A 57671-nucleotide genomic window follows, 5' to 3' on the forward strand; every position below is an offset into this window, starting at 1 on the left:
GCCGGCTGTATCGAGATTGCCACCCAAGCGACGCGCGAGATCAAGCGCCACATGGACAACAATCCCGGTACGCAATGGACATTCCAGTATTCCCCGGAAACCTTTTGCTTCACCGAGCTGGAGTTTGCGCTGGAGGTCTGTGAGGCGGTGACGGACGCGTTCGGGCCGACCCCGTCCAACAAAATGATCCTGAACCTGCCGACAACGGTGGAAGTCTCCACCGCAAATGTGTTTGCCGACCAGATTGAATGGTTCTGTCGGCATTTCAGCCGCCGTGACAGCGTGGTCATCAGCGTCCATCCCCATAACGATCGTGGCACCGGCGTTGCTACGGCGGAGCAGGCATGCCTGGCAGGCGCTGAGCGTGTCGAGGGCACGTTGTTCGGCAACGGTGAGCGAACCGGTAATGTGGATATCCTGACGCTGGCTATGAACCTCTACACCAGTGGCATTGATCCTCGGCTGGATTTCTCGGACATCATTCATGTCCAGCGTGAGGTGGAGTTCTGCAATCAGTTGCCGACCCATCCTCGCCACCCATACGCCGGTGAGTTGGTGTTCACGGCTTTCTCCGGTTCGCACCAGGACGCGATCAAGAAAGGCTTTGCGGCACGCCAAGCCAACCCGAACGGAATATGGGAAGTACCGTACCTGCCAATCGATCCCGCCGATATGGGCCGCAGCTATGAAGCGGTGATCCGCGTCAACAGTCAGTCGGGCAAAGGTGGCGTGGCGTATTTGCTGGAGCAGCATGGCATCGTGATGCCGCGTCGCTTGCAGATGGAATTCAGCAGCCTGGTCCAACAGGAAGCGGATGGCTCCGGCCAAGAAATCAGTGGGGAAATGATCCTTGCCTGCTTTACCCGGCATTACCTGGAACAGGGCAAGCCTTACGCGTTGCGGATGCCAAAACTGGTCAGCGAGGGGGATGTGACCTATCTGGAAGCCGCGCTTGAACACGGTGCGCAGCACATCGACCTGAATGGCGAGGGCAACGGCCCACTGGCGGCGCTTGTCGATGCCTTTGCCCAGCGCGGCATTCACTTCGATATCGCTGATTACCACGAGCATGCCACCCGCGACGGGGCCCAGGCTGAAGCACTGGCCTATGTGGAAATTCGCGTGGGCAACCAGTTGCTGTTCGGTGCCGCCCGCGACGGTAGCAGCTTGCTGGCTTCCCTCAATGCGGTGACCAGTGCCGTCAACCGCGCATCGCGCCTGGGCCTGCTCAGCGTGGCGAGCATCGCGGTGCCTTCCTGAGATGATGACGCACACCGCATTGGCGGCGCTCGCCGGTAACTATGGCCATGGCGACATAGTGGCTTCGCATCGGCATGAAGAAGGTCAACTGGTTTATGCCATTAACGGTGTGATGCTGGTATCGGTCGTTGGGACCACTTGGGTGGTGCCTTCCGGGCATGCGCTCTGGGTCCCTTCGGGGGCGGAGCACCAAATCCGCATGACCGGCGAGGTGCGCATGCGCACCCTGTTGATCTCGCCGGGCGCACACCGGGCGTTGACGGAGGAATGCCACGTTCTCAAGGTTTCGCCGTTGCTGCGGGAATTGATCATCGCCGCGGCCGATGAACATGACACTGAACCCGCCCTGTTGCGCCATGTGCAGATTGTCGATCTGATTTTCTCTGAACTCGACATTGCGCAGAGGGTGCCGGCGCATGTGCCGATCCCTGATGAGCCAAGGCTTAAGTCGCTGTGTGCCGACTTTATCGACAACCCGTCACAGGAGTCGAAACTGGAGAGTTGGGCGGTGCAACTCAATATGAGTTCGCGCACCCTGGCGCGGCTGTTCCAGAAAGAGTTGGGCATGAGTTACGGGGAGTGGCGCAAGCGCACTCGGCTGCTACTCAGCATGCAACGGCTGGCCTGCGGCGTATCGATCCTGGAAGTGGCATTGGAGCACGGCTACCAGAGCCCAAGTGCGTTTACTGCAATGTTCAAACGCACAATGGGCTACACCCCGAGCAACTGCCGCCTGGTCTGATACGCCCCGGCGAGCGCGCGACCCCCAAGCGTACATGGCCCCGCCTCCAGGCAGGGCCATGTATTTGCGCGTGCCCGGCCCGTGGACGCCTGCGATAAGGCGGTCTACAGGCACATTGTCCAAATCGAAACGATGGTTGTCTGGAACTCGGGAGATGTGCGGCCCGGTGCTCTCTTAACCTGCGCTTCTACTTGGCATTCTGGGTTTTTACGATGGGTTCGCCTTTTTTATATGCACGGCATGGTCGTCTTTCGCTCCTGAGTGTGGCGGTCGTCTTGCTGGCGGGTTGTTCCTCCTGGGTTGCCCACACACCCGCGCAGCCACACCCGGAGCGCATTAATGCCCTAAGTCACCTTCCGCAAGGGGTTTCGGCCCAAGCGTTACCCGACCATTGGTGGCAGTTGTATAACGATCCGAAACTTGACGCGCTGGTGCAGCAGGCATTGATGCATAACCGCGACCTGGCCGCAGCCCAGTCCCATGTGCAGGCGATGTTGGCCGGGATCATGCAGGCCGATGCCGAGCGCTGGCCGTCGACCCAGCCGTCACTGGGCGCCGAGTACGGCAAGACAGCCGATGATCAGACCCTGGCCAAAGCCACCGATAGCCATGCGCCGTCCCAGTGGGCGTTCAACCCAGGCTTCGAGCTGGCTTATCAAGTGGATGTCTGGGGCCAGGTCCAGCGCAGTATCGAGCGGGCTCAGGTCCAGGCGGCCGCGGCGCAGGACGCCGAAGACTTGTTGCGCATCACGGTGGTGGCGCAAACCACCCGCGCCTATGTCAATGCCTGCGCCCTAGGGGCACGTGCCAAGGTGCAACGCCATTCGCTGGAAGTGGTCGGGCACAGCCTGGCATTGACCGATCGGCAGCGCCAGGCCGGCGTGGTGACGGATCTCGAATACACCCGTATGCAGGCGTTGCAGGGTGAAACCCTGGCATTGCTGCCGATGTTGGAAGCACGCCGGCAAGCTGCCCTGTACGAGCTGGCGATGCTGACCGGCGTGGCCGACCTGAAACAAGGCACTAGCGCGGCGACCTGTGAGGTCGTGCCGCAACTTAATGCCGAGCTGCCGGTGGGCGATGGCTGGCAATTACTGGCGCGCCGCCCCGATATCCGTCAGGCCGAGCGAGCACTACAAGCGGCCACGCTGCAAGTGGATATCGTCCAGGCCGACCTGTATCCGAAGGTGACCTTTGGCGCTTCAGTGTCCTCATCCGCCAACAAACCCCATGAGCTGGGAGACAGTAGCGCGGTGATGTTTGGCGTCGGCCCGCTGATTACCTGGCAATTCCCCAACTGGCGTGCCAATCGCGCGCGGGTCAACCAGGCCAGGGCGTTGGAGCGGGTGGAAGTGGCGCAATTCGAGGCCAGTGTACTCAAGGCCCTCAAGGAGGTACGCCAGGCTCTCGCGCTATACGACGGCGAACGCCGGCGCCACGCCGCGTTGAGCCAGGCCCTGGACAGCAGTCGTCAAGCCTACAAGTTGGCCCAGTTCAATTACGACGCCGGGTCTATCGACTTTCTCGACGTGCTGGACAGCGAGCGTGAGCTGATCCGCCTGCAGGCCACGCTCGCCGATGCTGATGGCCAGCTATTGCAGCGCCAGATCAGCCTGTTTCGCACGCTTGGCGGCGGTTGGCAGTCTTCTGCCCCCGCGACCGCTGCCCTCAGCCGCACTTCCGTCAATTTTTCCGGTACCCAGCCATGAATATCGCTGTCGATGAAAAAATCGCTGTCCAGGACGAGCAAGAGAAGGTGGTCGAGCAGCTCATGCATGCGCGCAAGCAACGCCGCAAACGCAACCTTATCCTGCTGGGAGGCGTTGTGCTGTCGATCGCGGCGGTGGCGTTCGGGGTGTATTGGATGACGGTTGGACGTTACCTGGAACAGACCGATGATGCCTATGTGCGTGCCGACTGGATTCCCATCAGCCCGAAGGTCTCCGGGTATGTGGCCCAGGTGCTGGTGGAGGATGACCAGCCCGTCAAGGCCGGGGATGTGCTGGTGCGCATCGAGGACCGCGATTACCAGGCGCGGCTGGCGCAGGCGCGTGCGCAATTGGCGGAAACCCAGGCCTCGGTCGCGGCCCAACAGGCCAACCTGCAAGTGACCGACAGCCTGATCGCTCAGCAAAAGGCCGGGGTAAACCAGGCTGAGGCCCACACCCGCAGCGTCGCGGCCGAGTTGCGCCGCGCGAGCCTTGACCAACGCCGCTACCAGGGCCTGGTGCGCGAACACGCCGCCAGTGCTCAGCGTCTGGAAACGGCGGCTGCCAGCTACACCCAGGCCAACGCCGCGGTGGAAATCGCCAAGGCGATGCAGCGTCAACAGGAAACCCGGTTGACCGTCGCCATTACCCGGCGCCAACTGGCCGAAGCCTCGCTCCAACAACAGGTTGCCCGGCGCAGCCAAGCCGAGGCGCAGTTGAGCCTTGCGTCTCATGCGCTGGAAGACACCTTGATCCGCTCACCCATCGACGGGGTCGTGGGGCAGCGCAAAGTGCGTACTCGCCAATACGTCGCGCCGGGCTTGCCGTTGCTGGCGGTGGTGCCCCTGCAGCAGGCCTATGTGGTGGCCAACTACAAGGAAACCCAGTTGCGCGACATGCGCGCCGGTCAACCGGTGGATATCAGCGTGGACAGCTATTCGGGACGCAAGCTCAAGGGCCATGTGGTGAGCTTTTCGCCAGGTTCCGGGGCCGTGTTCGCGCTGTTGCCGTCGGATAACGCCACCGGCAACTTCACCAAGATCGTGCAGCGCTTCCCAGTGAAGATCGTCATCGATGAGCATGACGAGGGCGGGCCTATTTTGCCTGGCATGTCGGTGATCACCACCGTTGACACCCGGTCCGGCACCCAGGGCGTGACGCATGACTGAGGCCGTTGAAAAAACCGTCTCCTTTCGCGCCTGGGTGGCGGTGATCGGCGGGCTGTTCGGTTGTTTCATGGCCGGTATGAACGTGCATGTGACCAGCGCCGCGCTGCCTGAAATCGAGGGTTCCCTGGGGGCGACCTTCGAGGAGGGCTCGTGGATTTCCACGGCTTACCTGGTTGCGGAAATCGTGATGATTCCGCTGACGGCCTGGTTGGTCCAGGTGTTCTCGCTGCGGCGAGTGATGCTGGTGGGGTCGTTTGTGTTCCTGGTGGCGTCCATTGCCTGCTCCTGGGCGCCCAACCTGGAAGTGATGATCATCATTCGAGTGATCCAGGGGGCCGCCGGCGCGGTGCTGATCCCCTTGTCATTCCAGTTGATCATCACCGAGCTCCCACCCAGCAAGATCGCGATGGGCATGGCTTTGTTCGCCTTGTCCAACAGCGTTGCCCAGGCCGCCGGGCCATCCATTGGTGGCTGGTTGACCGATGCTTATTCGTGGCGCTGGATTTTTTACCTGCAACTGGCGCCGGGCATTCTCTTGTTGCTGGCGGTGGCATGGTCCATCGATGCCAAGCCCATGCAGTTGAGCCTGCTCAAACGCGGTGACTGGGGCGGCATCCTCGCCATGATCGTCGGCCTGGGAGGCTTGCAGATCGTGCTGGAGGAAGGTGGGCGCAAGGACTGGTTCGGCTCCGATTTCATTGTGTGGATGTCGCTGATCGCCGGGCTCGCCCTGGTGTACTTCGTGCTGTCGCAGTTGTACGGCAGCCGCTCCTTCATCAACCTGCGCCTGCTCAAGAGCTACAACTTCGGAGTGGCCAGTGCGGCGATGTTCATTTTCGGCGGGGCTACCTTCGGCCTGGTGTTCCTGGTGCCCAATTACCTTTCCCAACTGCAGGGGTACAACGCCCGGGAAATCGGCATCAGTCTGATTGCCTACGGTATGGTGCAATTGGTACTGGCACCGTTCATGCCGCGCCTAATGAAGTGGCTCAACCCGAAACTGATGGTCGCCAGCGGCTTTTTCATCATGGCCCTGGGTTGCTACCTCGGCGCGCACCTGGACGTCGATAGCGCCGCCAACGTAATCATTCCTTCCACCGTGGTACGGGGGATCGGACAGCCGTTGATCATGGTGGCGCTTTCTGTTCTGGCGGTTTCCGGGCTGGCCAAAGATGAAGCCGGTTCCGCATCCGCGTTGTTTTCCATGCTGCGCAACCTTGGCGGGGCCGTGGGTACCGCAGGGCTGACGCAAATCGTCGCGATGCGCGAGCGCTTTCACTCAGAGCGGGTGGGAGAGTCGATCACGCTGTTTTCCCCGTCGCTGCAGGAGCGGCTGCGCGACAGCATGGCAGACAGCGAAGATTTCATATTCAACCAATTGCTGCCTGCCCAGCAGCAGCTCATCGAGGGTCTGATCCACACCGTGCGTCGCGAGGCGTATCTGATGGCCTACAGCGATGCGTTCTATGTGTCCTGTATTGCCTTGATCTTGTGCGGTGTGGCGGCGCTCGCATTACGGCAACACGTAAAGAGTTGACCAAATTCTGTCCGCCAGCAATGAGCGGGTCTTTGTCAATGAGCAAGAGGGAACTTGAATGGTAAAAAGGCGCATGGCCTCTTCATAGATTGATTGATTGCTAACTTAGCAATGACATATAGGTGGTTTGCACTCCGGAAAGGGGTGTCGGCCAACCATTGCCTGACGAAGTTGATGTTATTAACTTCGGTCGGGCTTCTGTTGTTTGCGTATTTATAGCTCCGAAATAAATTGTATTAATTTTCAACAAAGCACTTGCCGAGTGTCATGAACTTCCTCTAAGTTTTGTCTTGCTTTGGCGGTTTGGAGTTCGCGCTAACGAAGCATGAGATTATAACTAACTTGAATAAGACTGAAGTGCTGGCCGGCAATGGCGAGATAGGCCTGCTATGCCTGGAAAAAGATAGCCAGGTAAGTCTCGCGTGGCCAGACCTGACTAACGCCTGATAAGGAGCGCAACATGGAAGATAAAAAGTCGCTATTGAGCGCAAAGAAATTAGAACTGGGCAACCATCAGATCTTTGCTGAAATCAATTCCTTGCCGGTGCTGCGTGCCTTTATGGAAACCCATGTATTCGCGGTGTGGGATTTCATGTCTCTGGCCAAGCGCCTGCAACAGGACCTGACCTGTACTCGCCTGCCTTGGCTGCCGCCGTTGGACCCGGCGGCAGCGCACCTTATCAATGAGATCATCCTGGGCGAGGAGTCTGACCAGAATCTGCAAGGCGGGCATTACAGCCACTTCGAACTTTAACTGCACGCTATGCGGGAAGTGGGCGCCAGCACTGACAAGATCGAACATTTTGTCAAACTGATGCGCGACGGCGTCGACCTGCAAACGGCTCTTACGCGTTGCGGCGCTGGCCTGGCAGCCTCTGCCTTCGTCACCGACACCATCGAAACCGCTATCAACGCCCCCACCCACAGTGTTGCCGCCGCCTTCCTGCATGGCCGTGAAAGCGTCATCCCCGAGATGTTCCAGCGAATCCTTGATGATTGGGACATCACCGCCGACGACGCCCCCACCTTTCGCTATTACCTGCAACGTCACATCGAAGTCGACTCGGAAGACCACGGCCCAGCGGCGGAAAGCCTGTTGGCGCGACTGGTCAATGGCGATGCCCAGCGTCAGGACGAAGTCTACGTGTCCGCGATTGCTGCAGTGCGAAGCCGTTTGGCCTTGTGGGACAACTTGCGTTTGTCCATGCGCGAAACTGTCAGTGAGTGCGTAGCATGAACTTCGAAGTCATCGAGGCTGAACAGGCCCAGTGGTTTGAGGTGACGTCGGAGCGCGACATTACCCTGACGGTATTCAAGGACACACTGGACCCTGTGACGAAAACCGGTGTTCGTACGCGGTTGGTACGTTTCCATCCTGGGGGCGGCACGCGTGAAATCTACACCCATGATTATCACGAAGAAGTGTATTTGATTGAGGGCGACCAGACCGAGTTGGCAAGTAAGGATCGTCCCGAGAAGACCTATCGCGACGGTAGTTACTTCTTCAGGGCGGCGCACACCGAGCACGGACCGTTTAATTCAAAGGACGGATGCCTGTTGTTTGAAGTGCATTACTACTGATCGTCATGAACAAAGGGAACGATTCATGAGAGCTGAAGAGTACCAGTCATTTTCCGAGTCGTGGGAGGAGCGGGCGACCATTCGTACGCGGCCGAGACGACGCCTGGAAGATGATGGAAAGTTGATATTTCCGATCAGCCGCCAACCCTTGGTCATGGGCGCGACATTTATACGGGAATGCGCTCACTTGCAGCACTTTGTGCTTGCTCAAAGTTTGTACAAATTCATTAATGATGTAGTAATTTTTGAAACCGAAATTGTCGACAAGACTGCCAGGAGCATTGCGAAAGATAACTTCGCTATACGTTTTCCATTCGCCTGTCGATATGACGCGATGACCGTTGTGGTCGATGAGGACTATCACGCGCTCGTGGCGATGGACTACATGCAACAGACCATCGAGCTGACCGGCATCGAACCGATTGCCTTGCCAACGGAAATCGAACTCAGCCGTTCGATTCCCAAGGCATTGGCCATGGCGCCCGAGCACCTCAAGGCGGCTGTCGAGTTGATCTGTGTCGCCATCGCGGAAAACACCCTGACCAACGATGTCGCGGCCTTTGCCCGCGACGACTCGGTCAAGACGTCAGTCAAAGGGCTGATGGCAGACCACCTGGCTGATGAGGGGCGACATTCGGGCTTCTGGGTCAAGTTGACACGTATCTACTGGAGCACTGCGAGCGAGGAGGACAAACGTGTGCTGGCCTCGATCATGCCGGTGTTCCTGGGTGAGTACCTGACCAACGAGATCCAGCAGGGCTTTGATTTCGCGCTGATCGAGCAACTCCAGGTAAGCCCCGGGGTCAAGGCAGCCTTGCGTCAGGAGGTCGAAGGCATGAGTTTTCCGATCACGCCGTCTCACCCGCTGGTAGGCAACATCGTCCGATTCTTCAAACACAGCGCCCTGCTCGACGCTCCCTGCATGCAGGAAGCGCTCGCCGATTATCTGCGCTAGAGGACAACTTCAATGAGACATCTTGATATCGTTCTGTGCGGGCGCAGCCATGCGCTTGCCTGCCTTACGCAAGAGCTGGAGCAGATGGGCCATACCGCCCACTTGTTGACCAGTGATAACGCCATTGATCTTTGCCGGTTACCGGTGCCGGACTTGCTGATAGATGACGCCAGCACGGCGCAACTGCCCCATTATCCGTCGTGTCAGCGCCTGTCTTTGCGGGCGCACTCCGATAATGCCAGCGATGTCTTTGCGCCAGTGCGGGTGGACTGCCTATGGCGTCCTGGTGACGGCGACTGGATGTTGCTGGGGCGCCGCGAGGTGTGCGCCGATGCCGCTGGCAACGGCGCCGACCTGGCGCACGAAGCGGTTGCGCAGGTGGTGGAGATGGCCAGTATGCACATTGGGCGTTTCTCACGTAGCGCCGACTATCTTGAGGTGCCCCGTGAGCCGGTACGGGCGCTCGACCGGTTGTCGAGCCTGACGCTGATCGACAGCCTGGTGTGGTGCCATCACCACAATGCAACTGTCAACACCGGGATCCTGGAGGACGCCAAGCGCCCCTTTATACAACGCCTGGCCGATAGCCTGCTGATCAATGCCGAGCGCAACGCCCTGAAAGTGCAGGGGCGTGGCATGTCCTACGCGCAATTGCATGCCTATAGCGTGGCGATTCAAGAGCGCTTGCAGCCTTTGCTTGAAATCTCCACCGGCGGGGTGACGGTGGTCGCTATCTCGTTGCCTAAAGGCACGGCGCTCTACGCGGCGATCCTGGCGGTGCTCGGGTGTGGCGCGGTGTACTTGCCCCTGGACCCGAACCATCCTGTCGAGCGCCGCGCGGCGATCCTCAAGCATTCCGGCGCCTGCTTGCTGATTCAGGACACCCAGGCAGACGACCCACTGCCGGGCCTGGCCACCCTGGACATCAGCCACCTGGATTTCTTCCACCACGGCGCCCAGGGTTACAGCCGGGTCGCCCTGGCCCCGGATCAGCGCCTGCTGCGAGTAGCGCTTAGTGGCTCGGCGCCTTGCGTGGCGATTTACACCTCGGGTACCACCGGGCAACCCAAGGGCGTGTTGCTGACGGTCGATAACCTGAGCCACTTCTGTGCGTGGTATGCCCTCTATGTGGAACTGAGCCATCACAGTCGAGCCTTACAGTTTTCCACCATCAACTTCGATGCGTCGTTGCTGGATATCTTTCCCACGCTTATCCAGGGCGGCGAGTTGATCGTGCCCACCGAAGACCAGCGCCGCGACCCGGTGGCGCTTGCCGAGTTGATCCAGCAAGAACAGGTTACCCATGCGTTCTTGCCGCCGGCCTTGCTCAGCATTATTCAGCTCGAATCGCTGTACGGCATCCAGCACCTGGTGACGGGCGGTGATGTGTGCGAGCCCCAGGTGATCGAGCAACTGGTGGGCCATTGTGCGCTGCACAATATTTACGGTCCCACCGAGACCACGGTGCTCGCCACCTGCCGCACCTTCCAGCCCGCAGACAACAATCGCAACCTGGGCGTGCCGATTGCCAATACCTCGGTTTACCTGCTGGATGAACACGGTCAACCGGTAGGCGAAGCGGACAGCGGTGAGATTCACATCGCCGGGCCCGGCGTAGGTGCTGGCTACCTCGGTGCCTTGGAAATGACTGCCGAACGTTACCGCCTGCATGAGTTGCCCGACGGTCAACGGGTGCGCCTGTACCGTACCGGCGATCTGGCGCGTTGGACCCGCGAAGGCATCCAGATCATCGGGCGCCTGGATAACCAGGTGAAGATTCGCGGGTTCCGGGTCGAGCCAGAAGAAATCGAGCACCTGCTGCAATCGAGCCAACTGTTCCGTCAACTGGCGGTAGTCATCGATAACCAGCGGCGCATCCTGGCCTTTTTCTCTCAGCCCCAAAATGCCGAAGGCCAAGTGGCCAGCGAAAAGTTGCAGGCTTATGCGCTCAAGCATTTACCCGACTACATGCGCCCCAGCGCCTACTGCCTGCTGGAGTGTTTGCCGGCCACGGCCAATGGCAAGATCGACCGCAAAGCCTTGAGAGAATTACCAGTTAACTACAAGACCCAAGGGCCGCACCTGGCACCCCAGAACGTCACCCAGCAGCAGTTGCTGGAGCTGTGGTCCAGGCTGTTGGACCTACCCGCGGAGGACATCTCCGTGGATGACAGTTTCTTCAATCTGGGGGGGCATTCGATCCTTTTGTCGCAGATGCTCATGGGCATTCGCGAAACCTTTGGCAAGGGGGTCTCGATCAACCGTTTTATCGAACAGCCCACCCTGATCAACCTTGCCAACCTGATCGACCAGCACGTCGATGCCACCGCTACGGTCAGTCCTCAAGCGCTGCAGGACGCGATGATTCGGCCTGAACTGGACGTGTTGCCGATCAGTCGGCTGGGCAACATACACAAGGTCATCGTGACCGGCTCCAATGGTTTTCTCGGCGTGCATATTGTCGAGGCACTACTGGAACTGGGCAGTACCGAAGTGGCTTGCCTGGTTCGCGAGTCGGCGGGGATGAGCGCCCAGCAGCGCTTCGAGCAGGCGCTGATCCAGAACCGTCTCGAGCATCTGGACCTGAGCCGCGTAAAGGTACTGGCGGCGGATATCAGCAAGCCACGCCTGGGGTTATCCGAGCAGGACTATGAATGGCTAGACCGTGAATATGGCGTGTTGATCTATAACGCGGCCAACGTCAACCACGTGCTCGACTACGAGTCGCTGGTCAAGGACAACGTCACGCCTGTGCTCGAATGCCTGCAACTGTGTGAAGGGCGCAGCAAGAAGATTTTCAACTTCATCTCCACCCTGTCAGCTTCAAGCACAATGGATGAACAGGGGCGGGTGTTGGAAGAGCCACCGGCGTTCACGCCGCCGATCTACATTCGCAATGGTTACAACCTTTCCAAGTGGGTGGCTGAGCGCATTTTGTGGAATGCCAGCGAGTCGGGCGTCTGGGTCAACCTCTACCGGCCGGGAAACATTGCATTCAATACGCGAACGGGGGTGTGTCAGCCGCACCAGAATCGCTTGATGTTGATGCTCAAAGGCTCACTGCAGCTTAAGGAAGTGCCCGAACTGGCGCTTAATTTCGACCTGATGCCGGTGGATTTCCTCGCCCGGTTCATTGCCTTTCATGCCAGCCGCCATAACCGTTCCAAAGCGGTGTTCAACCTGCACAACCCGCAGCCCCTATCATGGACTCACTATGTGGAGGCGTTTCGCGCTGCCGGTCACGACTTCCAGATGGTCCCGGTGACGCAATGGCAACAGCGCCTGTCGGCCATCGACAGTAATAACGCACTGTTCGGTGTGGTCGGTTTTTACCTTAATGGGTTTGAAGAAGACATTGGTGATATCTCGATGATCGAGTACCGCAATGCGCTCTCAGGCATCCAGAGCATGGGGGAAGACTACCCGGCCAAGAGCAGTGCGCTGCTGCAAAAAGGCTGTGACTACCTCAAGCAAATCGATTTCATCTAAACAAAAAAGGAGCTTTCTCATGCAACATTTTGAACCCGATACCCTGGTCTGCAACCCAGTGGGCAACCCTGTCGTCGCCAGCGTGATCGTGAACGGCGATGCTCGCAGCGTGTGGAAAGTCGTCGGAGATTTCTCCGGTTTCGCCAAGTTTATCCCTGCGCTTTCCCACATTGAAATGACCGGCGAGGGCGTACGTTCGGTACGCAAGAAGCTGTTCAAGGACGGTAATGTGGTGATTGAGCAACTCAATACGCATGACGACCAAGCGATGGCCATGACCTGGTCACTGATCTACACGTCGTTGAATATCGGCAACCTATGGGCAGTAATGCAGGTTGCTCCTCAAGGCGAGCGCCAGAGCCTGGCGACCTGGACTATCATTGGCCAGCCCTACACTGGCGGCAAGGAAGACGTGCCAGCGTTCGAGGCTTTCCTGCAAAGCTTTGCCGATAGTGCGATGAAAAATGTACAGGAACTATTTATCTGACTCTAGAAGGCCAGGGCTGAAGTAACCCAAAGTCCATGTACGAGTCGGACTGCAGTAGCGGCAGCCGGCCCTCCCGTCTCTTTCCAGGAAAAAGAGACGGGAGGGCCGGCTGCCGCTACTGCACTGTGGGTAAGTGGGCTTCGCTACGTTGAGCGTGCCTGTGCCTTATCGGAAGCGAGCGCGCATGGGCTGGGCTTAAAGACCCCTTGCTACTTTGGCAATGCTGTCGATGACAGCGCTTTTCGGCTCAGGTGTAGCGCGTGCTCGGCGGGTGGGATGGCGTTTATAGGCAGTGGACGTGTATGGAAGAAGGTGGCCATCAGATGGATGATAGGTCGTTCGTCGGTTTTTAAAGTGAGCCCCTGAGGGCAGGACGGCAAGCCTTCCCGCCCTCAGGGGCTGGGCCTGAAAAGGTTATGGGCGATGCGGCTGGTGGCGACTGTCGCCACGTTGTCGCCATACGAAGGATCGCTAAATACGTGGGATGTCGCCATTGTCGCCGCTGTCGCCAGCAGGAACTGATTAACGAAACGGGATGACGTTCCCGTTTCTGTTTTCATGAATGGCCGTCACCGACAAATTGCCGGTGGCAGCTTTTTGAATGTAGTCGCTCCACCAAGTCATCATCGGGCGTCTTCGCTCAATGTAGTCAGCTCGGTTGTACGCGCTTCGGACTTCGTCTTTGTCGACATGGGCGAGTGCGACTTCAATCAACTCCGGGTCCCATCCATGTTCGTTGAGGATGGTGCTGGCCATTGATCGCAGGCCGTGGCTGACCAACCGATCCTGGAAGCCCATACGCTTTAATGCCATGTTCGCGGTCTGGCTGTTTGCGTGGGTACGCGGATTTCGGTCGGCCGGAAATACGTGTTCCCGGTGGCCGCTGTAGGGCTTGAGTGTCTCTAGCAGCGCGAGCGCCTGATCGCTTAGGGGGATGGGGTGCGCACGGCGTTTTTTCATGCGCTCCTTTGGGATGGTCCAGATGCGTTTCTCGAAATCTATTTCTGCCCAGGTCGTCCCGGCAGCCTCGGCAGGGCGGGTCATAGTGTGCAGTTGCCATTCGATCAGGCAGCGGGTGATGCGTTTGATACTGGCGTTGGCAATCGCCAGCATAAGGTCGGGTAGTTCTTCGGGAGGAAGTGCCGCCATGTTTTGTTTTTGCGGTTTCTTGAAGGCTGCCCGAATTCCACTGAGCGGGTTCGCAAATATCAGCCCGCAGTTGACGCCGTAGGCCATGATTTCGTTGAGGCGTTGGGAAAGTCGCTTGACCGTCTCCAGGCTGCCTTTGGCCTCGATCGGCCGTAGGAGCTTGATGATCATGGGGGCGGTGATGTCTGCGAGGGGTGTGGCTTTGAGGCTGGGGAAAACATGCAGCGTGAGTGAGCGCCAGATGTCTTCGGCGTATGCCGTTGTGACGGAGTGCTTTTTCAGTTCGAACCAGGCGGTTGCCACCTTCTCGAGTGTGTGTTCGGTCTTCGCCAACTTGGCTTGCCTGAGCTCATCGCGGTGAGCCTTGGGGTCAATGCCTAGCGCCAGTAGTTCACGTGCTTCTTGAGCTTTCTTTCTGGCGTTCGCCAACGAGAGAGCCGGGTAAGGGCCCAGCGCCATATTGAGGCGGTTTTTGGTTACCGGCTCGCGGTAGTTGAAATTCCATATCATCGAGCCACTGGCTCTGACTCTGAGTTGAAGGCCGTCGCCGTCAGTGAGAACGAAGTCTTTTCCTGTTGCCTTGACTGCCTTGAGTTGGCGGTCTGAGAGGCGGGTTGCATTAGTAGGCATGAGAGCTACCTCCGACACCGTTTTGGTATCCCAAAAATAACACCGGTGGGTCCGGGATACCAAATGGGATACCAAAACGCCTGGAACTCTAAATTCTTCTACGGAAGCCAATGGCCCTGAAGTCCTTGATTTAACTGGATTTCAGGCACAAAAAAAGACGTCCGTGGACGTCTTTAGATGATGAAGTGGTGGAGCCGGGGGGATTTGAACCCCCGTCCGCCAGTACTCCGCTGTCGGTACTACATGCTTAGCCGTTTCTATTAAGTTAACCCTCAGCGACCCGAAGGGCAGGGTGCTTTGGGCGAGTTGTGTAAGTTTTAGCCGCTTCGTCCACAACGTACTGCACGGCGATTCTGTTCTATATGACAATCACTTTGGGTTTACAGACATCCCCTGGTGATTGCTGGACCCGAAGGTACCAGAAGCTCAGGGCTAAGGCTGCTTACGCAGCGAGAGCGAATTCCTGGCCGTAGTTTTCGTCATTGGCAACTATAAGAAGTTGCAACAGTGGATTTACGAGTTCTGTTACCAACTCGGCATGCACCTAAAGTTTCGCGACCGGCGTCGAATCCTAAACGGCCCCGTGCTTGTAACTCGTTGTTTCTTAGTGAGTGACAAGCCTGTGCAGTGTACGCCAAAACGTCAGCGAAGGCCAACCCGAAGGTTGGCCCTATCGCTTACTGACCGCCTTTGTCGCTGTTCTGCAGGTCTTGCAGGGCCTTGGAGGTGATTTCGATGCACTTCTTCTCATCACCGGCGGCGTGGGCGGCCTTGGCCTGGGAGACGGCGGTGTCTATTTCGCCACTTTTACCGCTGGTGTCGGTGGCGAGCAGGGCTTTGCCGTTGTTGATTTTGTCCAGGTTGATCTGGCACAGGTCTTTGTCACTGGCTGCGAAAGCGGGGGAGGCGAGCATCGCAGCGGTCATGAACAAGCCAGCAAGAGCGGAACGCTTCATAGGGTGTCTCCTTGCGCAAAAGGGCTCGACGCTGCTGGCGTGCAACCGCTGCCAGCGACATCACGGATGGGCCTCGTTTGTCGAGGCCTATGCAGATGACTGCGTCGGTGCGCCAGGGTTCGGTTTTTTTGCCGGGTCAGTGGGCGCGGGCGCGGGTGACGCGGTCTACCAGGTAGACCAGGTTGTGGTAGTCGATGCCGCCATGCTGGCTCAGGCCGATCTCGCAGGTGCGGCTGGTGGAGATGCCTTCGCTGCAATATTGCACGGCGTCCTTGAGTGAGCGCAGGGAGTGGGCGTTGAGCTCCGGGGTGGTGAAGCCTTTGTCGCCGGCAAAGCCGCAGCAATGAATGCCTTCGGGGATCACCACGGTTTTTGCGCAGCGTCGCGCCAGTTCGATCAGTGCCTGGCTCTCGCCCAGGTGTTGGGTGCTGCAGGTGACGTGTACGGCGATGGGCGCTTCTTGGGCCGTGAAGTCGAGGCGGTCCATCAGGTGGGTGCGGATAAAGCGCACCGGGTCGTAGAGGTCCAGGCGCGTTTCTTCCAGCTCTTGCACCAGGCGCAGGGTGCAGGGGCTGGTGTCGCAGTAGATGGGGTCGAGGCCGCCGCGGCTGGCGTGGAGCAGGGCGCCGATCAGTTCCTGGCGCTTGTGTTCGGCCTGCTCGGCGTAGCCTTTGGAGGCGAAGGGTTGGCCGCAGCAGAGGCTGTCCTGGTTGTCGGGGAAGACTACCTGGTAGCCGGCCTTTTCCAGCAGCTGGCGGGTTTTGTCGTACAGCGACATTTGCTCTTTATCGCCGGCTGCCGGGCCCATGGCGCGGGAGACGCAGGCGGCCAGGTACACCACGCGCGGGCGGGCGTCTGTCACCGCGGGGCTGAAGCGGATGGCTTTTTCGGGCTGTGGCATGGCGTTGGTCCACTGCGGAATTTGCCCTTTGGACAGCTTGGTCAGCGTGCTCGAGAGCCTGGCCAGCCGTGGGGCGCCCAGCAGCATGCGTGCGCCATTGGCGACGTGCAGGGTAAAGCGCGCACCTTGCAGCGCGGTTGCGAAATGGCTGGCGAGCCAGTCGGCGGTTTTCGTACGGTCGGCCTCGCGGCTGCGCAGTTTTTTTACCAGGTCGCCGGTATTGATGCCTACAGGGCAGCGTTGCGCGCATAAGCCGGTGGCGGCGCAGGTGTCGATGCCCTGGTAGTGGTAGGCCGCTTCCAGTTCGGTGGTGTCCACGCCTGCGCGTTTTTTGGCCTGGATGTCGCGCCAGATCACGATGCGCTGGCGCGGGCTCAGGGTCAGGCCCTTTGACGGGCACACCGGTTCGCAGAACCCGCACTCGATGCACTTATCCACAAGCTCATCGGCGGCGGGCAGGGGCTTGAGGTGTTTGAGGTGAATCTGCGGGTCTTCGCTGAGCACCACATCCGGGTTGAGGATGCCGTTGGGGTCGAGCAGGCGCTTGAGCTGCCACATCAGTTGATAAGCGTCGCTGCCCCATTCCAGTTCAACGAACGGCGCCATATTGCGTCCGGTGCCGTGTTCGGCCTTCAGCGAGCCACCGAACTCCACGGCCACCAGTTGCGCGACGTCATCCATGAACGCTTGATAGCGTGCGACTTCTTCGCTGCTGTTGAAGCCTTGGGTGAACACAAAGTGCAGATTGCCTTCCAGGGCATGTCCGAAAAGGATGGCTTCGTCGTAGTGATGTTTGTCGAACAGTGAGATCAGGCGGTTCACGCCGATCGCCAGTTGTTCGACCGGGAAGGTCACGTCTTCGATGATCACGGTGGTGCCGGTTTTGCGCACCGCGCCTACGGCCGGAAAGGTGTCTTTGCGGATGGCCCACAGGCGGGCGTTTTCCCGTGGGTCTTCGGTGAAGTCGACTTGTTGCTCCACGGGAAACGCCGCCAGGGACGCCATGATGCGCGTCAGTTGTTCGTGCAGCAGCGATGGCGAAGCGGCGCGGGATTCGATCAATAGTGCGCAGGCGTTTTCCGATAGGTGCTGTACGAAAGCAGGCATGCCCGGTTTGTCCTGGACCGAGCGCATGCTGCGTCGGTCCAGCAGTTCAACGGCGGAGACGGGTTGGGTTTTCAGCACGGTGACGGCGTTGCAGCAAGTTTCGACATCCGGGAAGACGATCAGCGCCGAGGCTTTGTTTGGGTGATCGATCACGGTGTCGTAGGTGACCGCACTGATAAACCCCAGGGTGCCCTCGGAGCCGACCAGCAGGTGGCTGAGGATATCCAGCGGGTCATCGAAATCCACCAAGGCATTGAGTGAGAGGCCGGTGGTGTTTTTCAGTCGGTATTTATGGCGGATCTTTGCCGCCAGCTCAGTATTTGCCCGTGTCTCGCGGCCCAGCAGGGCGAGGCGTTCAAGCAGTGCGCTATGTAACTGGCGGAAGGCTTGCACGCTGGCGGCATCTTCGGTGTCCAGGCGGCTGCCATCGGCCAGTACCAGGCGGATGCCCGCCAGGGTGTGGTAGGTGTTTTGCGCGGTGCCGCAGCACATGCCACTGGCATTATTGGCGACGATACCGCCGATCTTACAGGCGTTAATTGACGCTGGGTCTGGGCCGATCTTGCGCCCGAATGGCGCGAGCCAGGCGTTGGCCTGGGCCCCTATGACGCCGGGTTGCAGGCGTATCTGTGTGCCTTGCCCGCGAATTTCGCGGTGGTTCCAGTTATCACCCAGCACGATCAGCACCGAGTCGCTGATGGCCTGGCCCGAGAGGCTGGTGCCTGCGGCACGGAAGGACACCGGCACGCGGTCGCGCTGGGCCAGTTGCAGCAGTGTTACCACTTCGTCTTCTGACTCCACGCGGATCACCAGTTGTGGGATCAGTCTGTAGAAGCTGGCGTCGGTGCCGAAGGCGAGGGTGGAAAGTGGATCGTCGAAGCGGCGATCTTGCGGGATCAGTTGTGCGACGTCGCTCAGGAAAGCAGCAGGCAGGCTCATCGGTCCTCCAGAAATAGCAGACGCCGGCATCGTTGTCCGGCGTCGATTCTTACCCTATTACGTGCAGGTCTCAGTGCACCAGCATACCGGTGAACCAGTACGCCTGCGCCAGGGTGATCAGCCCGACGATGGTGGCGAAGAACAGGCTGTGCTTGAGGGTAAAGCGGAACAGATCGGACTCTTTGCCCACCAGGCCAGTGGCTGCGCAAGCCACGGCGATCGATTGCGGCGAGATCATTTTGCCGGTCACGCCGCCGCTGGTATTGGCGGCTACCAGCAAGGTGTCGTTGACGCCAATCTGGTGGGCGGTGGTGGCTTGCAGCGAGCTGAATAGGGCGTTGGATGAAGTATCCGAGCCGGTCAGGAATACCCCCAGCCAGCCGAGGAAGGGCGAGAAGAACGGGAACGCGGCGCCGGTGCCAGCCAGTACCAGGGCCATGGTTGAGGACATGCCGGAGTAGTTGGTGACGAAGGCGAACGCCAGCACCATGCCGATGGAAAGAATCGGCCAGCGCAGCTCAAAGAACGTCTCTTTTAAAGTGGTAAGACCAGTTTTGACGTCAATTTTCAGTACCAGCATCGAGACCAGCGCGGAGAAGAAAATCGCAGTGCCGGTGGCCGAAATCGGGTCCAGCTTGAAGACGGCGGGGATGGCGGTGGGGTTAGTCACGATTGGAGCGACTTTGATTACCATTTGGTCCAGATGAGGGATCGCAAAGTTGAATACCCAGCTGTACATCGAACCGCCCGCGGCGAACATGGCCTTGAAAGGTTTGAGGGTCCAGATGGTGACCAGCACGGTCAGGATCAGGAACGGCGACCAGGCCTTGAAAATCTGCCCCAGGCTGTAGGGTGAAACCACTGTGCTGCGCGGCAAGCCAAAGCCGCCGGCGCTGGAGGTGACCGCTACGCTGGAGGTAGCACCGGCAATCTGTGCGCCTGCGGTGCGCTTGGGTTGCCAGATTTTCAGAAACAATGTCAGGGCGATCAGGCTGGCGAGTGCCGAGGTGATGTCCGGCAGCTCTGGGCCAATGAAGTTGGAGGTGAAATATTGGGTGACGGCAAAGCTCAAGCCGGCCACCAAGGCTGCCGGCCAGGTTTCGCGAACGCCGCGCAGGCCGTCCATCATGAACACCAGCCAGAACGGTACAAACAGCGACAGCAGCGGCAGTTGGCGGCCGGTCATGGCGCCAATCTTGAACGCATCAATGCCGGTGACCTGGCCGGCGACGATGATCGGAATGCCCAATGCACCGAAGGCCACAGGCGCGGTATTGGCAATCAGGCACAGGCCGGCGGCGTACAGAGGGTTGAAGCCCAGGCCTACCAGCAGCGCGGCGGTGATCGCCACGGGCGCGCCGAAACCGGCGGCACCTTCCAGGAAGGCACCAAAGCAAAAACCGATCAACAACACCTGCAAGCGCTGGTCGTCGGTGATCGACAGCACGGAGCTGCGGATGATTTCGAACTGGCCGCTCTTGACCGTCAATTTGTACAGGAATACCGCCGCGACGATGATCCAGGCGATGGGCCACAGGCCGTAGGCAAAACCATAACCGGCCGCAGCCAGCGCCATGTCTACCGGCATCTGGAAGGCGAAAATGGCGACCAGGATCGACAGGGCCAGGGTGATGCTGCCGGCCACATGGCCTTTGAGGCGGAACACGGCCAGCGCCAGGAAGAAAAATACGATGGGAATGACGGCCGCCAGTGCGGACAGGCCGAGGCTGCCGAGTGGGCTGTAAAGCTGTTGCCAGGTTTGCATATGGGGTGGCCCCTGATTGTTGTTGTTTGGTGAGCTTGGGTAATTGGTAATACCAATTTACAATCGCTGTGGGCTAGATTAAGAGGCTGGGTAGGGGTGTGTCAATTTGCCGCCTGCGAAACTTTGGTCGTAGGTCGGAAGGCTGGGTGTTCTGATCGGCGAAATTGAAGGCGTTCTGATAGGTGCTGCCGGCACGTCGATAGGCCAGAATAGGGGGCCCGGCGAGTGGTCGGGATGGTGGAGAGTGAGTTATGGGGTTTGATCAGGTGCGTCAGCGCCGTTTGTCTGACGATATTGTCGAGCAGCTTGAGGGCATGATTCTCGAGGGCACGCTGAAGTCGGGCGAGCGCTTGCCGGCCGAGCGCGCGTTGGCTGAACGCTTTGGTGTGTCGCGCCCGTCGTTGCGTGAGGCGATTCAGAAACTGGCGGCCAAGGGGTTGCTGGTCAGTCGCCAGGGCGGTGGCAACTATGTGGTGGACTCCCTGGGTTCGACCTTCAGCGATCCGCTGCTGCACTTGTTGGAAAGCAATCCCGAAGCGCAGCGCGATCTGCTGGAGTTTCGCCAGACCCTTGAGGCTTCGTGTGCTTATTACGCGGCGTTACGCGCCACGGAGGTTGACCGTGAAAGGCTGACCGCAGCGTTCGAGGCGTTGCAGGATTGCTATGCGCGCGCCGACGAGGTGAGCCGAGTGGAGGAGGGCGCTGCGGATGCAAGGTTTCACTTGGCGATTGCCGAAGCCAGTCATAACGCCGTGTTGCTGCACACCATTCGTGGGCTGTTCGACCTGCTCAAGCGTAACGTGGTGACGAATATTGGTGGCATGTACCAGCAGCGTACCGAGACCCGCGACATGTTGATCAATCAGCACCGGGACTTGTACCTGGCCATCATCGAGGGGCGGGCCGAGCAGGCGCGCGACGTCTCGACACGGCATCTGCTGTATGTGCAGGAGGTGTTGGAGGAGGTGCGTCAGGAGGTTCAGCGCGTGGCTCGGGCGGAGCGGCGCAAAGGGATGTAGCCCGCGTGGGCTACACCGTCACAAGGATTACTCTTCCTTGCCTTTGTTGCGCACGGCGCGATGCAGCTCGCGATTGGAATCGCGCTCGCGTTCGGTGTCGCGCTTGTCGTATTCCTTCTTGCCCTTGCCCAATGCGATCTCGCATTTGACCAGGTGCTTGCTCCAGTACCAGGACAAGCAGATGCACGCGTAGCCTTTTTGCTGCACGGCTGCGGCGAGCTTTTCGAGTTCGCGGGCATTGAGCAACAACTTGCGCGTACGCACCGGGTCGGCAATCACGTGGGTGCTCGCGGTGGTCAGCGGGGTGATATGACTGCCAAGCAGCCACGCCTCGCCATCCTTGAGCAGCACATAACTGTCGACCAGCTGCAGTTTGCTGGCACGCAGACTTTTTACTTCCCAGCCGGCCAGGACCAGACCAGCCTCGAACCGATGTTCGATGAAGTAATCGTGTCGCGCTTTTTTATTTTGCGCGATGGTCCCTGTGGGGTGTTTCTTTTGTTTAGCCATAGGGGCGGCATTATAGGGAGTTGCGAGCGTGTCGGCTACGGTCAACCTGTGTGCTTGAGCGAGTTGGACGAATCCCGGACAATGCGGGCAGTTCTTTGGTTTTTTTCTCTCGCGGATTGGGCTGTTCTTTCGCGATGTTTGCCTTAAGCAGTGGAAGTAACGCTCACATGACGACGCATATTCAACGTTCGGCCCTGTTGCCCTACCCGGCGCAGGCGCTCTATGACCTGGTCAACGACGTGGCGCGTTACCCGGAGTTTCTGCCTTGGTGCTCGACGGCCGAGGTTCTGGAGAGCAGTGACGAGCACATGGTTGCCAGTGTGGGGGTGGCCAAGGGCGGCCTCAGCCAGCACTTTGTGACGCGCAATGTGCTGGTGCTGGGTCAATCCATTGAAATGAACCTGCAGGAAGGGCCGTTCACCCAACTGCACGGTGTGTGGGTGTTCAAGGCGCTGACGGACAAGGCCTGCAAGATCAGCCTGGATCTTTCGTTTGATTATGCCGGGCCGATTGTTCGTGCGACCTTGGGGCCTTTGTTCAATCAGGCAGCCAATACCCTGGTGGATGCGTTCTGTCAGCGCGCCAAGCAACTGCATGGTTGAGATTGAGGTGGTGTTTGCCGCTGAGGACCGCCAGGTGTTGCTGGCGGTAAAGGTGGCTGAAGGCACTAGTTTGCGCGAGGCGGTGCAGGCGTCGGGAATGGCAGCGCATTTTCCTGATGTTGATCTGGCTGATTGCCCGGTGGGTATATTTGGCAAGGTCGTCGTGGATGCACAGGTGCGCTGCGTACAAGCCGGTGACCGTATTGAGATCTATCGGCCTTTGCTGGCTGACCCTAAAGAGGTGCGCAGGCTGCGCGCGGCCAAGGCGGCATTGGCCAGGCAAGCGAATTCTTGAGCTTGCCAAATGGCAGCGTAGCTATCTGCAGACCTGCGATACGAAGCTGAACCCTTGACGGCCTGTCAACCGACACATATCTCCTTGGAACCCGGCGATAGCGGTGGTTCAGCTGAAGAATTATTGACTGACACAGCGCTTTCGCGAGCAAGCCCGCTCCCACAGGGGATCTGAGGCAGGCGCTGATTTTGTGGGCAATAAATGGCTAATGTGTGTGGCTTGCCTGCGAAAGCGGTGGTTCAGTTGAAGAGTTATTGACTGACACAGCGCTTTCGCGAGCAAGCCCGCTCCCACAGGGGCTGAGCCAGGCGCTGATTTTGTGGGCAATACATGGCCAATGTGGGAGCTGGCTTGCCTGCGAAAGCGGTGGTTCAGTTGAAGAGTCATTGACTGACACAGCGCTTTCGCGAGCAAGCCCGCTCCCACAGGGGCTGAGCCAGGCGCTGATTTTGTGGGCAATACATGGCTAATGTGGGAGCTGGCTTGTCTGCGATAGCGGTGGTTCAGTTGAAGAATTATTGACTGACACACCGCCTTCGCGGGCAAGCCCGCTCCCACAGGGATCTGAGCCAGGCGCTGATTTTGTGGGCAATACATGGCTAATGTGGGAGCTGGCTTGCCTGCGAAAGCGGTGGTTCAGTTGAAGAATTATTAACTGATGCACCGCCTTCGCGAGCAAGCCCGCTCCCACAGGGGATCTGTGCCAGGCGCTGATTCTGTGGGCAATACAAAACCAGTGTGGGAGCTGGCTTGCCTGCGAAAGCGGTGGTTCAGTTGAAGAATTATTGACTGACACACCGTCTTCGCGAGCAAGCCCGCTCCCACAGGGGATTTGAGCCAGGCGCTGATTTTGTGGGCAATACATGGCTAATGTGGGAGCTGGCTTGCCTGCGAAAGCGGTGGTTCAGTTGAAGAATTATTGACTGACACACCGCCTTCGCGAGCAAGCCCGCTCCCACGGGGATTTGAGCCAGGCGCTGATGCTGTGGGCAATATCGCTATGCAAATGGCAGGCAACAAAAAGCCCGGCATGCCGGGCTTTTTATCGAGCGCAAAGTTATTGCGGGCTGGTGTCCAGAGGCTCAGGCGTCGGCACGGGCACGGTTTCCACGTTGTCGATGTCTTTCTGGATGCTGTCCAGCAGGGAACCTGGCTTGGCCGGTACCTCGGATTTTGGTTTTTCAGCTTGCTGCGCAGGGGCGGTCACGTTGGTGCCGCTGTCCTTGCCCAGCAAGGCTTCATCGCGGCTTACGCCGGGCATGAAGTCACCTGACAGGCTCACGAGCTGGTCATTGCCATTGAAGATGACACTGACGCGCTCCTGCTGGCGTTCACCGCCACCCGGCTGCAGGCTGTAGAGATAATCCCAGCGATCGGCATGGAAAGTGTCGGTCAGCAGGGGATTACCCATGATAAACCGTACTTGCCGTCGGGTCATTCCCGGGCGTAACTGGTCTATCATGTCCTGCGTGACGACATTGCCCTGCTGGATGTCGATTTTGTAAACCCCGGGGAATGAACAACCGGCGAGTGCGAGCAGTCCCACAAAGGTGAAACTGGTTAGCAAGAGCTTGGTGTTTTGCATCGGTGGGCGACTTCCACTATCTTGGCTGGGACAACGTAAACGCCGATCATACCCGTATTAAGAGAAGCTGCGAAGCAGCATCCGCGAGAAAGCTAACCATGGTTGAAAATAGCGAACTACGCAAAGCCGGTCTCAAAGTGACTCTGCCACGAGTCAAGATTCTACAAATGCTCGATTCTGCTGAGCAGCGCCACATGAGTGCCGAAGACGTTTACAAGGCGCTGATGGAGTCTAACGAGGACGTCGGCCTGGCCACGGTCTACCGTGTACTGACCCAGTTTGAAGCCGCAGGGCTGGTGGTTCGTCATAATTTCGACGGCGGTCATGCGGTGTTTGAATTGGCTGACGGTGGTCACCATGACCACATGGTTGACCTGGATACCAATGAGGTTATCGAGTTCACCAGCCCTGAAATCGAAGCGCTGCAGCACAAGATTGCTGAGGAGCATGGGTTCGATTTGGTCGACCACAATCTCGTGTTGTACATCCGTAAGAAAAAGTAAAAATCGACGCAGTTTTGCTTTGCGAAACGATTGAAGGCGACCCTCGGGTCGCCTTCGTGCTTTCTATCGAGGGGAAAATGTCGCTTCAAGCCTTCGCGGCCACCACCATTTTTTTCGCGTGAGCCAAGGACTCTTTAGTCAAGTCGATACCACCAAGCATCCGCGCCACTTCTTCCACCCGTTCCGATTTGTTCAGCTTGGAGACGGCTGTGTGTGTCGCGTCGCTACCGCGCACCTTATGCACAAACAGGTGCTGATGCCCTTGAGCTGCCACTTGCGGCAAGTGGGTCACCGTAAGCACCTGGCCGCGATCCCCCAGGCGGCGCAGCAATTGGCCAACAATTTCTGCGGTCGGCCCGCCAATGCCCACATCCACTTCATCGAATACCAGGGTGGGTACCCGTGAGGTCTGTGCGGTAATCACCTGGATCGCTAGGCTGATCCGCGAGAGTTCGCCGCCGGAGGCCACTTTGGCCAGGGCCTTGAGCGGTTGGCCGGGGTTGGCACTCACCAGCAGTTCGACGTGCTCCAGCCCATGGGGCTGCAATTCTTGACTGGCGTTGGGATGCAACTCGATGGTGAAGCGCCCGCCTGGCATACCCAGGCGTTGGATTTCCAGCTCAACGGCGCTTGCCAGGCTAGTAGCTGCCTGCTGGCGCAGAGCGCTCAGTTCCCGGGCTTTTTCCTGATAATGACGGGCAAACGAAGCGAGCTCCTCGCCCAATCGCTCAATGGATTCGTCGTTCGCGTTGAGTGTTTCGATTTCATCCAGCAGTTTCTGCTGCATGGTTGCGACTTCCGTCGGCTGGATTCGATGCTTGCGAGCCAGGGTATAAATAGTGTCCAGGCGTTCTTCTATTTCCTGCAGGCGTGCTGGGTCGGCGTCGAAGTGGTCCAGGAAACGATTGAGTTCGCCCACGGCCTCTTCAACCTGGATTTGCGCGCTGGTCAGCAGGGTGGTCGCTTCGCTCAGTGAGCCAGAAGCATTGTTCACGCTGGACAGGCGATTGAGGCTGGCGGTCAGTGCGTTGAGCACATTGCCGGAGTCGCTCTCGCTACATTGTTCGACCACCTGGCGGCAGATGCCCAGCAGGGTTTCGGCGTTGGTCAGGTTCTTGTGTTCCTGCTCAAGCTGTTCCAGCTCGGTTTCACCCAGGCCCAGGCTTTCGAGCTCTTCCAATTGATAGCTGAGCAACTGGTGGCGGGCGCGTTGTTCGTCGCCGGAGTTGGAGAGGCGTTCCAGCTCCTGGCGTGTCTGGCGCCAGCGTTGGGCGGCCAGTTGAACTTGCCGGGAAAGATCGGTGGCGCCGGCGTACTCATCGAGCAGGCGGCGGTGGGTATCGGTTTTCAACAGGGATTGATGTTCGTGCTGACTGTGGATATCGATCAGCAATTCGCCCAAGGCTTTCAAGTCGCCCAGTGGGCAAGGTGTGCCGTTGATATAACCGCGGGAGCGCCCCTCGGCGGTGATCACCCGGCGCAGAATGCAGGGGCCTTCATTATTAAGGTCGCGCTCGGCCAACCATGCTTCGGCTTCGGGGATGTCCGCCAGGTCGAAGGTGGCCAGGATATCGGCCTTGTCGGAGCCAGGGCGTACCACGCCACTGTCGGCGCGATCGCCAAGCGTCAGGCCGAGGGCGTCGAGCATGATCGACTTGCCGGCGCCGGTTTCGCCTGTGATTACGCTCATCCCGCGATCCAGTTCAAGATCCAGGTGTTCAACGATGGCGTAGTTATGTACAGACAGGTGCACGAGCATGACGGCCGCTCCCAGGCTTTAGGTCTGGTTATTTATACAGTGTTTTGTTCGGGGCTGACAATCCTGGCGCTTAGCTCGATTTGCTTGAATCGCGATTTTTTTTAGCGCGATGTGGAATGAGCGTGAAGGAAATGATCCAGGTCAATCGAAAGACTTTTGGTAACGCCTGCGCCCTTGAACCTGAAAATTGTGGCCCCATATACCGGAGCAGAAGCGCGAGTTGAGTTCGCGCATGATTTTGAAAGGAGAAATCTATGGCTGACGAACAGACGCAGGATACGCAAACTCCAGACGCCAATTCGGCTGCCGGTGATGAACTGGCGACTCGTGTGCAAGTGCTCGAAGAGCAATTGGCCGCTGCGCAGGATCAATCGTTGCGTGTTGCCGCCGATCTGCAGAACGTCCGCCGCCGTGCCGAGCAGGATGTAGAGAAGGCTCACAAGTTCGCGCTGGAAAAATTCGCCGGTGACCTGCTGCCGATCATCGACAGCCTGGAGCGTGGTCTTGAGTTGTCCAACCCGGACGACGAAAACATCCGCCCAATGCGCGAAGGCATCGAGCTGACCCTGAAAATGTTCCAGGACACCCTGAAGCGCTATCAGTTGGAAGCGATCGATCCGCAGGCCGGCGAGCCGTTCAATGCTGAGCATCACCAAGCCATGGCCATGCAGGAAAGCCATGACCTGGAACCTAATAGCGTGATCAAGGTGTTCCAGAAGGGTTACCAGCTCAACGGTCGCCTGATGCGCCCGGCAATGGTGGTGGTGAGCAAGGCTCCTGCACCCGTTGCACCTTCTATTGATGAGCAGGCTTGAAATCCGCCGCAAGGCCCCCATTTATAAGTCAAGCGTTTAAGTGCTACCGCAGTTAGCCACAACTGCTGCGGCAACCAAATTCAAGTTTCGGGAGAGTAAATCATGGGCAAAATTATCGGTATCGACCTGGGGACCACCAACTCCTGCGTCTCCGTGCTGGAAAACGGCGTTGCAAAAGTTATTGAAAACGCCGAAGGCGCACGTACCACTCCGTCGATCATCGCTTACGCCAACGACGGTGAAATCCTCGTCGGCCAATCGGCCAAGCGTCAGGCAGTGACCAACCCGCACAACACCCTGTACGCGGTAAAGCGTCTGATTGGTCGTAAGTTCGACGAAGAAGTCGTACAGAAAGACATCAAGATGGTGCCTTACAAAATCGCCAAGGCCGACAACGGTGACGCCTGGGTTGAAGTGAACGGCCAGAAAATGTCGCCGCCACAAATCTCGGCTGAAATCTTGAAAAAGATGAAGAAGACCGCCGAAGACTACCTCGGTGAAGCAGTGACTGAAGCGGTGATCACCGTTCCGGCCTACTTCAACGACAGCCAGCGTCAGGCCACCAAAGACGCCGGCCGCATCGCGGGCCTGGATGTAAAACGTATCATCAACGAACCCACCGCAGCTGCTCTGGCTTACGGTATGGACAAGGCCAAGGGCGATCACACCGTGATCGTTTACGACCTGGGTGGCGGTACGTTCGACGTTTCCGTGATCGAGATCGCAGAAGTTGACGGCGAGCACCAGTTTGAAGTGTTGGCCACCAACGGTGACACCTTCCTGGGTGGTGAAGACTTTGACATTCGTCTGATCGACTACCTCGTTGACGAATTCAAGAAAGAAAGCGGCATGAACCTCAAAGGTGACCCGCTGGCCATGCAGCGCCTGAAAGAAGCCGCTGAAAAAGCCAAGATCGAGCTGTCTTCCGCTCAGTCGACCGACGTGAACCTGCCGTACATCACTGCAGACGCTACCGGTCCTAAGCACTTGAACGTGAAAATCTCGCGTTCCAAGCTCGAAGCGCTGGTTGAAGACCTGGTTCAGCGCACCATCGAACCTTGCCGCATCGCGCTGAAAGACTCCGGTATCGACGTTGGCTCTATCAACGACGTGATCCTGGTAGGCGGTCAGACCCGTATGCCACTGGTTCAGAAGCTGGTCACCGAGTTCTTCGGCAAAGAAGCTCGTAAAGACGTGAACCCGGACGAAGCCGTTGCCATGGGTGCTGCCATCCAGGGTGCCGTACTGGCCGGTGACGTGAAAGACGTGTTGCTGCTGGACGTAAGCCCGCTGACCCTGGGTATCGAAACCATGGGTGGCGTGATGACTGCGCTGATCGAGAAAAACACCACGATTCCTACCAAGAAATCCCAGGTGTTCTCGACTGCCGATGACAACCAGGGCGCCGTGACTATCCACGTGCTGCAGGGCGAGCGTAAGCAAGCTGCGCAGAACAAGTCCCTGGGCAAGTTCGACCTGGCTGAGATTCCACCAGCACCACGTGGCGTGCCACAAATCGAAGTGACCTTCGACATCGACGCCAACGGCATCCTGCACGTCGGCGCGAAAGACAAGGCCACCGGCAAAGAGCAGAAGATCACCATCAAGGCCAACTCCGGCCTGTCTGATGAAGAAATTCAACAGATGATCCGTGATGCTGAAACCAATGCTGAAGCGGACAAGAAGTTCGAAGAGTTGGCAGGCGCCCGTAACCAGGGTGACGCGCTGGTTCACTCGACGCGCAAAATGATCGCTGATGCTGGCGACAAAGTGACCGACGAAGAGAAAACCGCAATCGAAGCGGCAGTGGTTGCCCTGGAAGCCGCCATCAAAGGCGACGACAAGGCTGCCATCGAAGCCAAGGTTGAGGAGCTGTCGAAAGTCTCCGCGCCAGTTGCTCAGAAAATGTACGCCGAACAAGGCCAGCCGGCTGACGGCGCTGCGCAACAAGCAGAGCCTGAAGCCAAGCACGACGATGTTGTCGATGCCGAGTTCGAAGAAGTTAAAGACGACCAGAAGAAGTAACTTGGTCGCCCGGTTGACCGCTCACAAGCGGTGACTGGTAGGATGTCGCCGCGCGGGAGCTTGCTCCCGCGTTGGCGTGTCTGGGGTATGCGAATTTTTACAGCATGCGACAACGCTCGGATGCTGGCGGTGTGAACGGGAATGCTCCTGCTTTCCGAATGACAGTCACCGCGTTTTTGGCCGGGTCCCTGGCTGAAAGCAGTAATGACCAGGATCGTTGAATTGACGTGAGTTGGGTCCGGGCCTGTATTGGGGCTCAACGAGTTTGGCAGGGTTCAGGAGGGCCAGGTCGAACGTCCTTAAGAGTGCAAAGACTTATGGCAAAGCGTGACTATTACGAAGTGTTGGGTGTGGAGCGTGGCGCCAGCGAGGCGGAGCTGAAAAAGGCCTACCGTCGCCTGGCGATGAAGCACCACCCGGACCGTAATCCGGATAACAAAGAATCCGAAGAGATGTTCAAAGAGGCCAACGAGGCCTACGAATGCCTGTGTGATCCCAATAAGCGTGCAGCCTACGACCAGTATGGCCATGCCGGTGTCGACCCGAGCATGGGCGGCGGCGGTGCCGGTTTTGGTGGCCAGAACTTCTCCGATATTTTCGGCGACGTATTCAGCGACTTCTTCGGCGGTGGCCGTGGTGGTCAGCGTGGCGGCCCTCAGCGCGGTAGCGACCTGCGTTACACCCTGGAGCTGAACCTGGAAGAGGCCGTGCGCGGCACCAGTGTCAATATCCGTGTGCCGACGCTGGTTAACTGCAAGCCGTGCGATGGCTCCGGTGCGAAGAAAGGCTCCTCGCCGATCACGTGCCCGACCTGTGGCGGTATCGGGCAGGTGCGCATGCAGCAGGGCTTTTTCTCGGTGCAGCAAACCTGCCCGCGTTGCCATGGCCAGGGCAAGATCATTTCTGATCCGTGCGACTCCTGCCACGGCGAAGGCCGCGTCGAAGAGTACAAGACGCTGTCGGTGAAAGTGCCGGCGGGTGTGGATACCGGTGATCGTATTCGCCTGTCGGGCGAAGGCGAGGCGGGTGCCCAGGGCGGCCCTACGGGCGACCTGTACGTGGTGATCAATGTGCGTGAGCACTCGATCTTCCAGCGTGACGGCAAGCATTTGTTCTGCGAAGTGCCGATCAGTTTTGTTGATGCAGCACTGGGTGGCGAGCTGGAGATTCCGACGCTGGATGGTAGGGTTAAGCTCAAGATTCCCGAGGGGACTCAAACCGGCAAGCAGTTCCGCATTCGTGGCAAAGGCGTTGCGCCTGTGCGCGGTGGCGGTGCTGGCGACCTGATGTGCCGTGTGGCGGTTGAAACCCCCGTGAACCTGAATCGTCGTCAGCGTGAACTGCTGGAAGAGTTCCGCAGCTCGCTGGAAGGCGATGACTCGCACTCACCGAAGACCACAGGCTTCTTCGACGGTGTAAAACGCTTCTTCGGCGACCTGTAAGGATCTGAATATGCGACGTATAGCCGTAATGGGCGCTGCCGGGCGCATGGGCAAGACGCTGGTCGAGGCGGTGCAGCAACGCTCGCCGGCCTCCGGGCTGACGGCGGCGATTGTTCGCCCAGGCAGTACGTTGATCGGCGCGGACGCAGGTGAGTTGGCCTCATTGGGTCGCATCGGTGTTTCGCTGTCTGGCAACCTTGAGCAGGTGGCTGACGAATTCGACGTGCTGATCGACTTCACCCTGCCGGAAGTGATGCTGAAAAATCTGGCCTTCTGCCGCAAGGCAAGCAAGGCCATGGTGATCGGCACGACCGGTTTGAGTGCCGAGCAGAAGCAGTTGCTGGTGGAGGCGGGCAAGGATATTCCGATCGTCTTCGCGGCCAACTTCAGCGTGGGCGTAAACCTGTCGCTGAAATTGCTGGACCTGGCGGCGCGCGTGCTGGGTGATGAAGCAGATATCGAGATCATCGAGACCCACCATCGCCACAAGATCGACGCGCCTTCGGGCACGGCATTGCGCATGGGTGAAGCCATTGCGGATGCGCTGGGTCGCGATCTGTCGAAAGTGGCTGTGTACGGGCGTGAGGGCCATACCGGTGCTCGTGCGCGTGACACCATTGGTTTTGCCACTGTGCGCGGTGGTGATGTGGTCGGTGATCACACGGTGCTGTTTGCCACCGAAGGTGAGCGTCTGGAAATCACCCACAAGGCCTCCAGTCGCATGACCTTCGCCAAGGGCGCGGTGCGTGCTGCGCTCTGGTTGGAAGGGCGTGAGCCAGGCCTGTACGACATGCGTGACGTGCTGGATCTGCACTAAGCAGTAGCTAAAACGGGGGCTCAGGATTATCCTGTGGCCCCGTTTTTACCCGCTAAGCGACGTCCTGTCGCATTCCCCTGCCTTTAAGGCTCATTAGCGGTGGACCAAAAAAGCCTTTTTCTGTAAGCTACAGCTTTAGTGTGTCCACTAAAAGCGCGCAGAATAATTCAGTGAAGAAGCGGGGTGACGTGTCCATACGTCACTCCGCTTTTTTACAACCTGCGATCGCCCTTTCAGGCTTTATTTACGGGAGGTCTTCTTGACTAAGCCAGCCATACTCGCCCTTGCTGATGGCAGCATTTTTCGCGGCGAAGCCATTGGAGCCGACGGTCAAACCGTTGGAGAGGTGGTGTTCAACACCGCCATGACCGGCTATCAGGAAATCCTTACCGATCCTTCCTACGCCCAACAGATCGTTACCCTGACCTATCCGCACATCGGCAACACCGGCACCACGCCGGAAGATGTCGAGTCTGATCGTGTTTGGTCGGCGGGCCTGGTGATTCGTGACCTGCCACTGGTTGCGAGCAACTGGCGTAACACGATGTCGCTGTCCGATTACCTGAAAGCCAACAACGTTGTGGCGATCGCCGGTATCGATACGCGCCGCCTCACGCGCATCCTGCGTGAAAAAGGCTCGCAGAACGGCTGCATCATGGTCGGTGACAATATTTCCGAAGAGGCGGCGATTGCCGCAGCGCAAGGCTTCCCTGGCCTGAAGGGCATGGACCTGGCGAAAGTCGTCAGCGTCAAAGAGAAGTACGAGTGGCGTTCCACTGTGTGGGATCTGAAGACCGACAGCCACGCGACTATCGAGGCTGCCGATCTGCCTTACCACGTGGTCGCCTATGACTACGGCGTCAAGTACAACATCCTGCGCATGCTCGTCGAGCGCGGTTGCCGCGTGACCGTGGTGCCTGCGCAAACCCCTGCCAGCGATGTGCTCGCGATGCAGCCGGACGGTGTATTCCTGTCCAACGGCCCGGGTGACCCTGAGCCATGCGACTACGCTATCCAGGCCATCAAGGACGTGCTGGAGACCGAGATTCCGGTGTTCGGTATCTGCCTTGGCCACCAACTGCTGGCTTTGGCCTCCGGCGCCAAGACCCTGAAAATGGGCCACGGCCACCACGGTGCCAACCACCCGGTACAAGATCTGGACACCGGTGTTGTGATGATCACCAGCCAGAACCACGGTTTTGCGGTGGATGAAGCCTCCCTGCCGAGCAACGTGCGCGCCATTCACAAGTCGCTGTTCGACGGTTCCCTGCAAGGCATTGAGCGCACCGACAAGAGCGCGTTCAGCTTCCAGGGCCACCCTGAAGCCAGCCCGGGCCCGAACGACGTAGCGCCGCTGTTCGACCGTTTCATCAATGAGATGGCCAAGCGACGCTGACTGAGTGGCCTGCGGGCGGCCCCGTATCGCGGTGGCCCCCGCAGGCTCTTCAAAGATTGTTCAAGACGGCTTGCCGACTGACCTGCGGATTTGAGTGACAAACCCATGCCAAAACGTACAGACATAAAAAGCATCCTGATTCTCGGCGCTGGCCCGATCGTGATCGGCCAGGCCTGCGAATTCGACTACTCCGGCGCCCAGGCCTGTAAAGCCCTGCGCGAGGAGGGCTACCGCGTCATCCTGGTGAACTCCAACCCGGCCACCATCATGACCGACCCGGCCATGGCCGACGCCACCTACATCGAGCCGATCAAGTGGCAGACCGTTGCCAAGATCATCGAGAAAGAGCGCCCGGACGCGCTGCTGCCAACCATGGGCGGCCAGACCGCTCTGAACTGCGCCCTGGACCTGGAGCGCGAAGGCGTCCTGGAAAAGTTCGGCGTAGAGATGATCGGTGCCAATGCCGACACCATCGACAAGGCTGAAGACCGTTCGCGTTTCGACAAGGCCATGAAGTCGATCGGCCTGGCTTGCCCGCGTTCCGGTATCGCCCACAGCATGGAAGAGGCCAACGCGGTCCTCGAGACCCTGGGCTTCCCGTGCATTATCCGTCCGTCCTTCACCATGGGCGGCACCGGCGGCGGTATCGCTTACAACCGTGAAGAGTTTGAAGAAATCTGCGCTCGCGGCCTGGACCTGTCGCCGACCAAAGAGCTGCTGATCGACGAATCCCTGATCGGCTGGAAAGAATATGAGATGGAGGTTGTCCGCGATAAGAAGGACAACTGCATCATCGTCTGCTCCATCGAAAACTTCGACCCGATGGGCGTGCACACCGGTGACTCGATCACCGTGGCGCCAGCACAGACCCTGACCGACAAGGAATACCAGATTCTGCGTAACGCCTCCCTGGCGGTATTGCGCGAGATCGGCGTTGAAACCGGCGGTTCCAACGTTCAGTTCGGCATCTGCCCGGACACCGGCCGCATGGTCGTGATCGAGATGAACCCACGTGTATCGCGTTCTTCGGCACTGGCCTCGAAAGCGACTGGCTTCCCGATTGCGCGTATCGCTGCCAAGCTGGCTATCGGCTACACCCTGGACGAACTGCAAAACGAAATCACCGGCGGCGCGATGCCGGCGTCTTTCGAGCCGTCTATCGACTACGTTGTGACCAAGCTGCCGCGCTTTGCCTTCGAGAAATTCGCCAAGGCGGATGCACGCCTGACCACCCAGATGAAGTCTGTTGGTGAGGTCATGGCGATCGGCCGCACCTTCCAGGAGTCCTTGCAGAAAGCCCTGCGCGGCCTGGAAGTCGGCGTTTGCGGCCTGGACGAGAAGCTCGACCTGAGCAACCCGGAAAGCATGAGCATCCTCAAGCGCGAGCTGACCGTGCCGGGCGCCGAGCGTATCTGGTACGTGGCGGACGCCTTCCGTGCCGGCCTGAGCGTCGAAGATATCTTCGGCATGAACATGATCGACCCGTGGTTCCTGGTGCAGATCGAAGATCTGATCAAGGAAGAAGAGAAGGTCAAGACCCTCGGCCTGTCGTCTATCGACCGCGACCTGATGTTCCGCCTCAAGCGCAAAGGCTTCTCCGATCAGCGTCTGGCCAAGCTGCTGGGTGTGACCGAGAAGAACCTGCGCACTCATCGCCACAAGCTGGATATCTTCCCGGTCTACAAGCGCGTTGACACCTGCGCCGCGGAATTCGCCACCGACACGGCCTACATGTACTCCACCTATGAGGAAGAGTGCGAAGCCGCGCCGACGGGCCGCGACAAGATCATCATCCTGGGTGGCGGTCCGAACCGTATCGGCCAGGGCATCGAGTTCGACTACTGCTGCGTACACGCCGCCCTCGCCCTGCGCGAAGACGGGTACGAGACCATCATGGTCAACTGCAACCCGGAAACGGTTTCCACTGACTACGACACTTCCGACCGCCTGTACTTCGAGCCGGTAACGCTGGAAGACGTCTTGGAAATCTGCCGCGTCGAGAAGCCTAAAGGCGTGATCGTCCAGTACGGCGGCCAGACCCCGCTGAAACTGGCGCGCGCCCTCGAAGCCGCCGGCGTGCCGATCATCGGTACCAGCCCGGATGCGATTGACCGTGCCGAAGACCGTGAGCGTTTCCAGCAAATGGTTGAGCGCCTGAACCTGCGTCAGCCGCCGAACGCCACCGTGCGCAGCGAAGACGAAGCCATCCGCGCGGCCAGCAAGATCGGCTACCCGTTGGTGGTGCGTCCGTCCTACGTACTGGGCGGCCGGGCGATGGAAATCGTCTACGAAGAAGAAGAACTCAAGCGCTACCTGCGTGATGCGGTGAAAGTCTCCAACGACAGCCCGGTGCTGCTGGACCACTTCCTCAACTGCGCCATCGAAATGGACGTGGATGCGGTCTGCGACGGCACGGATGTAGTCATCGGCGCCATCATGCAGCACATCGAACAAGCCGGCGTTCACTCCGGTGACTCGGCCTGCTCGCTGCCGCCGTACTCGCTGCCGGCGCACATTCAGGATGAGATGCGCGAACAGGTCAAGAAGATGGCCCTGGAGCTGGGCGTTGTCGGCCTGATGAACGTACAGTTGGCGCTGCAAGGCGAAGACATCTACGTCATTGAAGTCAACCCGCGTGCTTCGCGTACCGTGCCGTTTGTTTCCAAGTGCATCGGTGTGTCCCTGGCCATGATCGCTGCGCGTGTGATGGCCGGTAAGACCCTGAAGGAAATCGGCTTTACCAAGGAAATCATTCCGAACTTCTACAGTGTGAAAGAGGCGGTGTTCCCATTCGCCAAGTTCCCTGGCGTGGACCCGATCCTGGGCCCAGAGATGAAGTCCACCGGTGAAGTGATGGGCGTGGGCGATACCTTCGGTGAAGCATTCGCCAAGGCCCAGATGGGCGCCAGCGAAGTGCTGCCAACCGGTGGTACCGCGTTTATCAGCGTGCGTGATGACGACAAGCCACTGGTTGCAGGGGTCGCCCGCGATCTGATCAACTTGGGCTTTGAAGTCGTGGCTACCGCCGGGACCGCCAAGCTGATCGAAGCTGCCGGCCTGAAAGTACGCCGCGTGAACAAGGTGACGGAAGGCCGTCCGCACGTGGTCGACATGATCAAGAATGACGAAGTCACCCTGATCATCAACACCACCGAAGGTCGTCAGTCGATCGCGGACTCCTATTCCATTCGTCGTAATGCCTTGCAGCACAAGATTTACTGCACCACTACCATTGCTGCTGGCGAAGCTATCTGTGAGGCGCTCAAGTTCGGTCCGGAAAAGACCGTGCGTCGCTTGCAGGATCTACACGCAGGATTGAAGGCATGATCAAATACCCAATGACCGTCCAGGGCGCCAAGGCCCTGGAAGAGGAACACGCCCATCTGACCAAGGTCGTACGTCCAAAGCTGAGCCAGGACATCGGTACGGCCCGCGAGCTGGGTGACTTGAAGGAAAACGCTGAATACCATGCTGCTCGTGAGCAGCAGGGTATGGTCGAGGCGCGGATTCGTGACATCGAGGGCCGGATTCAGAATCAGGTCATCATTGATGTCACCTCCATCCCTCATACCGGTAAAGTGATTTTCGGCACCACTGTTGAGATCGCCAACGTCGAGACTGATGAGCGCGTTGTCTATCACATCGTGGGTGAAGATGAAGCTGACTTCAAACTCGGCAAGATCTCTGTTGGTTCGCCGCTGGCCCGCGCCTTGATTGCCAAGGAAGAGGGTGATGTGGTGGCCGTCAAGACGCCGGGTGGCGTGATCGAGTACGAGATTGTCGAAGTTCGTCACATCTGAAAGACGGCGCCCGCTGCGTGCGGGCGCCATGCTTTGGCAGCTCTCTCAGATGCTTTGGGTGGGCGGCCTATGGTTGTTGCATATTGGTGTATTGCCGGCGTTGGGCCTGATTGGCCTGGCGCCGCTGCTGATCGATGAGATCGACGGATTGCTGAGTGCGCTGCTGGTGAGTTTTGCGGCGGCGTGCGTGCTGCTTCAGGTGTTGGTGCTGGTCAAGGCTGAAGGCCTGAAGAGTTTGTGGCGGGATATTCGCGGGCAACTGCTGCTGATGGCGCTGTATGCATGCGCAATGTTTTGCGTGGTGCATGTGTGGCTGCCGCAAGCGTTGCGCTGGCAGTTATTCAGCTATCTTGTGCTAGGGTTCTCTGGCCTGGTGCTGGTTATGCAACCTGCGCCGGGATGGAGTGGCGGGGCGCGCGAAGCACGCCCTTGACCCTTTTCATCATTTGAAGCGATGAACGTTCGACAGTTGCTTGTTGACGCTGAAGTTCTTGCGATACAGCAGCGCCATCTTGCCGATGACCTGAACCAGGTCCGCTTTGCCGACCTTGCACAATTCTGCAACGGCGGCCAGGCGCGCTTCGCGATCAAGGATGTTGACCTTGATCTTGATCAGTTCGTGATCGTTCAGTGCGCGCTCGAATTCGGCTAGCACACCCTCAGTCAAACCGTTGTCTGCCACAATCAGAACTGGTTTCAGATGGTGGCCAATGGATTTGTACTGTTTCTTCTGCTCTTGAGTGAGCGGCATAATCTGACCCCTGCGTCTGATCTTGTAAAAAGCGGCGGCCAGTTTACCCGAGCGAGTCCGGGACCGCCCAGTTAATCACGACCCGTTTTATTTTTTCGAGGTGGCCCGTGGCCCGTTCCAAAACCAGCCTTAAGTGGCTACAAGAACATTTCAATGATCCTTACGTCAAAAAGGCGCAAAAGGACGGCTATCGTTCCCGTGCCAGCTACAAGCTGCTGGAGATCCAGGACAAGGACAAACTGATCCGTCCAGGCATGAGCGTTATCGATCTCGGCGCGGCCCCCGGTGGCTGGTCCCAGGTGACCAGTCGTCTGATTGGTGGGCAAGGTCGATTGATCGCTTCGGACATCCTCGAGATGGACAGCATCCCGGACGTGACCTTTGTTCACGGCGATTTTACCGAGGACAAGGTATTGGCCGAGATCCTGGAGGCTGTGGGAAATTCGCAGGTAGACCTTGTGATTTCCGACATGGCCCCCAATATGAGTGGATTACCGGCTGTTGATATGCCGCGTGCCATGTTCCTGTGTGAGCTGGCGCTGGATTTGGCAGGTCGGGTGTTACGTCCGGGTGGTGATTTCCTGGTGAAGGTGTTCCAGGGCGAAGGTTTCGACGAGTACCACAAGAACATTCGCAAGTTGTTCGACAAGGTGCAGACCCGCAAACCGGACTCTTCCCGTGACAGGTCCAGGGAGCAGTATCTGCTGTGCCGTGGCTACCGCGGCGTCGAAGGCGCTGCGAGCGAAGAGCGTTTTTGAGAAATTCGAGGAGGGCGATAGGTTTTTTTATATCGCTTTCGTCACGAAGCTTTACGAATATTGCGTAGTCAAAGTTTCACAAAGGGTTACAGACGGCGCCTGCCAGAGTTGTAGGTAATGTAGTAAGTTAGGCCGGTGAATATCATGCGAAGCGCGCGCCAGTAGCGGAGCTTGCTTCAGAGGGTAGTTAATTGAACGATATGGCAAAGAATCTGATCCTGTGGTTGATCATTGCGGCTGTCCTGGTGACGGTGATGAACAACTTCTCCAGCCCTAACGAGCCGCAGACCCTCAACTATTCCGACTTCATCCAGCAAGTTAAGGATGGCAAGGTCGAACGCGTAGCGGTTGATGGCTACGTGATTACCGGTAAGCGCAACGATGGCGACAGCTTCAAGACCATTCGTCCTGCCATTCAGGACAACGGTCTCATCGGTGACCTGGTGGATAACAAGGTCGTTGTGGAAGGCAAGCAGCCTGAACAGCAAAGCATCTGGACTCAACTCCTGGTGGCCAGCTTCCCGATCCTGGTGATTATCGCCGTGTTCATGTTCTTCATGCGCCAGATGCAAGGCGGTGCGGGAGGCAAGGGTGGGCCGATGAGCTTTGGCAAGAGCAAGGCGCGCCTGCTCTCCGAAGACCAGGTAAAAACCACTTTGGCTGACGTTGCAGGTTGCGACGAAGCCAAGGAAGAAGTCGGCGAGTTGGTCGAGTTCCTGCGTGATCCGGGCAAATTCCAGCGTCTGGGTGGCCGTATCCCTCGCGGTGTGCTGATGGTGGGCCCACCGGGTACCGGTAAAACCTTGCTGGCCAAGGCGATTGCCGGCGAAGCCAAGGTGCCTTTCTTTACCATTTCCGGTTCTGACTTCGTCGAAATGTTTGTCGGCGTCGGCGCCAGCCGTGTTCGCGATATGTTCGAGCAGGCCAAGAAGCACGCGCCATGCATCATCTTCATCGACGAAATCGATGCCGTTGGTCGCCATCGTGGCGCTGGCATGGGTGGCGGTCACGATGAGCGTGAGCAGACCCTCAACCAGTTGCTGGTAGAGATGGATGGTTTCGAGATGAATGACGGCATTATCGTCATCGCCGCAACCAACCGTCCCGACGTGCTGGACCCTGCGTTGCTGCGTCCGGGCCGTTTTGACCGCCAGGTTGTGGTCGGCCTGCCGGACATTCGTGGCCGTGAGCAGATCCTGAAAGTACACATGCGCAAGGTGCCGATGGGTGACGACGTGGCTCCGGCTGTGATCGCCCGTGGTACTCCCGGCTTCTCCGGTGCTGACCTGGCAAACCTGGTCAACGAGGCGTCGCTGTTCGCTGCCCGTACTGGCAAGCGCATCGTTGAGATGAAAGAGTTCGAATTGGCGAAAGACAAGATCATGATGGGCGCCGAGCGCAAATCCATGGTCATGTCCGAGAAAGAGAAGCAGAACACCGCCTATCACGAGGCCGGTCACGCCATTGTAGGTCGTGTTGTGCCTGAGCATGACCCGGTCTACAAAGTGTCGATCATTCCCCGTGGCCGGGCACTGGGCGTGACCATGTTCCTGCCGGAAGAAGATCGCTACAGCCTCTCCAAGCGTGCGCTGATCAGCCAGATCTGCTCGCTGTATGGTGGCCGTATTGCTGAAGAAATGACCCTTGGTTTCGACGGTGTGACCACTGGCGCCTCCAACGACATCATGCGTGCCAGCCAGATCGCACGAAACATGGTGACCAAGTGGGGCTTGTCGGAAAAACTCGGCCCATTGATGTACGCCGAAGAAGAAGGCGAAGTGTTCCTGGGTCGTGGCGGCGGTGGGCAAAGCGCCAGCTTCTCGGGTGAGACAGCCAAGCTGATCGACTCCGAGGTTCGCAGCATCATTGACCAGTGCTACGGCACGGCCAAGCAGATCCTGACTGACAACCGTGACAAGCTGGACGCCATGGCTGATGCATTGATGAAGTACGAAACCATCGATGCCGACCAGATCGACGACATCATGGCGGGTCGTGCGCCGCGTGAGCCGCGCGACTGGGAAGGTGGTTCGGGTACTTCGGGCACTCCGCCTGTGGTGCAGAATGAGCGCCCTGAAACGCCTATCGGCGGCCCGGCAGCTGATCACTAAGGTTTGAAATGACTTCTGCTTTGTCCTCTACCCGGTTGCCTTGCGGCAACCGGGTTCTTGATTTGGCCCGGACGCATGTCATGGGCATCCTCAATGTAACCCCTGACTCCTTTTCCGATGGTGGCCGCTTCAGCCAGCAGGACGCCGCGTTGCACCACGCCGAGGCGATGGTGGCTGCCGGTGCGACGTTGATTGATGTGGGAGGGGAATCGACCCGCCCTGGCGCCCGCGTTGTTTCTCCATTGGAGGAGCTGGAGCGTGTGGCGCCGGTGGTTGAGCGCATTGCCCGTGAGCTGGATGTCATCATCTCGGTAGACACCTCCACCCCGGCAGTGATGCGAGAAACAGCGCGTCTCGGAGCGGGGTTGATCAATGATGTGCGTTCGCTTCAGCGCGACGGCGCCCTTGATGCGGCCGCTGCAACTGGCTTGCCCGTCTGCCTCATGCATATGCTGGGTGAGCCCGGCAACATGCAGGACAATCCGCATTACGACGACCTGGTTGGCGAGGTAAGTGGGTTTCTTGCTGAGAGGATTGCCCAGTGTGTGGCTGTGGGTATTGCGCCCGAACAGATCATCCTCGATCCGGGGTTTGGCTTTGCCAAGACCCTGCAGCACAATCTAAGCCTGTTCAAACACATGGACGCCTTGCACGCCCTTGGTCGCCCGCTGTTGGTCGGCGTTTCGCGCAAGAGCATGATAGGGCTCGCCTTGAATCGCCCGGTCGGCGAACGCCTGTATGGCGGCCTGGCGCTTGCGGCGCTTGCTGTAACCAAGGGCGCACGTATTTTGCGTGTGCATGATGTCGCCGAAACGGTCGATGTGGTGCGCATGCTCGCTGCTGTAGAATCAGCCGAATAAGAATGATGGAGCACTTATGACTAAGAAATATTTTGGCACCGACGGCATTCGTGGTCGGGTCGGCGAATTCCCGATCACCCCTGATTTCATGCTCAAACTGGGTTGGGCGGCAGGCATGGCGTTCCGCAGCATGGGCGCGTGTCGCATCCTGGTGGGCAAGGACACCCGTATTTCGGGCTACATGTTTGAATCCGCGCTGGAGGCCGGATTGTCCGCCGCCGGGGCCGACGTGATGCTGCTGGGCCCTATGCCTACGCCGGCAATCGCTTACCTGACGCGTACCTTTCACGCTGAAGCCGGTATTGTGATCAGCGCCTCCCACAATCCTCATGATGACAATGGCATCAAGTTTTTCTCGGGGCAGGGCACCAAGCTGCCTGACGAGATCGAGTTGATGATCGAAGAGCTGCTGGATGCGCCGATGACGGTGGTTGAGTCCAGCAAGCTGGGCAAGGTGTCGCGCATTAACGACGCGTCAGGCCGCTATATCGAATTCTGTAAAAGCAGTGTTCCGAGCAGCACCAATTTTGCAGGCTTGAAGATTGTTGTCGATTGCGCCCATGGTGCGACCTACAAGGTGGCGCCGAGCGTCTTCAAGGAGCTGGGTGCACAGGTCACCGTGCTGTCGGCTCAGCCTAACGGCTTGAACATCAACGACAATTGCGGCTCTACCCACATGGAGCAGCTGCAGGCTGCTGTGCTGGCTGAGCATGCGGACCTGGGCATCGCTTTTGACGGCGATGGCGACCGTGTGCTGATGGTGGATCACACCGGCACGATCGTGGATGGTGATGATCTGTTGTTCATCATTGCCCGTGACCTGCATGAGCGTAACAAGCTGCAAGGTGGCGTGGTCGGCACCCTGATGAGTAATCTCGGGCTGGAATTGGCGTTGGCAGAACTGGGGATTCCCTTTATTCGCGCCAATGTCGGTGATCGCTACGTGATCGCCGAGCTGCTGGAGCGTAACTGGTTGGTCGGCGGCGAGAACTCCGGGCACGTGGTTTGCTTCCAGCACACCACCACGGGCGACGCGATCATCGCCGCGCTACAGGTGCTGTTGGCCCTGCGTCGCCGCGAGGAGAGCCTGGCCCAGGCGCGCCAAGCCCTGCGCAAGTGCCCGCAAGTGCTGCTCAATGTGCGTTTTGCCGGTGGCGAAAACCCCATCGAGCACCCTGCTGTCAAAGAGGCTTGCGAACGCGTGACCCAGGCAATGGCGGGGCGCGGGCGTGTGTTGCTGCGCAAGTCCGGCACAGAGCCGTTGGTGCGCGTGATGGTCGAAGGCGAGGACGAAACACAGGTTCGCGGCCATGCCGAAGACCTGGCAAAACTGGTAACTGAAGTTTGCGCCTGAATTCGGCTTGCCAGTGATGATGTGGTTGGGTAACATCTGCGCCCACTTTGACCGACGGGGTACAGCATGCGTCGCACTATGGTAGCTGGTAACTGGAAGATGCACGGTACCCGCGCCAGTGTCGCTGAGCTGATCAACGGCCTTCGTCACTTGGCCTTGCCTAGCGGTGTTGACGTTGCGGTGTTCCCGCCTTGCTTGCATATCAACCAAGTGGTTGATGGCTTGAAAGGCAAGTCGATTCAGGTCGGCGCGCAGAACTCTGCGGTAGAGCCGATGCAAGGTGCGTTGACCGGCGAGATTTCGCCGAGTCAGCTGGTTGATGCGGGTTGTTCCTATGTGCTTGTCGGGCACTCCGAGCGTCGCCAGATGATGGGCGAGCGGGATGGGACGCTCAACCGCAAGTTCGCCGCAGCACAGGCTTGTGGCTTGATTCCGGTGTTGTGCATTGGGGAGACCCTTGAGCAGCGCGAATCGGGCAAGACTCTTGAAGTTGTCTCGCGTCAGCTGGGCAGCATCATCGAGGAGCTGGGTGTAGGTGCATTTGCAAAAGCAGTTATTGCTTACGAGCCGGTCTGGGCCATTGGCACCGGGCTGACTGCTACACCGCAACAGGCGCAGGATGTGCACGCAGCCATCCGCGCGCAGTTGGCGGCAGAGAATTCTGAAGTCGCACAAGGTGTGCGGCTTCTATACGGCGGCAGCGTGAAGGCGGCCAATGCGGTCGAACTGTTCGGCATGCCGGATATCGATGGGGGGCTCATTGGTGGAGCTTCCCTGAATGCAGATGAGTTCGGTGCGATCTGTCGCGCCGCGGGAAACTGAAAAAATGCTGGAAACAGTCGTAGTCGTTTTTCATCTGTTGGCTGCCCTGAGCGTAGTTGCTCTGGTTTTGTTGCAACAGGGTAAAGGTGCGGATGCTGGTGCGTCTTTCGGTGCAGGTGCTTCAAATACTGTGTTCGGAAGCCAAGGTTCCTCTACCTTTCTTAGTAAGTTTACTGCTATACTTGCCGCAGGTTTCTTCATAACCAGCTTAGGGTTAGGTTACTTTGCTAAAGAGAAAGCTCATGTGCTGACTCAAGTAGGTTTGCCAAACCCAGCAGTGTTGGAAGTTCCAAAAGCAAAACCGGCTTCTGATGATGTCCCGGTGCTTCAAGAGCAAAAGTCGGCTACTCCAGCGACTGACGTACCTCCAGCTCAAGAGCAGAAGTAAGAAGGGTTGTAAACGCTGTATTGCCGAGGTGGTGGAATTGGTAGACACGCAACCTTGAGGTGGTTGTGCCCATAGGGTGTAGGGGTTCGAGTCCCCTTCTCGGTACCAATTATCAGGAGAGCCCGCTGTTGCGGGCTTTCTTGTAGGTGGAAGGTTACATTGACCCTGCAAGGGATCGGTCGTATACTTCCGCCCCAGCTTTGTCGCGGGGTGGAGCAGTCTGGTAGCTCGTCGGGCTCATAACCCGAAGGTCGTCGGTTCAAATCCGGCCCCCGCAACCAGTTTTAGCGGAGCCCCTTTTAAGGGGCTTTTTGTTAGCTGGACACTTTCAACGCCGCTGTTCGACGGCGTTTCAAGGATGGGCGTTTCGCCCATTTTTTTATTTTGCACAGCATGCACATACATGCACGAGGGGGTTCAGGTGTCGAGCAAGCTAGAAGAGTTGCAGGCCTTGTTGGCCCCGGTGGTCGTGGCCCTAGGCTATGAATGCTGGGGTATTGAGTTTTCGGCTCAAGGTCGCCACTCAATGTTGCGCGTTTATATCGATAAAGAGGGCGGCGTGCTGGTGGACGATTGTGCCATTGTCAGCCGTCAGATCAGCGGTGTGCTGGATGTTGAAGATCCAATCTCCGTTGAATACACCCTTGAAGTTTCCTCGCCAGGCATGGAACGCCCACTGTTCACTATCGAGCAGTTTGCTAAATATGCCGGTGAACAAGTGAAGATCAAGCTGCGCTCCCCCTTTGAAGGGCGACGCAACTTTCAGGGCCTTCTGCGCGGTGTAGAAGAGCAGGATGTCGTGGTGCAGGTAGAAGACCATGAGTTCCTGTTGCCGATCGATATGATCGACAAGGCCAACATTATTCCCAGTTTTGACTGAGACGCGGATCCCGCGGATCCAATGGCTTGCGAAAGGCGAGGCGTACGATGAGCAAAGAAGTACTGCTGGTTGTTGAGTCGGTATCCAATGAAAAGGGTGTACCGGCAAGCGTGATTTTTGAAGCGTTGGAGCTGGCCCTGGCCACTGCTACCAAGAAACGTTTTGAAGACGAAGTAGATCTGCGTGTGGAAATCAACCGCCACACCGGTGCCTATGAGACTTTCCGTCGTTGGACGGTGGTCGAAGAGGACGATCTTGATGATCCGGCAATCGAAACCTGGCCAAGCAAGGTTGCGCAAACGCATCCGGGCGCTCAGGTTGGCGATGTTGTCGAAGAAAAGATCGAGTCGATCGAATTCGGCCGTATTGCTGCACAGACCGCCAAGCAGGTCATCGTGCAGAAGGTTCGCGAAGCCGAGCGCGCTCAAGTCGTTGACGCCTATCGCGAACGCCTGGGTGAAATCATCTCCGGCACCGTGAAAAAAGTTACCCGCGACAACGTGATCGTCGACCTGGGCAACAACGCCGAAGCGTTGCTGGCCCGCGAAGACATCATCTCTCGCGAAACCTTCCGTGTCGGCGTGCGCTTGCGTGCGCTGCTCAAGGAAATCCGCACCGAGAACCGCGGCCCACAGTTGATCCTGTCGCGTACCGCGCCGGAAATGCTGATCGAGCTGTTCCGTATCGAAGTGCCGGAAATCGCCGAAGGCCTGATCGAAGTGATGGCTGCGTCCCGTGACCCGGGTTCGCGTGCCAAGATCGCGGTCCGCTCCAAGGACAAACGCATCGACCCGCAAGGCGCTTGCATCGGTATGCGCGGTTCGCGCGTCCAGGCAGTGTCGGGCGAATTGGGCGGTGAGCGTGTGGACATCGTCCTGTGGGACGATAACCCGGCGCAGTTCGTGATCAACGCCATGTCGCCAGCTGAAGTGGCGGCAATTATCGTTGACGAAGATGCCCATGCAATGGACATCGCCGTTGGCGCAGACAATCTGGCTCAGGCCATTGGTCGTGGTGGTCAGAACGTGCGTCTGGCCAGCCAACTGACCGGTTGGACCCTGAACGTGATGACCGAATCGGACATCCAGGCTAAGCAGCAAGCTGAAACCGGTGACATCCTGCGCAACTTCATCGAAGAGTTGGAAGTCGATGAAGAACTGGCACAGGTGCTGGTAGATGAAGGCTTCACCAGCCTGGAAGAGATTGCCTACGTACCGTTGGAAGAAATGCTCAACATCGACGGCTTTGACGAGGATATCGTCAACGAGCTCCGCGCTCGGGCCAAGGATCGTTTGTTGACTAAAGCCATCGCTACTGAGGAAAAGCTGGCAGACGCCCATCCGGCCGAAGACCTGCTCTCGCTTGAGGGTATGGACAAGGATTTGGCGATGGAACTGGCGGTGCGCGGCGTAATTACCCGCGAAGACCTGGCCGAGCAGTCTATTGACGATCTGCTCGACATCGACGGCATTGACGAAGATCGTGCCGGCAAGTTGATCATGGCCGCCCGAGCCCATTGGTTCGAGTAATTAGGCGCGGCCTGAGGAGAGAAGTGCATGACGCAAGTCACGGTGAAACAACTGGCCGATGAGGTCAAAACACCGGTAGAGCGCCTGTTGCAGCAGATGCGTGAGGCAGGTCTGCCGCACACCGCCGCCGATGAAGGTGTGAGCGATAGTGAGAAGCAGTCTTTGCTGACTCACTTGAAGAGCAGCCACAAGGCGAAAGTGGAAGAACCGCGCAAGATTACATTGCAGCGCAAAACCACCAGCACCCTGCGGGTTGCAGGTAGCAAGAGCATCAGCGTTGAAGTACGCAAGAAGAAAGTCTTCGTACAGCGCAGCCCGGAAGAAATCGAAGCCGAGCGCAAACGCGAGCTGGAAGAACGTCGCGCAGTAGAAAATGCTGCACGTCAGAAGGCTGAAGAAGAAGCCAAGCGTCGCGCCGAAGAAGAAGCGCGTCGCCAGCCTGCTGCTGCGCAACCTGCTGCCACTGACGCGGTCGCCGCCCCTGTTGAAGCTGTGCGTGAGGCTGCCCCGGCTGCTGCTGCACCTGCTCCTGCAGCAGATGCCCGCAAGCGCGACGAGCCTCGTCGTCCGGACAAACCACGTGCTGACGACAACAATCGTCGCGGTGGTGGTGGCGATGGCGAGCGTAAAAACGCTCCGCACCGCGCCTCGGTCAAAGAGAAAGCGCCTGCGCCACGCGTTGCCCCACGTACCACCGACGAAGAAAGCGATGGCTTCCGTCGTGGTGGTCGCGGCAAGGCCAAGCTGAAGAAGCGCAACGCCCACGGTTTCCAGAGCCCAACCGGCCCTGTCGTGCGTGAAGTGAAGATCGGCGAGACCATCACTGTGGGCGATCTGGCCCAGCAGATGTCGGTCAAGGCTGCTGAAATCATCAAGTTCATGTTCAAGCTGGGCACTCCAGCCACCATCAACCAGGTACTGGACCAGGAAACTGCCCAGTTGGTTGCTGAAGAGCTGGGCCACAAAGTGACCCTGGTCAGCGACACCGCCCTGGAAGATTCCCTGGCCGAGTCCCTGAAGTTTGAAGGTGAAGCGGTTTCCCGTGCGCCGGTTGTGACCGTAATGGGCCACGTTGACCACGGTAAGACTTCCCTGCTCGACTACATCCGTCGTGCCAAGGTTGCCGCAGGCGAAGCCGGTGGTATTACCCAGCACATCGGTGCATACCACGTTGAAACCGAGCGCGGCATGGTCACCTTCCTCGACACCCCAGGTCACGCCGCGTTTACCGCAATGCGTGCCCGTGGTGCCAAGGCGACCGACATCGTGATCCTGGTGGTTGCAGCGGACGACGGCGTAATGCCGCAGACCATTGAAGCTGTCCAGCACGCCAAGGCTGCCGGTGTTCCTCTGGTCGTTGCCGTGAACAAAATCGACAAGCCGGGCGCTGATCTCGATCGCATCCGTAGCGAACTGTCGGTTCACGGCGTGACGTCCGAGGAATGGGGTGGCGAGACGCCATTCGTATCGGTCTCGGCAAAAATGGGTACCGGCGTTGACGAACTGCTCGAAGCGGTCCTGTTGCAAGCCGAAGTCCTGGAACTGACCGCTACTCCATCGGCTCCTGGCCGTGGCGTCGTGGTTGAGTCCCGTCTTGACAAGGGCCGTGGCCCGGTTGCTACCGTGCTGGTTCAAGACGGTACCCTACGCCAAGGCGACATGGTGCTGGTCGGTTCGAACTACGGCCGTGTACGTGCCATGCTCGACGAGAACGGCAAGCCAATCAAGGAAGCCGGTCCTGCCATCCCAGTCGAGATTCTCGGCCTGGACGGTACGCCGGACGCTGGCGACGAGATGAGCGTAGTGGCCGACGAGAAGAAAGCCCGTGAAGTGGCTCTGTTCCGTCAAGGCAAGTTCCGCGAGGTCAAGCTGGCCCGTGCTCACGCCGGCAAGCTGGAAAACATCTTCGAGAACATGGGCCAGGAAGAGAAGAAGACGCTTAACATCGTCCTCAAGTCTGACGTTCGTGGTTCCCTCGAAGCGTTGAACGGCGCCTTGAACGGCCTGGGTAACGACGAAGTGCAAGTGCGCGTTGTCGGTGGCGGTGTCGGTGGTATCACCGAATCCGACGCCAACCTGGCACTGGCTTCCAACGCTGTACTGTTCGGCTTCAACGTGCGTGCCGATGCTGGCGCTCGCAAGATCGTCGAGCAGGAAGGCCTGGACATGCGTTACTACAACGTCATCTACGACATCATCGAAGACGTCAAGAAAGCCCTTACCGGCATGCTTGGCAGCGACGTCCGGGAGAACATCCTGGGTATCGCCGAGGTGCGTGACGTGTTCCGCTCGCCGAAATTCGGTGCGATCGCCGGCTGTATGGTGGTTGAAGGCACTGTGTACCGTAACCGTCCAATCCGTGTACTGCGTGAAGACATCGTTATCTTCGAAGGCGAGCTGGAATCCCTGCGCCGCTTCAAGGATGACGCTGCCGAAGTACGTGCCGGCATGGAATGCGGTATCGGCGTCAAGAGCTACAACGACGTCAAGGTTGGCGACAAGATCGAAGTCTTCGAGAAGGTTCAGGTTGCTCGCAGCCTCTAACTCGCGCACTTCAGGAGCCGCGCAGCGTGTGGGCATGCAGATGCCCCGCGCAGCGTCAGGACTCTAAACGCAACGCCCGGTCTGGCTTTTGTCAGGCCGGGCGTTTGCCGCTTTCAGACCCCACGGGTTTCACCGTGTGGCAGTAACAGGTAACAAGACATGGCAAAAGAATACAGCCGTACCCAGCGTATCGGCGATCAGATGCAGCGTGAGCTGGCCCAACTGATCCGTCGCGAAGTCAAAGACCCACGCGTTGGCCTGGTCACCATTACCGCTGTTGAAGTGAGCCGTGACGTGGGTCACGCCAAGATCTTCATCACCGTGATGGGGCAGGACAGCAGCGAAGAAATCGCGCAAAGCATCAAGGTGCTCAACTCCGCCGCAGGTTTCCTGCGTATGCAGTTGGCCCGTGAAATGAAGCTGCGCAGCGTTCCGCAGTTGCACTTCCACTACGACGAAAGCGTCGTGCGTGGCGCGCACCTGTCGGCCCTGATCGAACGCGCCGTGGCTGAAGACAGCCAGCATCCGTCCACACCTGACGACGCCAAGGAGTAAGCGGTGGCTCAGGTCAAACGTATTCGTCGCAACGTCAGTGGCATCATTCTGCTCGACAAACCCATTGGCTTTACCTCCAATGCCGCGTTGCAGAAGGTTCGCTGGCTGCTCAACGCCGAGAAGGCCGGGCACACCGGCAGCCTTGATCCATTGGCCACCGGTGTATTGCCGTTGTGCTTTGGCGAGGCCACCAAGTTTTCGCAATACCTGCTTGATTCCGACAAGGGTTACGAAACCCTGATGCAACTGGGCAAGACCACCACCACGGCAGATGCCGAAGGTGATGTTTTGCAGGTTCGCGACGTGACCGTTGGTCGTGCGGATATCGAAGCTGCCTTACCCGCTTTTCGTGGGCAAATCAGTCAGATACCGCCGATGTACTCGGCACTCAAGCGCGATGGCCAGCCACTTTACAAGCTGGCACGTGCGGGCGAAGTAGTGGAGCGCGAACCGCGTTCTGTTACTATTGCGCGCTTGGAATTGCTCGCTTGCGAAGGCGACACTGCCCGTTTGGGCGTGGACTGCAGCAAAGGCACCTATATCCGTACCCTGGTGGAAGATATTGGTGAAAAGCTCGGTTGCGGCGCGTACGTTGCAGAACTGCGACGCACCCAGGCCGGGCCTTTCAGCCTGGCCCAGACGGTCACGCTGGAAGAGTTGGAAGCGGTACATGCCGAAGGCGGCAATGAAGCGGTTGATCGCTTCCTGATGCCATCGGACAGCGGTTTGCTCGATTGGCCGCTGCTGCACTTCTCGGAGCACAGCGCGTTCTACTGGCTCAACGGCCAGCCGGTACGCGCCCCGGATGCCCCGAAGTTCGGCATGGTGCGAGTACAGGATCATAACGGTCGCTTTATCGGTATCGGTGAAGTGAGCGAAGACGGGCGCATCGCGCCGCGTCGGCTGATTCGGTCAGAATGACCGGACGAGTGTGGCTGTTAACAGGCATGGTCACTACTCATTTTTAGATACAGGGATTTGTCCCTGGCCTGTTGAAACTGCCCTTTGGGTGGTTTCCTTAAAAAAAGGATTGCCTCATGGCTCTCGACGTTCAAGAAAAAGCACAAATCGTAGCTGACTATCAGCAAGCTGTTGGTGACACTGGTTCGCCAGAAGTGCAAGTTGCACTGCTGACCCACAACATCAACAAACTGCAAGGTCACTTCAAGGCCAACGGTAAAGACCACCACTCCCGTCGTGGTCTGATCCGCATGGTAAACCAGCGCCGTAAGCTGCTGGACTACCTGAAAGGCAAGGATCTGGGTCGTTATCAGACTCTGATCGGTCGCCTGGGTCTGCGTCGCTAATAAGCGATTGCGCTAGAGGTTGGTTGTCTGCCGCGTGTCATCGGGATTCCCGGTGGCCCGTGGTAGGCTCCCAGCCTCAAGTTTTATCTGGATATACGTTTTACCCTGGACGAGCGTCGGGCCGATTCCCGGCATTGCCCAAGAATTTCGCAAGAAGACAAGTTCCCCCAAGAGCCACAAAGAAGGTAGGACACCGTGAACCCGGTTATCAAAAAATTCCAGTTCGGTCAGTCGACCGTTACCCTCGAGACAGGCCGTATCGCCCGTCAAGCCTCCGGCGCAGTGCTGGTTACCGTTGACGACGACGTGACCGTATTGGTGACCGTTGTTGGCGCCAAGACCGCTGACCCGAGCAAGGGCTTCTTCCCTCTGTCCGTTCACTACCAGGAAAAAACTTACGCTGCCGGTAAGATCCCTGGCGGTTTCTTCAAGCGCGAAGGCCGTCCTTCCGAGAAAGAAACCCTGACTTCCCGACTGATCGACCGTCCGATCCGTCCGCTGTTCCCAGAAGGCTTCATGAACGAAGTGCAGGTTGTCTGCACCGTCGTTTCCACCAGCAAGAAGACCGATCCGGACATCGCTGCGATGATCGGTACCTCGGCCGCCCTGGCCATCTCCGGTATTCCTTTCGATGGCCCGATCGGCGCTGCCCGCGTTGCGTTCCACGAAAGCACCGGCTACCTGCTGAACCCGACTTACGAGCAACAGAAAGCCTCGAGCCTGGACATGGTCGTTGCCGGTACGTCCGAAGCCGTATTGATGGTTGAATCGGAAGCCAAAGAGCTGACCGAAGACCAGATGCTGGGTGCCGTACTGTTTGCTCACGACGAGTTCCAGGTTGTGATCAACGCGGTTAAAGAATTGGCTGCCGAAGCTGCCAAGCCGACCTGGACCTGGGCTGCTGCCCCGGAAGCCACCGAACTGCTGGGCGCTATCCGCTCCGAGTTCGGCGCTGCCATCTCCGACGCCTACACCATCACCGTCAAGGCTGACCGTTACGCTCGCCTGGGCGAGTTGAAAGACCAGGTTGTTGCCAAGCTGTCCGGTGAAGAAGGCCAGCCTTCTTCCAGCGAAGTCAAAGCGGCTTTCGGTGAGATCGAATACCGCACCGTTCGCGAAAACATCGTTAACGGCAAGCCACGTATCGACGGTCGCGACACCCGCACCGTACGCCCGCTGAACATCGAAGTCGGCGTACTGCCCAAGACCCACGGTTCGGCGCTGTTCACCCGTGGCGAAACCCAGGCCCTGGTGGTTGCGACCCTGGGTACTGCCCGTGACGCACAACTGCTGGACACCCTGGAAGGCGAGAAAAAAGACCCCTTCATGCTGCACTACAACTTCCCTCCGTTCTCGGTGGGCGAGTGTGGTCGTATGGGCGGTGCAGGTCGTCGCGAAATCGGTCACGGCCGTCTGGCTCGCCGTTCGGTTCAGGCCATGCTGCCTGCCGCTGACGTGTTCCCGTACACCATCCGTGTTGTATCGGAAATCACCGAGTCCAACGGTTCCAGCTCCATGGCTTCGGTCTGCGGTGCTTCCCTGGCACTGATGGACGCCGGTGTGCCAATGAAGGCACCGGTTGCCGGTATCGCCATGGGCCTGGTTAAAGAAGGCGAGAAGTTCGCCATCCTGACCGACATCCTGGGTGACGAAGACCACCTGGGCGACATGGACTTCAAAGTAGCCGGTACCGCTAAAGGTGTGACCGCGCTGCAGATGGACATCAAGATCAAGGGCATCACCGAAGAAATCATGGAAATCGCTCTGGGCCAAGCCCTGGAAGCGCGCCTGAACATCCTCGGCCAGATGAACCAGATCATTGGTCAGTCCCGCACCGAACTGTCGGAAAATGCTCCGACCATGATCGCGATGAAAATCGACACCGACAAAATCCGTGATGTCATCGGTAAAGGCGGCGCGACCATCCGTGCGATCTGTGAAGAAACCAAGGCTTCGATCGACATCGAAGACGACGGCTCGATCAAGATCTTCGGCGAAACCAAGGAAGCGGCTGAGGCAGCACGCCAGCGCGTCCTGGGTATCACCGCTGAGGCCGAGATCGGCAAGATCTACGTCGGCAAGGTTGAGCGCATCGTCGACTTCGGCGCGTTCGTCAACATCCTCCCAGGCAAAGACGGTCTGGTTCACATCTCCATGCTGAGCGATGCTCGCGTTGAGAAAGTGACCGACATTCTGAAAGAAGGCCAGGAAGTGGAAGTGCTGGTACTGGACGTGGACAACCGCGGCCGTATCAAGCTGTCCATCAAGGACGTTGCAGCAGCCAAGGCTTCGGGCGTTTAATCACCCGCAGGCTTTACGCTGAAAAAAGGACTCTTCGGAGTCCTTTTTTTATGGGCGCAAGAAAATGAAGCAGAATCAGCTGTTTAGCGCCGCCCAAAAGCCGCAACTTGCATGCAGGCACGATGAGCTTCATGCAAGTTGCACGATTTCGAAAATTCATGCTTTTCATAAGTCATTGTTTAATAAGGGATTTAATCTGTTCGGCGAGTTGGCACACTGCCTGCAATATCCCTGGTAGCGCTGCAGCATGAAGGTTTACGCCTGCAGACTTTTAATAAAACAGGAGTTACTCGTATGAAGAAGTTCGCTCTCGCTACTGCTACCGCTCTGACCCTGGCCATGGGTGCTAACGTAGCCTTTGCTCAGACTTCCCAAGCCCCTATGACTTTGGCGGCCGGTGAAGCGACCAAGGCTAAGGAAAGCGTTTCGGATACTTGGATCACCACTAAAGTCAAAGCTGACCTGCTGACCGAAAAAGGCATTCCAGGTTCGGACATCAAGGTTGAGACCAACAAAGGTGTGGTTTCCCTGTCCTCCGACGTCGCTATCTCGGATTCGCAGAAAGCTACTGCTGTAGCCATCACCAAGAAAATCAAAGGTGTGACTGCAGTTTCCGCTGACGGCCTGCTGGCTGGCGGTGCTGTGAAAGCTGACAACATCGACAAAGCCAAGGAAGGGACTTCGGATACTTGGATTACCACCAAGGTAAAAGCTGATCTGGTAACCGAGAAAGGCATTCCTGGCACCGACATCAAAGTCGAAACCAACAAAGGCGTAGTTTCCCTGTCGTCGACCGCAGCGGTCACCGAGGCTCAGAAAACTACAGCTGTGAACATCGCCAAGAAGATCAAAGGCGTTAAAGCTGTATCGGCCGATGGCCTGAAAGCAGAGTAACGCTGAACGTTTCGTTTGAACTGAATAGCGGCGGCTTAGGGTGAGCTAGATATCCACCTGACGCACCTCTGGAGTTCATGCGACCGACCACACGGATGTGGTCATTACAGGCCCCGGCACTTGTGTTGGGGCCTGTTCTATTTCAGGCTGAAACAGAATGATCAGGCCCAAAAAATGTGGGAGCTGCCTGCGATACGCATAGGTGTCTACACAACTTCGCAGCGACGCTGAACCTGTGGCGAGGGAGCTTGCTCCCGTGACGACCTACCAACCGACGCAGATGTGCCTGACACACCACGATCCAAATGTGGGAGCTGGCTTGCCTGCGAAGACGGCCTGACAGCCGACGCCCAGCTACCTGACACTCAAACGATCCTACTGTGGGAGCGGGCTTGCTCGCGAAGGCGGCCTGGCAGTCAACACAGTTGGATTGTGTACATATCCATTGCTGCGGTAACGGCTGCTTAGGGTTCCGCTCTGACAGCGGCTCACTTTTGAAAAGCGCAAAAGTAAGCAAAACGCTCTTGCCCCACCACTCGGCACCTCGCTTAGGCTCGGTGTGCCCGTAATCCGCCAGTGATTTGGGGGGCCGCCGCCACGCGCCATCCATGGCGCGGGGCGGCTAACCCGGCATCCTTGCCGGTTTACCCCCCAAATCCCTGTCGAATTCCGGCCAGCGTGGTTTAACGGGGCGCTTGAGATCAAAAGCAGAGCAAGATCAAGAGCGACTCGCTTCGCATCGTGGTTACCGTCGGCTGCTACAACCTACAAAATTGTGTAGATACTTATTCTGCGATGCGGGCACCTCGGTCATTCAGTTGCACCGAGGTGATGCTATCGCAGGCAAGCCAGCTTCCACGTTAGGTTGGGGGGGGCTTAGAAGTTACTCAGCATCCAGGTGCATAGGAGTGATCACTCGGCCGTCTTTCTCGGCCTGCCCTAACTGCGCATCGATGAAGTACACGCGGTCATCTTCCAACTGGCCCTTGTCTACCAGGTAATCCTTGATGGTGCTGGCTCGGTCCTGCCCCAACTGGCGCAGTAGCACGTCACTGCCACTCCAGAACTTGATCACCCCGTCCTTGAGCTTCGCCGAGCGCTCGTCGCTGCCCAGGTCTTTCCATTCGGCCGGTGGTTGCTGTTTGAGACGGGTGCGGTAGATGCCTTCCAGCAAGGGTGCTTTTTCCTTCTCCGGCACTTCAAGCAACGAGGCCTGGGCCGGGACTTTGTCGCCACGGCGCTGGAGGATCTTGTAATAGTTGTATTGGTATTCGCGTTCCAGTCGCTGTGCGGCCAGGAACGGCCCGTCGCTGCTGGCAGCGGCCGTGCCTTCAATTTCCAGGCGCAGGGCAGGGCGTTCTTTCAGCGCCTTGGCCAGGGTGTTCAGAGCGCCTTCGGCGTCTTTGTTCAGCTCACTGGAGCCTGCGGCGAACGACACATTGCCCAAGTCTTCAGAGCCGCCACCGGTGACCAGCCCGCCAATGAACTTGAAGGGCGCTGTTGCCGCGCGCACCACGAGGTTGCGCAGGGTTTGCCACACAATCGGCATCACGCTGAATTGTGGGTTGTTCAGGTCGCCGCTTACCGGCAGTTCGATGGAGATCTTGCCGTCGGAGTCCTTGAGCAGGGCGACAGCCAGGCGAATCGGTAAGTCCACGGCATCGGAGCTGTCGACTTTTTCACCCAATTGCAGTTGCTCGACCACCACTTTGTTTTCAGCCTTCAACTGGCCTTTGGTGATCACGTAGTGCAGATCGAGATTCAGGCGGCCTTTGCGGATGCGGAAGCCTGCGAACTTGCCCGAGTAAGGTGTCAGGTTGGTCAACTCGACACGCTTGAAGCTGGTGGCGATGTCCAACGCGGCCATCGGGTCAAACGGGTTCACGCTGCCTTTGATCGTCACTGGCGCGTAACGGTCCACCTTGCCCTTGATGTCGACGCTGGCCGGTTTGGCCTGGCGGCTATCGATGGTGCCAATCTGGCCGTTGAGCTGTTGAATCGCGGTGGCAAAGTTGGGCGTGAGGCTAAAGTCGGCAAAGTTGGCCGAACCGTCGTTGATCGCGATCTGGCCGATATGAATGCCCAAGGGCTTGTCGTTACTGGCGGCAGGTTTGGCGGCCGACTTGCTGCCGCTGTCGGCGGGCTGCGGGATCAGCAGGTCGTCGATGTTGGTGGTGCGATCTTCGTTGATCATGAAGCGCGCATACGGCTGCAACAAGTTGACCTTGTCGATCGACAGGCTTTGGCCGTGCTGGTAATTCACGCCTTCGAGCACCAGGCGTTGCCATTTTAGGAAGTCGCGGGTCTTGAGGGTGTCCAGGGTATGCAACTGGTCAACCTGAGCGCGGCCGGTGACCTGAAGGGCCAGTGGCTCGGTGCTTTTGAGGTTCACGTCCAGGTTGCTGCCCAGCATGCCGCTGCGCAATTCCAGGCGAATAAACGGGCTGATATAAGCCTGGGCGACCCGCAGGTCGATGTCCTGGGTGTTCACTTTCAGCTTGGCGCTGACGGGGTTGAGGTTAACCTCGCCGGCTGCCTGGATCTTGCCTTGTTTGCCCAGGCCGGTGTCGATCTTCAAGGCAAAGGGGCTCTGGTTGAGGCTGTCGAAGTTCTGTACGTCGACATTCAACGGGCCCAGTTCCAGCGCGACCGCAGGTTTTACCTGGCGGTCTGCCAGGTGCACCTGATAGTTACGCAGTTGCACATCCTTGAGCAGCACTTGCCACGGCTTGCTCGGTGCCGCCGGTTGCGCCGAAGGCGCGTCGGCAGCGGCTGGCTCCGGTGCCTTGGCCGGTTTGCTCGGTTGGCTGGCGAACAGTTTCTGCCAATCCAGTTGACCATCGGCCTCACGGGCGGCCCAGGTTTCCAGCTTGTTGCTGCGGATCTTGCCGACAATGACCTGCTGCTTGGCCAGGTCTACCGTGGTTTCGCTGACGTCCAGGCGTTCCAGGCGCGCCAGTGGCCGGCCATCGGGGGCCTTGATAGCGAAGGGGGCGATACTGGCGGCGGTGTTGGTCAGGTTCAGCTCGGTCTCTTTGGCCAGGCTGAATTTGTAGTCAGTGCTGAAGTTGAGCACCCCGTCTTCCAGCACCAGTGGCAGGGCGTCACGCACATACGGCCACCACGCTTTCATCTTGCCGTCGGTAACCTTCAAGGTGCCTTCGGAGGTGATCGGTACCAGGCTGAAGTTGCCTTTCCAGTCGATCTGACCCCCTTCGGGGCCAGCGGCGACCAGGGTCATGTCGGCATTGTCGTCGGGCAAGGTGCTGAGGTTTTTCAGCTCGAAGTCGAGTTCGTCGTAGAGGAATTCGATGGGTTCGCTGGGGCGCAGGTCCTGGAAATGCACGTTACCACCGGCCAGCTTGATGCTGTCGATACGCAGTGGGAACGGCTTGGCATCAGGATCGGCCGGGGTTGGCTCGCTCGGTGGCAGTTTGAACAGCTGCGCCAGGTTCAGTTGGCCGGACTTGTCGAACAGCAGTTCGGTCTTGGGCTTGTCCAGTTGCACATCGGCCAGGTGCAGGGCGCGGGTCCAGAGGCTGTCGATCTGCAGGTTGGCGTAGAGGCGTTCGAAACCCACTTGCTCTTTGCCCGGCTCACCAATCTTCAGGCCCCACAGCGTCAGTTCCAGGCTGAAGGGGTTGAGCTCGATACGCTCGATTCGCGCCGGCAC

General features: G+C 58.4%; 44 protein-coding genes, 2 tRNA genes, 1 other RNA gene and 1 pseudogene (2 of these 48 cut by a window edge). 38 read left to right on the forward strand and 10 right to left on the reverse strand.

Annotated elements, in window-relative coordinates; all coding sequences use genetic code 11:
• From leuA to TX24_RS22010, 10 genes and pseudogenes are all read left to right on the forward strand, one after another.
• On the forward strand, positions 1 to 1260 hold the 3' portion of the coding sequence (leuA, locus tag TX24_RS21965; RefSeq protein ID WP_057711103.1) for a 2-isopropylmalate synthase. Its footprint begins 435 nt before the window's first position; 1260 of the gene's 1695 nt are visible here — the last part of the coding sequence; the start codon falls outside the window, past its left edge; the stop codon is at positions 1258 to 1260.
• A gap of 1 nt (position 1261) precedes the next feature.
• Entirely contained in the window at positions 1262 to 2002 is a 741-nt protein-coding gene (locus TX24_RS21970) for an AraC family transcriptional regulator (RefSeq protein ID WP_057711104.1), read from the forward strand.
• Positions 2003 to 2214: 212 nt separating this feature from the next.
• Positions 2215 to 3711 carry a TolC family protein gene (locus TX24_RS21975; RefSeq protein ID WP_057711105.1) on the forward strand — a complete coding sequence of 499 codons (1497 nt, stop codon included), beginning with the start codon at positions 2215 to 2217 and terminating at the stop codon, positions 3709 to 3711.
• Positions 3708 to 4880, forward strand: coding sequence for an HlyD family secretion protein (locus tag TX24_RS21980; RefSeq protein WP_057711106.1), 1173 nt, complete (start codon positions 3708 to 3710; stop codon positions 4878 to 4880). Before TX24_RS21975 ends, TX24_RS21980 begins: the two co-directional genes overlap by 4 nt.
• Complete coding sequence (locus tag TX24_RS21985; protein WP_057711107.1) at positions 4873 to 6417, forward strand: MDR family MFS transporter; 1545 nt, start codon at positions 4873 to 4875, stop codon at positions 6415 to 6417. Before TX24_RS21980 ends, TX24_RS21985 begins: the two co-directional genes overlap by 8 nt.
• A gap of 460 nt (positions 6418 to 6877) precedes the next feature.
• Positions 6878 to 7654 (forward strand): annotated as a pseudogene (locus tag TX24_RS21990) (DUF3050 domain-containing protein).
• Entirely contained in the window at positions 7651 to 7998 is a 348-nt protein-coding gene (locus tag TX24_RS21995; protein ID WP_057711108.1) for a DUF4437 domain-containing protein, read from the forward strand. Before TX24_RS21990 ends, TX24_RS21995 begins: the two are co-directional and overlap by 4 nt.
• A 25-nt stretch (positions 7999 to 8023) precedes the next feature.
• Positions 8024 to 8953 (forward strand): diiron oxygenase, encoded by a 930-nt coding sequence (locus tag TX24_RS22000; RefSeq protein WP_057711109.1) that lies wholly within the window; start codon positions 8024 to 8026, stop codon positions 8951 to 8953.
• A 12-nt stretch (positions 8954 to 8965) separates the two neighbouring features.
• The gene (locus TX24_RS22005) at positions 8966 to 12442 is read left to right on the forward strand and encodes an amino acid adenylation domain-containing protein (protein ID WP_057711110.1); all 3477 of its coding nucleotides are present in this window, start codon (positions 8966 to 8968) and stop codon (positions 12440 to 12442) included.
• Between the two features lie 19 nt (positions 12443 to 12461).
• Positions 12462 to 12929, forward strand: coding sequence for an SRPBCC family protein (locus tag TX24_RS22010; protein ID WP_057711111.1), 468 nt, complete (start codon positions 12462 to 12464; stop codon positions 12927 to 12929).
• Positions 12930 to 13451: 522 nt separating this feature from the next.
• On the opposite strand, the gene TX24_RS22015 is transcribed toward TX24_RS22010, so the two are convergent.
• The 5 genes from TX24_RS22015 to TX24_RS22030 all read right to left on the reverse strand — a co-directional run bounded on the left by TX24_RS22015 (position 13452) and on the right by TX24_RS22030 (position 20376).
• Complete coding sequence (locus TX24_RS22015; protein WP_057711112.1) at positions 13452 to 14708, reverse strand: integrase domain-containing protein; 1257 nt, start codon at positions 14706 to 14708, stop codon at positions 13452 to 13454.
• 186 nt (positions 14709 to 14894) lie between these two features.
• Positions 14895 to 15291: a transfer-messenger RNA gene (gene ssrA, locus TX24_RS31190) on the reverse strand.
• Between the two features lie 94 nt (positions 15292 to 15385).
• A complete protein-coding gene (locus tag TX24_RS22020) occupies positions 15386 to 15664 on the reverse strand; it encodes a hypothetical protein (protein ID WP_057711113.1) in 279 nt (92 codons plus the stop codon).
• A 136-nt stretch (positions 15665 to 15800) separates the two neighbouring features.
• Positions 15801 to 18611, reverse strand: a complete 2811-nt coding sequence (locus TX24_RS22025) for an FAD-binding and (Fe-S)-binding domain-containing protein (protein WP_057711114.1) — start codon at positions 18609 to 18611, stop codon at positions 15801 to 15803.
• 70 nt (positions 18612 to 18681) lie between these two features.
• Positions 18682 to 20376, reverse strand: a complete 1695-nt coding sequence (locus TX24_RS22030; protein ID WP_057711115.1) for a lactate permease LctP family transporter — start codon at positions 20374 to 20376, stop codon at positions 18682 to 18684.
• Positions 20377 to 20627: 251 nt separating this feature from the next.
• Between TX24_RS22030 and TX24_RS22035 the strand changes: the two genes are divergently transcribed.
• Positions 20628 to 21395 carry an FCD domain-containing protein gene (locus TX24_RS22035; protein ID WP_034133694.1) on the forward strand — a complete coding sequence of 256 codons (768 nt, stop codon included), beginning with the start codon at positions 20628 to 20630 and terminating at the stop codon, positions 21393 to 21395.
• A 27-nt stretch (positions 21396 to 21422) separates the two neighbouring features.
• Here the strand turns inward: TX24_RS22035 and smpB are convergent, their stop codons facing one another.
• Positions 21423 to 21905, reverse strand: coding sequence for an SsrA-binding protein SmpB (smpB, locus tag TX24_RS22040; protein ID WP_003176160.1), 483 nt, complete (start codon positions 21903 to 21905; stop codon positions 21423 to 21425).
• A gap of 167 nt (positions 21906 to 22072) precedes the next feature.
• Between smpB and TX24_RS22045 the strand changes: the two genes are divergently transcribed.
• Together TX24_RS22045 and TX24_RS22050 are read left to right on the forward strand one after the other, a co-directional pair.
• Complete coding sequence (locus TX24_RS22045; RefSeq protein WP_057711116.1) at positions 22073 to 22507, forward strand: type II toxin-antitoxin system RatA family toxin; 435 nt, start codon at positions 22073 to 22075, stop codon at positions 22505 to 22507.
• Positions 22500 to 22802, forward strand: coding sequence for an RnfH family protein (locus tag TX24_RS22050; RefSeq protein ID WP_034133693.1), 303 nt, complete (start codon positions 22500 to 22502; stop codon positions 22800 to 22802). Before TX24_RS22045 ends, TX24_RS22050 begins: the two co-directional genes overlap by 8 nt.
• Positions 22803 to 23859: 1057 nt before the next feature.
• Here TX24_RS22050 and TX24_RS22055 read toward each other — a convergent pair.
• A complete protein-coding gene (locus TX24_RS22055; protein ID WP_032895265.1) occupies positions 23860 to 24387 on the reverse strand; it encodes an outer membrane protein assembly factor BamE in 528 nt (175 codons plus the stop codon).
• Between the two features lie 98 nt (positions 24388 to 24485).
• On the opposite strand from TX24_RS22055, the gene fur reads away from it, so the two are divergent.
• Positions 24486 to 24890, forward strand: coding sequence for a ferric iron uptake transcriptional regulator (fur, locus tag TX24_RS22060; protein ID WP_003194220.1), 405 nt, complete (start codon positions 24486 to 24488; stop codon positions 24888 to 24890).
• 85 nt (positions 24891 to 24975) lie between these two features.
• Here the strand turns inward: fur and recN are convergent, their stop codons facing one another.
• On the reverse strand, positions 24976 to 26649 hold the full coding sequence (recN, locus tag TX24_RS22065) for a DNA repair protein RecN (protein ID WP_003194217.1): 1674 nt from the start codon (positions 26647 to 26649) through the stop codon (positions 24976 to 24978).
• A gap of 254 nt (positions 26650 to 26903) precedes the next feature.
• On the opposite strand from recN, the gene grpE reads away from it, so the two are divergent.
• From grpE to TX24_RS22105, 8 genes are all read left to right on the forward strand, one after another.
• Positions 26904 to 27464: a nucleotide exchange factor GrpE gene (grpE, locus tag TX24_RS22070; protein WP_003194215.1), complete on the forward strand. Its 561-nt coding sequence runs from the start codon at positions 26904 to 26906 to the stop codon at positions 27462 to 27464.
• Positions 27465 to 27566: 102 nt separating this feature from the next.
• Positions 27567 to 29489 (forward strand): molecular chaperone DnaK, encoded by a 1923-nt coding sequence (gene dnaK, locus TX24_RS22075; protein WP_003194213.1) that lies wholly within the window; start codon positions 27567 to 27569, stop codon positions 29487 to 29489.
• A 317-nt stretch (positions 29490 to 29806) separates the two neighbouring features.
• Complete coding sequence (dnaJ, locus tag TX24_RS22080) at positions 29807 to 30931, forward strand: molecular chaperone DnaJ (RefSeq protein ID WP_014719958.1); 1125 nt, start codon at positions 29807 to 29809, stop codon at positions 30929 to 30931.
• A gap of 10 nt (positions 30932 to 30941) precedes the next feature.
• Positions 30942 to 31748, forward strand: a complete 807-nt coding sequence (dapB, locus tag TX24_RS22085; protein WP_057711117.1) for a 4-hydroxy-tetrahydrodipicolinate reductase — start codon at positions 30942 to 30944, stop codon at positions 31746 to 31748.
• Between the two features lie 259 nt (positions 31749 to 32007).
• Positions 32008 to 33144: a glutamine-hydrolyzing carbamoyl-phosphate synthase small subunit gene (gene carA, locus TX24_RS22090; RefSeq protein WP_003194208.1), complete on the forward strand. Its 1137-nt coding sequence runs from the start codon at positions 32008 to 32010 to the stop codon at positions 33142 to 33144.
• A 105-nt stretch (positions 33145 to 33249) separates the two neighbouring features.
• Positions 33250 to 36471 carry a carbamoyl-phosphate synthase large subunit gene (gene carB, locus TX24_RS22095; protein WP_003194205.1) on the forward strand — a complete coding sequence of 1074 codons (3222 nt, stop codon included), beginning with the start codon at positions 33250 to 33252 and terminating at the stop codon, positions 36469 to 36471.
• Positions 36468 to 36944, forward strand: a complete 477-nt coding sequence (gene greA, locus TX24_RS22100; RefSeq protein WP_003194203.1) for a transcription elongation factor GreA — start codon at positions 36468 to 36470, stop codon at positions 36942 to 36944. Before carB ends, greA begins: the two co-directional genes overlap by 4 nt.
• A 28-nt stretch (positions 36945 to 36972) precedes the next feature.
• On the forward strand, positions 36973 to 37377 hold the full coding sequence (locus TX24_RS22105; protein WP_044268600.1) for a hypothetical protein: 405 nt from the start codon (positions 36973 to 36975) through the stop codon (positions 37375 to 37377).
• Positions 37378 to 37386: 9 nt separating this feature from the next.
• Here TX24_RS22105 and TX24_RS22110 read toward each other — a convergent pair whose 3' ends face one another.
• Positions 37387 to 37695, reverse strand: coding sequence for a YhbY family RNA-binding protein (locus TX24_RS22110; protein WP_003176146.1), 309 nt, complete (start codon positions 37693 to 37695; stop codon positions 37387 to 37389).
• A gap of 107 nt (positions 37696 to 37802) precedes the next feature.
• Between TX24_RS22110 and rlmE the strand changes: the two genes are divergently transcribed.
• The 16 genes from rlmE (at position 37803) to TX24_RS22185 (ending at position 53998) form a co-directional block, all read left to right on the forward strand.
• Entirely contained in the window at positions 37803 to 38453 is a 651-nt protein-coding gene (gene rlmE / locus TX24_RS22115) for a 23S rRNA (uridine(2552)-2'-O)-methyltransferase RlmE (RefSeq protein WP_003194199.1), read from the forward strand.
• Positions 38454 to 38653: 200 nt separating this feature from the next.
• The gene (ftsH, locus tag TX24_RS22120; RefSeq protein WP_032895273.1) at positions 38654 to 40564 is read left to right on the forward strand and encodes an ATP-dependent zinc metalloprotease FtsH; all 1911 of its coding nucleotides are present in this window, start codon (positions 38654 to 38656) and stop codon (positions 40562 to 40564) included.
• 8 nt (positions 40565 to 40572) lie between these two features.
• Positions 40573 to 41424: a dihydropteroate synthase gene (folP, locus tag TX24_RS22125; RefSeq protein WP_057711118.1), complete on the forward strand. Its 852-nt coding sequence runs from the start codon at positions 40573 to 40575 to the stop codon at positions 41422 to 41424.
• Between the two features lie 16 nt (positions 41425 to 41440).
• On the forward strand, positions 41441 to 42778 hold the full coding sequence (gene glmM / locus TX24_RS22130; RefSeq protein WP_003194195.1) for a phosphoglucosamine mutase: 1338 nt from the start codon (positions 41441 to 41443) through the stop codon (positions 42776 to 42778).
• 66 nt (positions 42779 to 42844) lie between these two features.
• Positions 42845 to 43600 (forward strand): triose-phosphate isomerase, encoded by a 756-nt coding sequence (tpiA, locus tag TX24_RS22135; RefSeq protein WP_003194193.1) that lies wholly within the window; start codon positions 42845 to 42847, stop codon positions 43598 to 43600.
• A 4-nt stretch (positions 43601 to 43604) separates the two neighbouring features.
• Positions 43605 to 43988: a preprotein translocase subunit SecG gene (gene secG / locus TX24_RS31195; protein WP_003194191.1), complete on the forward strand. Its 384-nt coding sequence runs from the start codon at positions 43605 to 43607 to the stop codon at positions 43986 to 43988.
• A gap of 22 nt (positions 43989 to 44010) precedes the next feature.
• A tRNA-Leu gene (locus tag TX24_RS22140) sits at positions 44011 to 44096 on the forward strand.
• 96 nt (positions 44097 to 44192) lie between these two features.
• A tRNA-Met gene (locus tag TX24_RS22145) sits at positions 44193 to 44269 on the forward strand.
• A gap of 140 nt (positions 44270 to 44409) precedes the next feature.
• The gene (gene rimP / locus TX24_RS22150; protein ID WP_032873230.1) at positions 44410 to 44868 is read left to right on the forward strand and encodes a ribosome maturation factor RimP; all 459 of its coding nucleotides are present in this window, start codon (positions 44410 to 44412) and stop codon (positions 44866 to 44868) included.
• Positions 44869 to 44915: 47 nt separating this feature from the next.
• On the forward strand, positions 44916 to 46397 hold the full coding sequence (gene nusA / locus TX24_RS22155; RefSeq protein WP_003194187.1) for a transcription termination factor NusA: 1482 nt from the start codon (positions 44916 to 44918) through the stop codon (positions 46395 to 46397).
• Between the two features lie 27 nt (positions 46398 to 46424).
• The gene (infB, locus tag TX24_RS22160; RefSeq protein ID WP_003194185.1) at positions 46425 to 48941 is read left to right on the forward strand and encodes a translation initiation factor IF-2; all 2517 of its coding nucleotides are present in this window, start codon (positions 46425 to 46427) and stop codon (positions 48939 to 48941) included.
• Positions 48942 to 49100: 159 nt separating this feature from the next.
• Positions 49101 to 49496 (forward strand): 30S ribosome-binding factor RbfA, encoded by a 396-nt coding sequence (rbfA, locus tag TX24_RS22165; RefSeq protein WP_044268596.1) that lies wholly within the window; start codon positions 49101 to 49103, stop codon positions 49494 to 49496.
• A gap of 3 nt (positions 49497 to 49499) precedes the next feature.
• Entirely contained in the window at positions 49500 to 50417 is a 918-nt protein-coding gene (truB, locus tag TX24_RS22170; protein ID WP_057711119.1) for a tRNA pseudouridine(55) synthase TruB, read from the forward strand.
• 116 nt (positions 50418 to 50533) lie between these two features.
• Complete coding sequence (gene rpsO, locus TX24_RS22175) at positions 50534 to 50803, forward strand: 30S ribosomal protein S15 (protein ID WP_003177875.1); 270 nt, start codon at positions 50534 to 50536, stop codon at positions 50801 to 50803.
• Between the two features lie 195 nt (positions 50804 to 50998).
• Positions 50999 to 53104 carry a polyribonucleotide nucleotidyltransferase gene (gene pnp / locus TX24_RS22180; RefSeq protein WP_003194180.1) on the forward strand — a complete coding sequence of 702 codons (2106 nt, stop codon included), beginning with the start codon at positions 50999 to 51001 and terminating at the stop codon, positions 53102 to 53104.
• 294 nt (positions 53105 to 53398) lie between these two features.
• Positions 53399 to 53998, forward strand: a complete 600-nt coding sequence (locus TX24_RS22185) for a BON domain-containing protein (protein WP_057711120.1) — start codon at positions 53399 to 53401, stop codon at positions 53996 to 53998.
• A gap of 883 nt (positions 53999 to 54881) precedes the next feature.
• Here TX24_RS22185 and TX24_RS22190 read toward each other — a convergent pair.
• A protein-coding gene (locus TX24_RS22190; protein WP_057711121.1) for a DUF748 domain-containing protein crosses the window boundary here: on the reverse strand, positions 54882 to 57671 show its 3' portion. 132 nt of this gene lie beyond the right edge of the window; only the last 2790 of its 2922 coding nucleotides appear in the window; its start codon lies beyond the right edge, outside the window; the stop codon is at positions 54882 to 54884.

The sequence above is a fragment of the Pseudomonas lactis genome (assembly GCF_001439845.1).
Classification (GTDB): Bacteria; Pseudomonadota; Gammaproteobacteria; order Pseudomonadales; family Pseudomonadaceae; genus Aquipseudomonas; species Aquipseudomonas lactis.

What these genes read in the sequence shown, in the direction of transcription:
- TX24_RS21970 (WP_057711104.1), top strand. Translation starts at nt 1,262, where the DNA reads ATGATGACGCACACCGCATTGGCGGCGCTCGCCGGTAACTATGGCCAT.
- TX24_RS21975 (WP_057711105.1), top strand. Translation starts at nt 2,215, where the DNA reads ATGGGTTCGCCTTTTTTATATGCACGGCATGGTCGTCTTTCGCTCCTG.
- TX24_RS21980 (WP_057711106.1), top strand. Translation starts at nt 3,708, where the DNA reads ATGAATATCGCTGTCGATGAAAAAATCGCTGTCCAGGACGAGCAAGAG.
- TX24_RS21985 (WP_057711107.1), top strand. Translation starts at nt 4,873, where the DNA reads ATGACTGAGGCCGTTGAAAAAACCGTCTCCTTTCGCGCCTGGGTGGCG.
- TX24_RS21995 (WP_057711108.1), top strand. Translation starts at nt 7,651, where the DNA reads ATGAACTTCGAAGTCATCGAGGCTGAACAGGCCCAGTGGTTTGAGGTG.
- TX24_RS22000 (WP_057711109.1), top strand. Translation starts at nt 8,024, where the DNA reads ATGAGAGCTGAAGAGTACCAGTCATTTTCCGAGTCGTGGGAGGAGCGG.
- TX24_RS22005 (WP_057711110.1), top strand. Translation starts at nt 8,966, where the DNA reads ATGAGACATCTTGATATCGTTCTGTGCGGGCGCAGCCATGCGCTTGCC.
- TX24_RS22010 (WP_057711111.1), top strand. Translation starts at nt 12,462, where the DNA reads ATGCAACATTTTGAACCCGATACCCTGGTCTGCAACCCAGTGGGCAAC.
- TX24_RS22015 (WP_057711112.1), bottom strand. Translation starts at nt 14,708, where the DNA reads ATGCCTACTAATGCAACCCGCCTCTCAGACCGCCAACTCAAGGCAGTC.
- TX24_RS22020 (WP_057711113.1), bottom strand. Translation starts at nt 15,664, where the DNA reads ATGAAGCGTTCCGCTCTTGCTGGCTTGTTCATGACCGCTGCGATGCTC.
- TX24_RS22025 (WP_057711114.1), bottom strand. Translation starts at nt 18,611, where the DNA reads ATGAGCCTGCCTGCTGCTTTCCTGAGCGACGTCGCACAACTGATCCCG.
- TX24_RS22030 (WP_057711115.1), bottom strand. Translation starts at nt 20,376, where the DNA reads ATGCAAACCTGGCAACAGCTTTACAGCCCACTCGGCAGCCTCGGCCTG.
- TX24_RS22035 (WP_034133694.1), top strand. Translation starts at nt 20,628, where the DNA reads ATGGGGTTTGATCAGGTGCGTCAGCGCCGTTTGTCTGACGATATTGTC.
- smpB (WP_003176160.1), bottom strand. Translation starts at nt 21,905, where the DNA reads ATGGCTAAACAAAAGAAACACCCCACAGGGACCATCGCGCAAAATAAA.
- TX24_RS22045 (WP_057711116.1), top strand. Translation starts at nt 22,073, where the DNA reads ATGACGACGCATATTCAACGTTCGGCCCTGTTGCCCTACCCGGCGCAG.
- TX24_RS22050 (WP_034133693.1), top strand. Translation starts at nt 22,500, where the DNA reads ATGGTTGAGATTGAGGTGGTGTTTGCCGCTGAGGACCGCCAGGTGTTG.
- TX24_RS22055 (WP_032895265.1), bottom strand. Translation starts at nt 24,387, where the DNA reads ATGCAAAACACCAAGCTCTTGCTAACCAGTTTCACCTTTGTGGGACTG.
- fur (WP_003194220.1), top strand. Translation starts at nt 24,486, where the DNA reads ATGGTTGAAAATAGCGAACTACGCAAAGCCGGTCTCAAAGTGACTCTG.
- recN (WP_003194217.1), bottom strand. Translation starts at nt 26,649, where the DNA reads ATGCTCGTGCACCTGTCTGTACATAACTACGCCATCGTTGAACACCTG.
- grpE (WP_003194215.1), top strand. Translation starts at nt 26,904, where the DNA reads ATGGCTGACGAACAGACGCAGGATACGCAAACTCCAGACGCCAATTCG.
- dnaK (WP_003194213.1), top strand. Translation starts at nt 27,567, where the DNA reads ATGGGCAAAATTATCGGTATCGACCTGGGGACCACCAACTCCTGCGTC.
- dnaJ (WP_014719958.1), top strand. Translation starts at nt 29,807, where the DNA reads ATGGCAAAGCGTGACTATTACGAAGTGTTGGGTGTGGAGCGTGGCGCC.
- dapB (WP_057711117.1), top strand. Translation starts at nt 30,942, where the DNA reads ATGCGACGTATAGCCGTAATGGGCGCTGCCGGGCGCATGGGCAAGACG.
- carB (WP_003194205.1), top strand. Translation starts at nt 33,250, where the DNA reads ATGCCAAAACGTACAGACATAAAAAGCATCCTGATTCTCGGCGCTGGC.
- greA (WP_003194203.1), top strand. Translation starts at nt 36,468, where the DNA reads ATGATCAAATACCCAATGACCGTCCAGGGCGCCAAGGCCCTGGAAGAG.
- TX24_RS22105 (WP_044268600.1), top strand. Translation starts at nt 36,973, where the DNA reads ATGCTTTGGCAGCTCTCTCAGATGCTTTGGGTGGGCGGCCTATGGTTG.
- TX24_RS22110 (WP_003176146.1), bottom strand. Translation starts at nt 37,695, where the DNA reads ATGCCGCTCACTCAAGAGCAGAAGAAACAGTACAAATCCATTGGCCAC.
- ftsH (WP_032895273.1), top strand. Translation starts at nt 38,654, where the DNA reads ATGGCAAAGAATCTGATCCTGTGGTTGATCATTGCGGCTGTCCTGGTG.
- folP (WP_057711118.1), top strand. Translation starts at nt 40,573, where the DNA reads ATGACTTCTGCTTTGTCCTCTACCCGGTTGCCTTGCGGCAACCGGGTT.
- glmM (WP_003194195.1), top strand. Translation starts at nt 41,441, where the DNA reads ATGACTAAGAAATATTTTGGCACCGACGGCATTCGTGGTCGGGTCGGC.
- tpiA (WP_003194193.1), top strand. Translation starts at nt 42,845, where the DNA reads ATGCGTCGCACTATGGTAGCTGGTAACTGGAAGATGCACGGTACCCGC.
- secG (WP_003194191.1), top strand. Translation starts at nt 43,605, where the DNA reads ATGCTGGAAACAGTCGTAGTCGTTTTTCATCTGTTGGCTGCCCTGAGC.
- nusA (WP_003194187.1), top strand. Translation starts at nt 44,916, where the DNA reads ATGAGCAAAGAAGTACTGCTGGTTGTTGAGTCGGTATCCAATGAAAAG.
- infB (WP_003194185.1), top strand. Translation starts at nt 46,425, where the DNA reads ATGACGCAAGTCACGGTGAAACAACTGGCCGATGAGGTCAAAACACCG.
- rbfA (WP_044268596.1), top strand. Translation starts at nt 49,101, where the DNA reads ATGGCAAAAGAATACAGCCGTACCCAGCGTATCGGCGATCAGATGCAG.
- rpsO (WP_003177875.1), top strand. Translation starts at nt 50,534, where the DNA reads ATGGCTCTCGACGTTCAAGAAAAAGCACAAATCGTAGCTGACTATCAG.
- TX24_RS22185 (WP_057711120.1), top strand. Translation starts at nt 53,399, where the DNA reads ATGAAGAAGTTCGCTCTCGCTACTGCTACCGCTCTGACCCTGGCCATG.